This window comes from Novosphingobium sp. BL-S-34, from assembly GCF_056857015.1.
This window is the reverse complement of sequence record NZ_CM166472.1, coordinates 57,672-115,342: the sequence shown is the minus strand read 5'-3', so window position 1 is coordinate 115,342 and position 57,671 is coordinate 57,672. Positions and strand designations below refer to the sequence as shown.

Annotated in this window: 41 protein-coding genes and 2 tRNA genes (2 of these 43 cut by a window edge); 12 read left to right on the top strand and 31 right to left on the bottom strand. The window is 66.4% G+C overall.

Annotated elements, in window-relative coordinates; all coding sequences use genetic code 11:
• The 4 genes from AC1VV3_RS00500 to AC1VV3_RS00485 all read right to left on the bottom strand — a co-directional run.
• Positions 1–1,909 carry the 5' portion of a TonB-dependent receptor gene (locus tag AC1VV3_RS00500; RefSeq protein WP_431568427.1) on the bottom strand. The gene continues 380 nt to the left of window position 1, outside the view, so only the first 1,909 of its 2,289 coding nucleotides appear in the window; its start codon is at positions 1,907–1,909; the stop codon falls past the left edge of the window.
• A gap of 101 nt (positions 1,910–2,010) precedes the next feature.
• Complete coding sequence (locus AC1VV3_RS00495) at positions 2,011–3,210, bottom strand: TetR family transcriptional regulator (RefSeq protein ID WP_431568426.1); 1,200 nt, start codon at positions 3,208–3,210, stop codon at positions 2,011–2,013.
• Between the two features lie 112 nt (positions 3,211–3,322).
• Positions 3,323–5,512, bottom strand: a complete 2,190-nt coding sequence (locus tag AC1VV3_RS00490) for a TonB-dependent receptor (protein WP_431568425.1) — start codon at positions 5,510–5,512, stop codon at positions 3,323–3,325.
• Positions 5,513–5,784: 272 nt separating this feature from the next.
• Positions 5,785–5,861 (bottom strand) — tRNA-Pro (locus AC1VV3_RS00485).
• A gap of 354 nt (positions 5,862–6,215) precedes the next feature.
• Between AC1VV3_RS00485 and AC1VV3_RS00480 the strand changes: the two genes are divergently transcribed.
• Positions 6,216–6,806: a hypothetical protein gene (locus tag AC1VV3_RS00480; protein WP_431568372.1), complete on the top strand. Its 591-nt coding sequence runs from the start codon at positions 6,216–6,218 to the stop codon at positions 6,804–6,806.
• 66 nt (positions 6,807–6,872) lie between these two features.
• On the opposite strand, the gene recG is transcribed toward AC1VV3_RS00480, so the two are convergent.
• Positions 6,873–8,930, bottom strand: coding sequence for an ATP-dependent DNA helicase RecG (gene recG / locus AC1VV3_RS00475; RefSeq protein ID WP_431568371.1), 2,058 nt, complete (start codon positions 8,928–8,930; stop codon positions 6,873–6,875).
• 109 nt (positions 8,931–9,039) lie between these two features.
• On the opposite strand from recG, the gene AC1VV3_RS00470 reads away from it, so the two are divergent.
• The 3 genes from AC1VV3_RS00470 (at position 9,040) to mfd (ending at position 13,469) form a co-directional block, all read left to right on the top strand.
• Complete coding sequence (locus tag AC1VV3_RS00470) at positions 9,040–9,462, top strand: host attachment protein (protein WP_132262118.1); 423 nt, start codon at positions 9,040–9,042, stop codon at positions 9,460–9,462.
• A gap of 136 nt (positions 9,463–9,598) precedes the next feature.
• A complete protein-coding gene (locus AC1VV3_RS00465; RefSeq protein WP_132262116.1) occupies positions 9,599–9,880 on the top strand; it encodes an FAD assembly factor SdhE in 282 nt (93 codons plus the stop codon).
• 103 nt (positions 9,881–9,983) lie between these two features.
• Positions 9,984–13,469: a transcription-repair coupling factor gene (gene mfd / locus AC1VV3_RS00460; protein WP_482961929.1), complete on the top strand. Its 3,486-nt coding sequence runs from the start codon at positions 9,984–9,986 to the stop codon at positions 13,467–13,469.
• Positions 13,470–13,574: 105 nt separating this feature from the next.
• On the opposite strand, the gene AC1VV3_RS00455 is transcribed toward mfd, so the two are convergent.
• The 3 genes from AC1VV3_RS00455 to AC1VV3_RS00445 form a co-directional block, all read right to left on the bottom strand.
• Entirely contained in the window at positions 13,575–14,867 is a 1,293-nt protein-coding gene (locus AC1VV3_RS00455) for a sensor histidine kinase (protein ID WP_243654035.1), read from the bottom strand.
• 207 nt (positions 14,868–15,074) lie between these two features.
• Positions 15,075–15,149, bottom strand: a tRNA-Asn gene (locus AC1VV3_RS00450).
• A gap of 120 nt (positions 15,150–15,269) precedes the next feature.
• Entirely contained in the window at positions 15,270–16,049 is a 780-nt protein-coding gene (locus AC1VV3_RS00445; protein WP_134094980.1) for an NAD kinase, read from the bottom strand.
• Between the two features lie 151 nt (positions 16,050–16,200).
• Between AC1VV3_RS00445 and AC1VV3_RS00440 the strand changes: the two genes are divergently transcribed.
• Positions 16,201–17,544 (top strand): GGDEF domain-containing phosphodiesterase, encoded by a 1,344-nt coding sequence (locus AC1VV3_RS00440; RefSeq protein WP_132264038.1) that lies wholly within the window; start codon positions 16,201–16,203, stop codon positions 17,542–17,544.
• 364 nt (positions 17,545–17,908) lie between these two features.
• On the opposite strand, the gene secA is transcribed toward AC1VV3_RS00440, so the two are convergent.
• Positions 17,909–20,647 carry a preprotein translocase subunit SecA gene (gene secA / locus AC1VV3_RS00435; protein ID WP_314463445.1) on the bottom strand — a complete coding sequence of 913 codons (2,739 nt, stop codon included), beginning with the start codon at positions 20,645–20,647 and terminating at the stop codon, positions 17,909–17,911.
• Positions 20,648–20,750: 103 nt separating this feature from the next.
• Positions 20,751–21,029 (bottom strand): hypothetical protein, encoded by a 279-nt coding sequence (locus tag AC1VV3_RS00430; protein WP_132262108.1) that lies wholly within the window; start codon positions 21,027–21,029, stop codon positions 20,751–20,753.
• 150 nt (positions 21,030–21,179) lie between these two features.
• Between AC1VV3_RS00430 and argJ the strand changes: the two genes are divergently transcribed.
• Genes argJ through AC1VV3_RS00415 form a run of 3 tightly spaced genes read left to right on the top strand, consistent with a single transcriptional unit; the run spans position 21,180 to position 23,882 of the window.
• Positions 21,180–22,406 (top strand): bifunctional glutamate N-acetyltransferase/amino-acid acetyltransferase ArgJ, encoded by a 1,227-nt coding sequence (argJ, locus tag AC1VV3_RS00425; protein ID WP_431568369.1) that lies wholly within the window; start codon positions 21,180–21,182, stop codon positions 22,404–22,406.
• Between the two features lie 2 nt (positions 22,407–22,408).
• Positions 22,409–23,047 (top strand): glutathione S-transferase family protein, encoded by a 639-nt coding sequence (locus tag AC1VV3_RS00420; RefSeq protein WP_431568368.1) that lies wholly within the window; start codon positions 22,409–22,411, stop codon positions 23,045–23,047.
• Positions 23,048–23,069: 22 nt separating this feature from the next.
• Complete coding sequence (locus tag AC1VV3_RS00415; protein WP_431568367.1) at positions 23,070–23,882, top strand: inositol monophosphatase family protein; 813 nt, start codon at positions 23,070–23,072, stop codon at positions 23,880–23,882.
• A 58-nt stretch (positions 23,883–23,940) separates the two neighbouring features.
• Here AC1VV3_RS00415 and AC1VV3_RS00410 read toward each other — a convergent pair whose 3' ends face one another.
• From AC1VV3_RS00410 to AC1VV3_RS00320, 19 genes are all read right to left on the bottom strand, one after another.
• Positions 23,941–24,717 (bottom strand): DUF4019 domain-containing protein, encoded by a 777-nt coding sequence (locus AC1VV3_RS00410; protein WP_431568439.1) that lies wholly within the window; start codon positions 24,715–24,717, stop codon positions 23,941–23,943.
• 208 nt (positions 24,718–24,925) lie between these two features.
• Positions 24,926–25,246 carry a thioredoxin gene (gene trxA, locus AC1VV3_RS00405; protein WP_021235408.1) on the bottom strand — a complete coding sequence of 107 codons (321 nt, stop codon included), beginning with the start codon at positions 25,244–25,246 and terminating at the stop codon, positions 24,926–24,928.
• Between the two features lie 81 nt (positions 25,247–25,327).
• Positions 25,328–28,882 (bottom strand): double-strand break repair helicase AddA, encoded by a 3,555-nt coding sequence (gene addA, locus AC1VV3_RS00400; RefSeq protein ID WP_482961928.1) that lies wholly within the window; start codon positions 28,880–28,882, stop codon positions 25,328–25,330.
• Positions 28,879–31,914, bottom strand: a complete 3,036-nt coding sequence (locus AC1VV3_RS00395) for a PD-(D/E)XK nuclease family protein (protein ID WP_431568365.1) — start codon at positions 31,912–31,914, stop codon at positions 28,879–28,881. The genes addA and AC1VV3_RS00395 overlap by 4 nt, the downstream gene beginning before the upstream one ends.
• Positions 31,907–32,632 carry a nucleotidyltransferase family protein gene (locus tag AC1VV3_RS00390; protein ID WP_431568364.1) on the bottom strand — a complete coding sequence of 242 codons (726 nt, stop codon included), beginning with the start codon at positions 32,630–32,632 and terminating at the stop codon, positions 31,907–31,909. The genes AC1VV3_RS00395 and AC1VV3_RS00390 overlap by 8 nt, the downstream gene beginning before the upstream one ends.
• The gene (locus tag AC1VV3_RS00385) at positions 32,629–33,627 is read right to left on the bottom strand and encodes an aminoglycoside phosphotransferase family protein (RefSeq protein ID WP_431568363.1); all 999 of its coding nucleotides are present in this window, start codon (positions 33,625–33,627) and stop codon (positions 32,629–32,631) included. The genes AC1VV3_RS00390 and AC1VV3_RS00385 overlap by 4 nt, the downstream gene beginning before the upstream one ends.
• Positions 33,628–33,725: 98 nt before the next feature.
• Positions 33,726–34,217 (bottom strand): tRNA (adenosine(37)-N6)-threonylcarbamoyltransferase complex ATPase subunit type 1 TsaE, encoded by a 492-nt coding sequence (gene tsaE / locus AC1VV3_RS00380; RefSeq protein ID WP_431568362.1) that lies wholly within the window; start codon positions 34,215–34,217, stop codon positions 33,726–33,728.
• Positions 34,214–36,568, bottom strand: coding sequence for a sensor histidine kinase (locus AC1VV3_RS00375; protein ID WP_132262090.1), 2,355 nt, complete (start codon positions 36,566–36,568; stop codon positions 34,214–34,216). Before AC1VV3_RS00375 ends, tsaE begins: the two co-directional genes overlap by 4 nt.
• A gap of 207 nt (positions 36,569–36,775) precedes the next feature.
• Complete coding sequence (ahcY, locus tag AC1VV3_RS00370) at positions 36,776–38,194, bottom strand: adenosylhomocysteinase (protein WP_207912788.1); 1,419 nt, start codon at positions 38,192–38,194, stop codon at positions 36,776–36,778.
• 211 nt (positions 38,195–38,405) lie between these two features.
• Positions 38,406–40,622, bottom strand: a complete 2,217-nt coding sequence (katG, locus tag AC1VV3_RS00365) for a catalase/peroxidase HPI (protein ID WP_431568797.1) — start codon at positions 40,620–40,622, stop codon at positions 38,406–38,408.
• Positions 40,623–41,358: 736 nt separating this feature from the next.
• Complete coding sequence (locus AC1VV3_RS00360) at positions 41,359–42,861, bottom strand: L-lactate permease (RefSeq protein WP_431568796.1); 1,503 nt, start codon at positions 42,859–42,861, stop codon at positions 41,359–41,361.
• A gap of 8 nt (positions 42,862–42,869) precedes the next feature.
• Positions 42,870–43,916 (bottom strand): 2-hydroxyacid dehydrogenase, encoded by a 1,047-nt coding sequence (locus AC1VV3_RS00355; protein ID WP_134094992.1) that lies wholly within the window; start codon positions 43,914–43,916, stop codon positions 42,870–42,872.
• Between the two features lie 149 nt (positions 43,917–44,065).
• Entirely contained in the window at positions 44,066–45,025 is a 960-nt protein-coding gene (locus AC1VV3_RS00350; RefSeq protein WP_243654113.1) for a L,D-transpeptidase family protein, read from the bottom strand.
• A gap of 122 nt (positions 45,026–45,147) precedes the next feature.
• Entirely contained in the window at positions 45,148–45,411 is a 264-nt protein-coding gene (locus tag AC1VV3_RS00345; protein ID WP_132262080.1) for a GlsB/YeaQ/YmgE family stress response membrane protein, read from the bottom strand.
• A gap of 281 nt (positions 45,412–45,692) precedes the next feature.
• The gene (gene fabI, locus AC1VV3_RS00340; RefSeq protein WP_132262078.1) at positions 45,693–46,457 is read right to left on the bottom strand and encodes an enoyl-ACP reductase FabI; all 765 of its coding nucleotides are present in this window, start codon (positions 46,455–46,457) and stop codon (positions 45,693–45,695) included.
• Positions 46,458–46,469: 12 nt separating this feature from the next.
• Positions 46,470–47,678, bottom strand: coding sequence for an ABC transporter permease (locus AC1VV3_RS00335; RefSeq protein WP_132262076.1), 1,209 nt, complete (start codon positions 47,676–47,678; stop codon positions 46,470–46,472).
• Positions 47,678–48,454: an ABC transporter ATP-binding protein gene (locus AC1VV3_RS00330; RefSeq protein ID WP_431568794.1), complete on the bottom strand. Its 777-nt coding sequence runs from the start codon at positions 48,452–48,454 to the stop codon at positions 47,678–47,680. Before AC1VV3_RS00330 ends, AC1VV3_RS00335 begins: the two co-directional genes overlap by 1 nt.
• An 11-nt stretch (positions 48,455–48,465) precedes the next feature.
• Positions 48,466–49,797 carry an efflux RND transporter periplasmic adaptor subunit gene (locus tag AC1VV3_RS00325; RefSeq protein WP_132262072.1) on the bottom strand — a complete coding sequence of 444 codons (1,332 nt, stop codon included), beginning with the start codon at positions 49,795–49,797 and terminating at the stop codon, positions 48,466–48,468.
• Between the two features lies 1 nt (position 49,798).
• The gene (locus AC1VV3_RS00320; protein ID WP_431568793.1) at positions 49,799–51,280 is read right to left on the bottom strand and encodes an efflux transporter outer membrane subunit; all 1,482 of its coding nucleotides are present in this window, start codon (positions 51,278–51,280) and stop codon (positions 49,799–49,801) included.
• Between the two features lie 249 nt (positions 51,281–51,529).
• Between AC1VV3_RS00320 and AC1VV3_RS00315 the strand changes: the two genes are divergently transcribed.
• The 3 genes from AC1VV3_RS00315 to AC1VV3_RS00305 all read left to right on the top strand — a co-directional run bounded on the left by AC1VV3_RS00315 (position 51,530) and on the right by AC1VV3_RS00305 (position 54,829).
• Positions 51,530–52,426, top strand: a complete 897-nt coding sequence (locus AC1VV3_RS00315) for a LysR family transcriptional regulator (protein ID WP_132262068.1) — start codon at positions 51,530–51,532, stop codon at positions 52,424–52,426.
• Positions 52,427–52,621: 195 nt separating this feature from the next.
• Positions 52,622–53,794 (top strand): ThuA domain-containing protein, encoded by a 1,173-nt coding sequence (locus AC1VV3_RS00310; protein WP_482961927.1) that lies wholly within the window; start codon positions 52,622–52,624, stop codon positions 53,792–53,794.
• A gap of 171 nt (positions 53,795–53,965) precedes the next feature.
• Positions 53,966–54,829, top strand: a complete 864-nt coding sequence (locus AC1VV3_RS00305) for an aldose 1-epimerase (protein ID WP_482961926.1) — start codon at positions 53,966–53,968, stop codon at positions 54,827–54,829.
• Positions 54,830–54,863: 34 nt separating this feature from the next.
• Here AC1VV3_RS00305 and hutC read toward each other — a convergent pair whose 3' ends face one another.
• Positions 54,864–55,592 carry a histidine utilization repressor gene (gene hutC / locus AC1VV3_RS00300; protein WP_132262063.1) on the bottom strand — a complete coding sequence of 243 codons (729 nt, stop codon included), beginning with the start codon at positions 55,590–55,592 and terminating at the stop codon, positions 54,864–54,866.
• Positions 55,589–56,971 carry a formimidoylglutamate deiminase gene (locus AC1VV3_RS00295; RefSeq protein ID WP_431568790.1) on the bottom strand — a complete coding sequence of 461 codons (1,383 nt, stop codon included), beginning with the start codon at positions 56,969–56,971 and terminating at the stop codon, positions 55,589–55,591. Before AC1VV3_RS00295 ends, hutC begins: the two co-directional genes overlap by 4 nt.
• A gap of 86 nt (positions 56,972–57,057) precedes the next feature.
• Between AC1VV3_RS00295 and hutI the strand changes: the two genes are divergently transcribed.
• Positions 57,058–57,671: the 5' portion of an imidazolonepropionase gene (gene hutI / locus AC1VV3_RS00290; RefSeq protein WP_431568789.1), read on the top strand. Its footprint extends 601 nt past the window's final position; only the first 614 of its 1,215 coding nucleotides appear in the window; the start codon lies at positions 57,058–57,060; its stop codon lies off the right edge, out of view.

Below are 57,671 nucleotides of genomic sequence, written 5' to 3'. Positions count from 1 at the left end.
CGTAGTCGGTGAACTTGGCGTCGGTATACGTCACCGCGCCGGAAAGCTGCAGGCCGCGCATCGGTTGCACGACCAGGCTGCCTTCGATGCCCTGGGTGCGCAGGCCACCGGCATTGCCGATCACCGTGGCGTTGATCAGCCCCCCCGAACCGTCCGGGATCTGCGTCAGGATCGTCGCCTGGAAGTCCTTGAAATCGGACCGGAAGGCATCGAGGTTGAAGCGCAGCCGGCGGCCGAACCATTCGGACTTGATACCCGCTTCCCAGGCCTTGACCGTCTCGTCCGCATAAGGCGCGTACTTGTTGCCGACGAAGGCGATGCCGGCCGGCTTGTAGCCGGTGGAATAGCTGGCATAGACCATGACATTGTCGGCAAGCTGGTACTGCGGCGCGATGCGGAACGAGAAGTTGTCACCCTTCACGCGGCCGAAGTCGAAAGCCGGCGCGGCGCTGGAGGCCACGAAGTTGGGCGTATAGCCCGCGACCGATACCGGGTTGATGGTGACGTAGTCCAGGCTCTGCGAATTGTTGTCATGCGTGTAGCGGGCGCCCAGCGCCAGGCTGAGGCGCGGCGTGAAGTTGAACTTCAGCTGGCCGAAGGCCGCCATGGTCTCGTTCACGGCATCGAACAGCGAGGCATTGCCGTCCTCGCCAATGGCGCCGGTCAGCGCGATTAGCGTCGGCAGCGGCGTGCCGGCGGCATTGTAGAGCGGCTGGCCGCCGGTCGACCACTGGAGCTGGGTCTGGCGGGCATGAAGGCGGTTGTAGAAGGCGCCGACGAGATATTCCACGAAGCCGCCGGTCGGCGAGGCGAGGTGGATTTCCTGGCTGAACTTGTCGGTATCGAGCTGGCCCAGGTTGAAGGGGATATAGGCGTAGCGGTCGTAAGGCGTCAGGCTGGCCGGGGTCGAATTGTCGTAGCCGGTGACGCGGTAGGCCGTGATCGAGGTCAGGTCGTGATCGCCGATCTTGGCATTGGCGCGCAGCGAAGCGCCCCATTCCTCCGTGGTGATCTCACCGAACGAGGAGTCCGCCGTGTCCGCGCTCCGGGGGCCGGGGTAAACGCCCAGTTCGTTGAGGATCGCCGTGACTTCGGCCGGCTGGCCCGAGACCGGAGTACGCACGCTGCTGTCCCAGTGATAGGCATAGTCGCCGGAGACCGTCAGGTTGAAGCTGTCCGAAGGCTCCAGGTAAAGGCGCGCGCGGCCGCCATATTCGTGCTGCGAGCCGACCTTGCGGTTCAGCGTCACGTTGCGGCCGAAGCCGTCGAAGGCCTGGTCGAAGCCCGAGACGCGCAGCGCCGCGATCGGGCCGAGCGGGACGTTGACCGTGCTGTTGAGGATGCGTTCGTCATGCTCGCCGAAGCTGGCGCTGCCGCGCAGCGACCATTCCCCGATCTGCGGCTTGGTGGTCGTCACCGCGATCACGCCCGAAGTGGCGTTCTTGCCGAACAGCGTGCCCTGCGGGCCCATCAGCACATCGACGCGGGCGATGTCCACCAGGCCGGTCAGGCCGTTGGCGCGCTGCCCGTCCATCACCACGTCGTCGACGACCACGCTGACCGACTTGGCGTTCGAGAAGTCGAACGAGGTGCTGCCCACGCCGCGGATCTGGAAGGCCGCGCCCTGGGTCGGGTCATACTGCACGCCGGGCATCGTGTACTGAAGATCGGTGACCGACGTGTAGCCGGTCTTGGCCAAGGCCTCGCCGTCGATCGACTGGATCGCCAGCGGCACTTTCTGGCTGCTTTCGGCGCGGCGCTCGGCCGTCACGGTGATTTCGGGAAGGGCATCGTCCGCGTTCGGGCTCGCCTCTTCGGCATGCGCGGCCAGGGACCAGCACGGCGCCAGCGCGCCGGCGAGAATCGTCGAGAGAAGGTGGATGGTACGCTTGCGCGGGAAAGCAGACATGGGGGCTCCGTCCTGTTGACCGTGGGTCTCAGGACGCGCCTCTAGAACGGCATCATGACTCTTTCAGGACAGCCGTATTGTCTTTTTTTCGATATTTTACGTCATATCAAAACACCTGTACTGCCTTCCGTGAGAAGCCGGACCATATCCGGCCCCGGCAACCAATCCGCTTCCGTGGCCAGGCTGCGCAGGCCGTTGCCGATCGAGGCCACGACCAGCGCCTGGACCCGCGCACGGTCCGAATCCACGGGAACACCCAGCCACCCGGCATATTGGGCATGGACGTTTTCGGCGCGGCGACGGCGCATATCGATGGCGAAGGGCCGAAAACCCGGATCGGTCAGCGCCGCAAGCGCGCACTCGTGCGTCAGGCGGATGATGTCGCCGCTGCCCAGCCTGGCACCGGTGTCCCGGATCTGGCCGCGCAGCCGCAAGTAGACCGCCTCCACCCCCGCGAAGAGAATGTCGCGATGGGTGGGGAAATGGTGGGCCACGCTTGACGTCGCCACGCCCGCGACTTGCGCCACCGCACGGTGGGAAAGCACGCCCACGCCCTGCCCCACGATCAGGTCCGCGATATGCTCGGCGATGGTGCTCTTGGTTCCCTGCTGCGGCAGCGCGCTCTCGTCGAGCGCGGCGGCAGCGGGCACGGCCAGCCGCTCGACGAGGGCCATGTGCCACCGCGACCCGGCCGGGTCGCCGCTGCCCTGCCCGCCGCGCAACATGCCGCGCACCGTGGAATGGCGCAGCAGCCGGTAATCGGTCTCGTCGGACAGGACGATCGAGAAGACCTGCTCATCCAGGCAATAGCAGGCGATGAAGCGCGCCACCCGCTCGCCCTCCGGCGTGGACGGCAGAATGTCGCGCCAGAGCCCCTCGGCCTCTTCGAACAGCAAGGCGATGGCCGGCAGGGCGCTCGGCTCCCGAGCCGCCAACAGGGCCAGTTCGCAAGTGACGATCGCGGAAGTGCGGCGGCCATGCGCGCCCTCGTCCAGCCATTCGCAGACGAGATCGGCCAGTAGCCCCGAGCCGAGCACATCGTGCCCCGCCACGCGCGCGCCCCATTCCCGCCGCGCGCGGGCCATGAGTTCGATCTCCCGGTCAAGCACGGCCGCGATCAGCGCGGCACGATCGCCGATGCGATAGCTGATCGAACCGACGGAAGTCTCGGCTTCCTCGGCAACGGTGCGCAGGCTCATGCCCGAGATCCCGCGCGCCGCCGCCACGCTGCGGGCGGCATCGACGAGGCTGGTGATGTCACGCGGGTTGGAGCGGGTTTTGCGGTCGCCTGGGGATGTCATCCCACCGTGCATATCGCCCGTGGCGGCGCAGTCCAGACGGCGCCGCGTATTTCCGCATGGCGCAAGTGAGAAGGCGGCCGGTCGCGATGTCCGGCCGCCTTCGCGAAGCGGATCAGAACTCGATCGAGGCCGAGGCCTTGAAAGTACGCGGTCCGCCCTGGAGCAGCTGGGTGCCGAACACGGCGAAGGCGGATGCCCAGTACCGCTTGTTGGCCACGTTATCGACGTTGAAACGCAGCGTCAGCGGCCTGTCACCGCCCAGCAGCGCGACATAGCGCGCGCCGAGGTCGAAGCGCGTCCAATCGTTCAGCTCCAGCGTATTGGCCCGGTTCACCGCCTGCTTGCCGGTGTAGACCACGCGTCCGGTCAGGGTGAGCGCGGGAAGGAAGGGCATGTCCCATTCCACGTTGGCGTTCGCCAGCAGGTCCGGCACGCCCACCGCGTCATTGCCCTCATCCACGCCGCCATCGGTACGGCGCAGCTTGGCATCGTTGTACGTGATGCCGCCGATGACGCGCAGGCCGTCGGTCGGCTCGCCGTCCATGGTGAATTCGATGCCGCGGTTTCGCTGCGTGCCGAAGTTGCCGAATTCATAGAGGCCGAGGTTGTCCGCATCGGGACGATAGAAACTGTTCGGCTTGTCGATCTGGAACACCGCCAGCCCGGCATTGAAGCGGCCCAGGTTCACCTTGCCGCCCACTTCGTACTGGACCGACTTGACCGGCGGCAGGACCTGCCCGCCGTTGGACACGGCCACATCGACGCCGTTGATGTTGATCAGGCTCGCAGCCGCAGCGCCCTGAGCGAGGCCTTCGATGCGGTTGCCGTAGAGCGACAGACCCGCGACCGGCTTGACCACCACGCCGACCACCGGCGTGATCGCGTCCTTGTCATACCCTTGGGTTCTGGCGCCATCGCTATAGGCGTAAGATGTCGTCTTGATCTGCTGAAGGCGCAGGCCGCCGGTAACGAGGATGCGATCGTCCCAGAAACCGACCGTATCGGACGCAAAGACGCTGGCCACTCGCGTGCGGCTGATCGGGAACGGATCGTCCAGGTCGCCGCCCGAGAAGGAGGACGCCGGCCGCGCCACCTCGGGGGTATCGTAAAGGTTGGTCGTATAGCTCTGGAAGAAATCGTAGGCGTTACGGTTGACCTGCCAGCTTGCAGCCACCCCGACGTTCACCTCGTGGCTGACGCCGCCGCCGTTCAGCTTGACGCGAAGGCCAGCCGTCGCCGATTCGTTGTTGTCGGTGCGCGGGATCCGCGAGCCACTGCCCGTGGCGGCGCCGGTGGCCGGATCAAGCAAGGTGATCCCGGCCGTGATCTGGTCTTCCTTGCCGTCGCGCGCGCCGAACTTGGCGTAGACCATGGCATTGTCGGACAAGTCGTATTCCGCGCTGAAGGTGCCGAAGAAGTCCGTCGTCTGGATGAGGCTCCAGGGCTGGGAATAATTGGCATCGGCGCCCGGTACGCGCGGAATCACGTCGCCGATCGCGACTTTGGGGCGCCAGTTGGACTGGCGCAGGCGCTGGTAGTTGACGTTGAACATGGCACGCAGCGGGCCGCTGTCGTAATCGACCGTGGCGCCCACGACATAGCTCGAATGGAATTCGTCCTTGATCGCGATGTCGCCGCGGCGCGCCGATCCGTTGACGCGAATGCCCCACTCGCCGTTCTCACCGAAGCGGCGCGCGACATCCACGGCGCCCGAGAAGTGGGAATCGGAAGTATAGCCCACCGTCGCGCGGATCATGTCCCGCTCGGCCTTCTTGGGCATCAGGTTGACGCTGCCGCCGATGCCGCTGCCGCCGGGAGCCGCACCGTTCAGGAAGGCGCTGGCACCATTGATGACCTGCACCGAAGAGAACAGCTCCGGCGCGACGAGCTGGCGCGGGGTGATGCCGTAGAGGCCATCGAAGCCGATGTCGTCCGAATTGAGTTCGAAACCGCGGATGACGAACACTTCCCCGGCAATGCCGAAGCCCAGAGTGGTGCGGATCGTCGGATCGTTCTCCAGCACTTCGCCCAGGGTGTCGGGCTGCTGATTCAGGATCAGTGCCTCGTTATAGGCGCGCAAGTTGAACGGGATGTCTTCCGCCGCCTTGTTCCCCAGCGCGCCGAGGCTGCCGCTGCCGCTGACCTGGGTCTGGTTCATGCGCTGCGCGGAAACGAGAATTTCCGCAGCGCTTTCCGGCGCGGGATCGGCCTCCTGCGCCAGCACCGCCATCGGCGCCAGGGCGCTCACGCCTGCCAGGAGAAGCGCGGAAAAACGAAAGGTCTCGCGATTGTTGATTGTCATGAATTCCACCCTGAATCTTGTTCCCGGGTGCATGACGCATGTGCGAATGAGTTGCAATAACTGAAATATGGCGGTTACACGAAGCGTGCCCGGATGCCTGCCCCGCACTGCAGCATTGGCCGGCAATCTCGATAATGAGGACAGGCTCTTGCGGTTTCCTTTTGGAAGAACCCGGCTTCCGCCGCTGCCGGAGACCTGAGTCCGACGCGAACTCCAGACAGCAAAAAACCCAGCGTTTCCGCTGGGTTTCTAAGCCTCACCCGAAGGTGAAATGGTCGGGGAAAGAGGATTCGAACCTCCGGCCCCTGCCTCCCGAAGACAGTGCTCTACCAGGCTGAGCTATTCCCCGACCGGGTGGGCGTTCCGAAGAGCGCCCGGGGCAGGAGCGCGCCTATATAGGGCGACTCCGGGGGTGGCAAGGGCCCAATCCGATTTTTGTGCGCCATGACCCCGAATGAGCCCGCAAACACCCCTGCCCGCCACCCGAAAACCAAGGAAATTCCAGCAAAAACAGAAATTTCCACAGGCTCGTTTTTCTTGATCCTACCCTGCCGAAGCCATGCGCTTGCGGGTCCTGCTCTTGGTGAAAGGGCACGAATCGCGTGGTTCGCACGGGCGGATACCTCTTTCGGCCAGCCCTCTTGTCGCACCTCCGACGCTCGGGCAGAACGGCGGTGAGGATGCGCGGTCGCCAGGAGTGACGATGCGAAACCTGCCTTTCCGCCTTATCCCGCCAGTCTGCGCCGCCGTTTGCGCCGCCATCTGCTCGGCGCTGTCTGGCCCTGCCTTCGCATCCGGGCAGGAGGCCGTGCTGACGCCCCTTGCGCTCTCCCCCGGCCTCAACGCCGTGCCTGACATTGCCGGCACCGGACAGGAAGGCTCGATCGCGCAGCTCTGGCGGCAGAACAACAAAGTGCGCGGCCAGCACATCTTCCTGGTAAAGGTCGGCGAGATCGCCGCCACGCTGGAAGGCCGCGAGCAAATCATCGACATGCCCCATGTGGGTGACGACGTGATCCGGTCCGTCCGCTTCGCGCGCGGGAATTTTCGCGGCAAGTCCACACTCTATATGCTGATCGCCAGCCGCGATGTCGGCACTTCGCCCTATGAGGCAGCGACCACGCACATACAGTCCTTCGCTCTGGTGCAGGATCATGCGGCTTTCGACTTCGCGCCGGTGCGCAGTTTCGTGGCCGCGCAGAAGTATTGCCATGCCGACGCGGCGCTCCTGGCGGAGCTGAACTTCCCGCTCTCACCCATTTACGCCGGGCGCGTGACGCCGACGGGATGCTGAGGCCAGGCACCGAGCGGTAGCCGAACCCCGTCAGCGGCCTTGCACGAGGCCCGCGGCGACGGGCATTCAGCCGCCGCGAAGCAGTTGCACGCCCCAGTCGCGTTCGAACAGGTAAAGCAACAGGCGAGCCGCTTCCCCGCGCGGCCCGGCCAACCCGCCATCCCGCTCGATCAGCAGGCGCGCGTCGTCATGCGCCAGCGGCAGCAGCTTGGTGATCTGCTCCAGACTGGCGATGCGGAACGGAGTGTCGCCCGACTGCCGCGTGCCGAGCAGTTCGCCGCCGCCGCGCAGCTCGAGGTCTTCCTCCGCCAGCCGGAAGCCGTCCTGAGTTTCGCGCATCAGCGCCAGGCGCTGGCGCGCGGTTTCGCTGAGTTGCTGCCCGCGCAGCAGCAGGCAGGTCGATTTCTCGCTGCCGCGCCCTACCCGTCCGCGCAGCTGGTGCAGCTGGGCAAGACCGAAGCGCTCGGCCTGCTCGATGACCATGAGCGTCGCATTCGGCACGTCGACGCCCACCTCGATCACGGTCGTCGCCACCAGCACCGATGCCGCGCCGCTGGCGAAGCGTTCCATGCCCGCGTCCTTCACATCGGGCTTGAGCTGGCCGTGGACCAGCACCACCTGTTCGCCGAAGCGCTCCTTGAGCACGGCGTAGCGGGCCTCGGCCGCGGCCAGGTCGTCGTTCTCGCTCTCGCTGACCATGGGGCAGACCCAGTAGGCCTGCTGCCCGGTTTCGATATGACGGGCGATGGCCCCGGCCACGTCGTCCATCCGCTCGACGGAGACGACCCGGGTATCGATGGCCTGGCGCCCGGGCGGCAGTTCGTCGAGCTTGGAGACTTCCATCTCGCCATATTGCGCCAGGGTCAGCGTGCGGGGGATCGGCGTGGCCGTCATCGCCAGGGTATGCGGCGTGCGGCGGCCCTTGCGCGCGAGCATGAGCCGCTGGCCGACCCCGAAGCGGTGCTGCTCGTCGATCACCACCAGGGCGAGATTGCGGTAGGACACCGTGTCCTGGAAGATCGCATGAGTGCCGACGATAATGTCGATGGTGCCGCCGACCAGGCCCATGAGAATCGCCTCGCGCGCCTTGCCCTTGTCGCGCCCGGTGAGCAGCGCGATCTCGACGCCGGTGCCCTGGAGCATCCGCTCCAGAGTCTCGTAATGCTGCCGCGCCAGAATCTCGGTCGGCGCCAGCAGGGCCGCCTGCGCGCCCGCTTCCACCGCGATCAGCATGGCGTTGAGCGCCACCACCGTCTTGCCCGCGCCAACGTCCCCCTGAAGCAGGCGTAGCATCGGGGCGTTCTGGGCGATATCGCCCTCGATCTCGTCGATCGAGCGCTTCTGCGCGCCGGTCAGCGCAAAGGGCAGCTTCAGCCTGGCGCGCAGCGAGCCGTCGCCCTTCAGCGGCGTGCCGGATTGCTTCCGATTGCTCTCCCGCACCAGCATCAGCGCCAGCGCATTGGCCAGCAGTTCGTCATAGGCCAGGCGATCGCGGGCCGAGGCATGGATCCCGCGGTGCACTTCGCGCGCGGCGTCGTGCCAGGCCGGCCACTTCATCTTGTCGTAGAGGCTGGTCTCGATCCACTCGGGCAGCTCGGGCAAGACCTTGAGCGCCTGCTGGACAAGACCGGCGACGCGCCCCTGGGTCAGCCCTTCCGACAGCGGATAGACCGCCTCGCAAAGCTGGCCCACCGGCGCGGCACTGTCTTCCGAGACATGTTCGGGATGGACCATCTGGAGCATCTGGCCATACTGGTCGAGCCGGCCGGCCACCCAGCGCGTCTCGCCCACCGGCAATTGCTTGCGGGCGGTGAAGGACGCGCGGCCGAAATAAGTGATGGTGCAGACATTTCCCGCGGCATCCTCGGCCAGGACCCGGAACGGCCCGCGTCCGGCGGGGGAGCGATGCTCGCGCACCGTCAGCTGGACGATCACGTTCTCGCCCACGCTCGCGTCGTCGAGATTGGTGACCGCGCGCCGCTCCACGAAACGGTCGGGCAGATGGTAGATCAGGTCGCGAATACGCGTGAGCCCGAGCTTTTCGAGCGGACGCTTGAGCTTGGGTCCCACGCCGTCGAGGGCATCGGTCTCGGTGAACAGGCAATTCAGTGCTTCGGGCCGCATGGTCAGCCTCTTAGCGCGAGAACGGCTCCGTTCGCCAGACCGATGGGGAACGGATTTGCGGACAGCCACGTTGCTTTCGATGTCCCCCCCACCAGCATAGGAGAAATGCATGCTTCTTCCGCACGGAACCGTGTTCGCGATCGTCGACGGTGAAAACTTCGAACTTTATCGCAACTCGGGGCGCGAAGCCGCACCCAGGCTCACCTCGCTGGAGACCCCGGACCTCGAACCGACCAACTTCAGCGCGGGGTTCCGCCGCCATGATGCCCAGAAGCGCCATCAGGCGCGTACCGGCGACGGCAGCAACGACGCCCTGGACGAAAGCGCCCACGCCGCCGCCGTGGCCGGCTGGCTCAACCAGCAGGTGCTGGACCGGGAGATCGATCAACTGGTGATCGTCGCCGATCCCCGCTCGCTGGGCGAGATGCGGCGCCATTATCACAAGGAACTGAAGGGCGCCCTGCTGACCGAAGTGCCCAAGACGATGACCGGCCGCCCGAGCGAAGAGATCATCAAGGTGTTCCAGCGCTAAGCGCGCCGACAGACCCGACGGCGCCTGCCGGGAGGATCGCGAGAGATCCCGGCGGGCGCCGCTCGTTCGTTCCTCAAGGCCAAGGTTGCCCCGCCGAACCTTGCCCCAACCGGCGCGGCGCGGTAACGGCGCGGATATGACCGAACTTTCGCCTCAAGCCGCAGCGCGTCTCGCCAAACTGAAGTTTCGCGCCTGGCATCGCGGCACGCGCGAGGCCGACTACATGATCGGCTGCTACTTCGACCGGTTTCACGCCGAATGGTCCGGCAGCGATCTCGACCTCTTCGAAAAGATGATCGAGGAAGAGGACGTGGACATCATGGCCTGGGCGCTCGGCACCCTGTCGATCCCCGAAGAATATCGCGGCCCGCTCATGGACCGCATGATGAAGCTCGATTACGTCGACATTCCGCGTTGATGCCGTGCCCCCTCGGCACGCTCGGAACGCGGCATGAGCAGAGAATGACGCAAACTCTCGGACCCGCTCAGCCTGAGCTTGTCGAAGGCCCAACAACGACCAGATGACCGACTTCCAACGTATTCTCGCGGCGACTTCGCCCCTGACCCTCGCCTCGGTGACGCGGGGGGCACAGCCGCTGGTCATGGCGGATCTTGCCCGCGCCGCGGCAAGCAAGGCCGGAAACGGCCGCGCGGTCTTCATCGCCGACAACGAAAGCGCCATGCGCGCCGTGGCCGATGCCGCGCAGTTCTTCGCGCCGGAACTGGACGTCGTCGAATTCCCGGCCTGGGACTGCCTGCCCTACGACCGCGCCAGCCCTGCGCTCTCGGTCAGCGCGCGCCGCCTGGCCGCGTTGCACCGGCTTCAGCAGAAGCGCTCCGGCCCGCAGCTTCTGGTCACGACCGCCAATGCCGTGCTGCAGCGGGTGCTCACGCCGTTCCGCATCCGCGAATCGGTGCGCCTGCTCAAGCCCAATCTCGACATCGGCCACGAGAGCCTGATCGCGTTGCTGCGCCGCCAGGGCTACCAGCGCAGCGATACCGCCATCGACGCCGGCGAATTCGCCGTGCGTGGCTCGATCTTCGACATCGTCCCTTCGGGGCTGGATGGCGGCCTGCGCCTCGACTTCTTCGGTGACGAGCTGGAAACGCTGCGCCTGTTCGACACCGGCACCCAGCGCACGACCGGATCGGTGCAAGAACACCTCCTTCTCCCCGCGAGCGAGGCGCTGATCGACGACGACAGCGTCAAGCGCTTCCGCGCCCGCTACCGCGAGATGTTCGGCGCCAATGCCACGGCCGACCCGCTCTACCAGGCCGTCAGCGACGGCCGCCGCCTTGCCGGCATGGAGCACTGGCTGCCGCTGTTCGAGGATCGCCTGGTCACGGTGTTCGATCACCTTGCGGACGATGACCTGCTGGTGATCGACAGCTCCGCCCTGGGCGCCACGGACGAGCGCTTCAACGACATCGCGGACTATCACAAGGCCCGCCTCGAAACCTCGGGGCAGAAGGCGGGATCCTACCGCCCGCTGGCGACCGACGCGCTCTATCTCGCGCGCGAGGAATTCGAGCAGGCCGTCGCTGCCTTCCCGGTTCACCGCGCCGATCCTTTCGCGCAGCCCGAATCGAAAACGGTCATCGACTTCGGCTTCGGCAATGCCCGCGACTTCACGCCCGAACGGGCGCGCGGCGACAATGCCTACGAAGCCGCCGCCAGGCACTTGCACGCCGTCGCCAAGACCGGCCGCAAGGCGATCCTGGCCGCCTATTCCACCGGCAGCCGCGCCCGCCTCGTCTCGATCCTGGGCGAAGCGCAAGGCCCGGAACCGCGGCTCGCCGATACCTGGCAGGAAGCGCTCGGCCTGGCGGTTCAGGGGCGTAGCGCCGCGCTGGTGCTGCCGCTGGAAACCGGCTTTTCCAACGATACCGTCGAAGTCGTCACCGAGCAGGACATTCTCGGCGACCGCCTGGTCCGCCGGAAGAAAAAGAAGAAGGATTCGGACGCCTTCCTCGCCGAACTGGCGGCACTGACGCCGGGTGACCTGATCGTCCACATGGACCACGGCATCGGCCGCTACGAAGGGCTCCAGTCGATCCCGGTCGGCCAGTCGCCCCACGACTGCGTGATGCTGACTTACGCAGGCGGCGACAAGCTCTACATCCCGGTCGAAAACCTCGACGTTCTCTCGCGCTATGGCAGCGAGGCGGAAGGCGTCGCGCTGGACAAGCTGGGCGGCGAGGCATGGCAGAAACGCCGCGCCAAGCTGAAGGAGCGCATCCGCGAGATCGCGGGCGAACTGATGAAGACCGCCGCCGAGCGCGCCCTTCGCGTCGCGCCCGCGCTGCTACCCGAAAAGTCCTCCTACGATCAGTTCGTGGACCGGTTCCCCTGGCAGGAAACCGAGGACCAGGAACACGCCATCGACGACGTGCTGGGCGACCTTGCCGAGGGCAAGCCGATGGACCGCCTGGTCTGCGGCGACGTGGGCTTCGGCAAGACCGAAGTGGCCCTGCGCGCCGCTTTCGTTGCGGCCATGGCCGGCCAGCAGGTCGCGGTGGTCGCGCCGACCACCCTGCTCGCGCGCCAGCACTATTCAAGCTTTGCCGAGCGCTTCAACGGCTTTCCGCTGGAAGTGGGCCGTCTCTCGCGCCTCGTTCCTGAAAAGGAAGCCAAGGCAACGCGCGACGGGCTCTCCGCCGGCACTATGGATGTCGTCTGCGGCACGCATGCGATCCTGTCGAAAACGGTCAATTTCAAGCGCCTCGGCCTCGTCATCGTCGACGAGGAACAGCGCTTCGGCGTGAACCACAAGGAGCGGCTGAAGCAGCTTCGCACCGACGTTCACGTCCTGACGCTCACCGCCACGCCGATCCCGCGCACCTTGCAGATGGCAATGAGCGGCCTACGCGAACTCTCGACCATCCAGACCCCGCCGGTCGACCGCCTGGCGGTGCGCACTTACGTGATGGAATGGGACGAGATGGTGATGCGCGAGGCCCTGCTGCGCGAACACCATCGCGGCGGCCAGAGCTTCATCGTCGTGCCCCGCATCACCGACATGGCCGAAGTCGAGGAATGGCTGGCCAAGAACGTGCCCGAGGTGAAGGTCATCTCCGCCCACGGCCAGATGAGCGCGGGTGAAGTGGAAGAGCGCATGAGCGCCTTCTACGAAGGCAAGTACGAGGTCCTGCTCTCGACCACCATCGTCGAGAGCGGCATCGACATTCCGCGCGCCAACACGATCATCATCCACCGCGCCGACCGCTTCGGCCTGGCCCAGCTCTACCAGTTGCGCGGCCGCGTGGGCCGATCCAAGCTCCGCGCTTATGCCTACCTGACGACCCCTGCCGGCAATGCTCTTTCCGAAGTGGCCGAAAAGCGGCTCAAGGTCCTGAGCGACCTCGATTCCCTGGGCGCCGGCTTCCAGCTGGCCAGCCACGACCTGGACATTCGCGGCGCCGGCAACCTCCTGGGCGACGAGCAGTCGGGCCATATCCGCGAGGTGGGCTTCGAACTCTACCAGTCGATGCTGGAAGACGCGATCCTGGCCGCCCGCGCAGGCGGGGTGGGCCTGGAGAAGGATACCTCCGGCCTGTCCCCGCAGATCACGGTGGAAGCGCCGATCATGATCCCAGAGGAATACGTCCCGGATCTGGCCGTGCGCATGGCGCTCTATCGCCGCCTCAACGATGCGGACAGCAAGGACGAGATCGAATCGCTCTCGGCCGAGATGATCGACCGCTTCGGCCCCCTGCCCTCGGCGACCTCGAATCTCATCAAGCTCATCCAGATCAAGCGTCAGGCGATCGAGGCGCATATCGCCAAGATCGACGTCGGCCCGCGCGGCACTCTCGTCAGCTTCCACAACGACAGCTTCCCGAACCCGGCTGGCCTCATCGCCTATGCCGAGCGCCTCCAGGGCGCCGTCAAGCTCCGTCCGGACAACAAGCTGGTCCTGCAGCGCGCCTGGGGCGATCCGAAAAGCCGCCTGAACGGCCTGCTGCAACTGACCAAGGGCCTGGCCTCGGTCGCCCGCAAGGGCTGAACCGACAACGACACCGCGCCTCCACGCCCGTCATCCTGAAACCAGTTCGGGATGACGGACGTGCGCGGATCCCCCCGGACAAGCCGAGGCCGCTGACGCGCCGATCTACATCAACGGCACCCTGATCCGCGCGATCAGCCCGCCGCAGGGCGACGTAGCGAAGGACAGGTCACCCCCGAAACGCATCATCAGCCGGTGCGCGGTGGGGATGCCCAGGCCGAAGCCCGGCGTATCGCGGGTACGCGCCTCGTCGAGCCGGAAGAACGGCGTCAGCACGTCCTGGAAATGACCGGGCGGAATGCCGGGGCCGGTGTCCTCCACTTCGATGAGCCAGTCCGCGCCTTCGCGGCGGATCGCGACCTCGGCCCGGCCCCCGAAGTGGATCGCGTTCTCGACCAGCGCGCCTGTCGCCAGGGCCAGCGGCTGGGGGAAGCTCTCGACCACGACTTTGTCCGCGCCGGACAGTCGCGCACGATCTTCATAAGGCGCGATCACCGCCCGCACCAATTCGCCCAGATCGACCGGTTCGGCCTCGGCAGACATGTGCTGCGCCCTCAGGTATCCCTGGAGCGAGGCCAGAAGGCCTTCCATCTCATCAATGCTGGCCTGCATGATCTCGGAGATCTCGGGATCGTCGATGAGATCGGTGGCGATCTGCTGGCGTGAGAGCGGTGTGCGCAAGTCGTGGCTGATCGCTTCGAACGACCGCGCCTGGTCTTCGAGCAGGCGGGCGATCCGCTCCTGCATGACATTCATCGAATGGGCGAGATTGCGAAGGTCCTCCGGCCCGCTCTCGCGGATCTCCACCCGCTGGCCGTGGCCGATGGCGTCGGCGGCCTGCGTCAGGCGGCGCAGCGGATTGGTCAGGAGCCTGAGGGCGATCAGACCGATGGCGATACAGGCCAGCGCCGTGCAGAACATCAGCGCGCTGGCCCGCAGCGCTATGGGCCACATCGAAGTGATGTCGCGCGAGCGGAAATTCAGCCACTTGCCGTCGTCGAGGCGGATCGACCCGATCAGGTCGCTCTTGCCGCCGCTGGCATCGGCCGTGGCGAGATTGAGCGGACGCGAGGCGAGCGAGGGTTCCCATTCGATCACCTGCCCGGCGATCTTGTGCAGCGTATCCGAATCCATCATCGCACGAACCGCCGGTTCGGGCGAGAACTCCGCCTTGAGATGTCCGGTCGTCATGATCGGTGCCGCCAGATTCGGTTCGAGCGAATGAATGCGGTCGCTGACGACGATGAGTTCCGCAATTCGCCGCGCATGGTCGGCGCGCAGGGTCTGCCGGTCGATCGCCTGGTAGAACAGCAGGCTGCCGATCAACTGGACGATGCCAAGCCCCAGAAAGACGACGGCAGCTAGGACCGCCAGGCGCGGGATGCTGATTCGGACCACGTTTCCTCTCGCAGGATGCCCGATTGTCATTCGCGATCTAGCGGGGGCGCCCATAACCAGCGCTCTCACCGGATGCGCCGTTCGTCAATGCGAAGTGGAGTTGGGAAACGTTTTGACACTTGCGGCCTTGCCGCAAACCCTTGCTCAAATGCATGTAAGGTGCAGAGCGACTTGCTTTCTTCCTCCGGTCCGGAGGGAAGAAAGAAGTGGCTCCCCGAGTAGGATTCGAACCTACGGCCATTCGATTAACAGTCGAATGCTCTACCGCTGAGCTATCGGGGAGCAGCCTGTCAGTGTTACCACCGCCGGGCAGGAGTGCGCCTATAAAAGGGGTATTCGGGGTTGGCAAGCACTCTGTAATGAAAATGTCGAGAAAACTTTTCCACAGGTCGATACCCGCGGTCAGACCTGGAACTGCTCCGCGAAGATGCGTTCTTCCAGCGTGAAGCCCGGGTCGAACAGCAGGGTCAGCTCCTTCTCCGCATTGGCGACGATGCGCACGGTCTTCACGTCGCGGACTTCCTTCTGGTCGGCCACGGCGGCGACGGGCCGCTTGCCGGGCTCGCGGATACGGAATTCCACTTCGGCGCTCTCGGGAAGGATCGCGCCTTTCCAGCGGCGGGGGCGGAAGGGGCTGAGCGGGGTCAACGCCAGCATCCGCGAACCCAGCGGCAGGATCGGCCCATTGGCCGACAGGTTGTAGGCCGTGGACCCGACCGGCGTGGCCACGAGCACGCCGTCGCCGACAAGCTCCTCCATCCGCACTTTGCCGTTGATCGTCACTTCCAGCTTCGCCGTCTGGCGCGTCTCGCGCAGCAGCGAGACCTCGTTGATCGCGTAATAGACGAAGCTGCGGCCATCGTGGCTGGTGGCATGCATCTGCAACGGCCGCACCGGCACGGCATGCGCCTCGGCAATGCGATCGGCGATCGGCACCCCGTCGTGCGGGCCGTTCATCAGGAAGCCCACCGTCCCGAGGTTCATGCCGTAGACGGGCTTTATCACATCGCGGTCGAGCATTTCATGCAGGACATGCAGCAGGAAGCCGTCGCCGCCCACCACCACCAGCACCTCGGCCTCTGCCGGATCGACCCAGGCGTGCGCACGCCGAAGCTCCGCCGCGCCATATTGGGCCTTGGCGCTGTCCGATACGATCAGTCCCAGCGTGGGTACGTCAGCCATTGAAATCCCCGGCGTAAAGCGGCGCTCGCACCGAAAGGGAGGCCCGTTCCGAAGAATGCATCGGCGCCCGTCTCATTTTGAAGCCCTTTTCATGCCGCGGACCTTTCGAATTTTGCATCGTTTGGCAAGGCCTTTGGCTATAGCACTCGCGATGGGCGAACGACGCAAGGGGCTGCCGCGAGGCCATGCCCGCCGGCTTGAAGACAGACTGACCGGGATTCCCGGCCTCGAAGCCGTGCGCGAACGCATCGCCGGGTGGCGCAGCGACGCCGAAAGCGCGCCGCAACATGCCCATGTCCATGCCATGCTGGTGGCGCTGCGGCGGCTCGACACGATCAACATGGCCTACGGCGCCGAAGCGGGCGACGGCGCCCTTGAGGAAGTCGCCGGCCGCATTGCCCATTTCGCGGGCGAGGAACTCGACGGACCCTGGCTGGTGGCCCGCGCCGGCGGTGGCTCCTTCGTGCTCGTCGCCAACGAGGCCTGCAGCCGCGAGCGCTGGCACCTCGTGGCCGACCAGCTGGCCGACGCGATTGCCCGCCCGATCGCGCTGCCTACCGGCGTGCTGCGCCTTTCGCCGCGCATCGCCCTGATTCGCGCCCTCACCGGGGAAAGCGTCGATTCGATGCTGGACCGGCTCGGCCATGCGCTGACAGGCCTGCAGGACCAGTCCGCCACGCGGCTGGGCTGGGCGGACGGCGAAGTCACCGTGCCGGGCCGATCGGCCGCGCAGCTCGAAGCGGACCTCCTGGGCGCCATCGACGGTGACGAGATCGAGATCCTGTTCCAGCCGCAGTTCAGCCTGGTGGACGAATCGCTCACCGGCGCCGAGGCCCTCGCCCGCTGGAATCACCCCGTCCTCGGCCGCATCGGCGCGGGCGCCCTCTTCGCGATTGCCGAGCGCGCCGACCACATCGGCCCGCTCTCGCGCCACATCGCCGCCAAGGCGATGGCGGCGGCGGGGCAGTGGCCGGGCGACTTGCGCCTTTCGATCAATGTCACCCCGGCCGACCTCGCCTTCGGCACGTATGTGCGCCAGATGCTGGACCTCGTGCGCGAGAGCGGTTTTCCGCCGCGCCGACTGACGCTGGAGATCACCGAGCAATCGCTCATCAGCGACATTACCCAGACCGCGCAGATGATGGCGGAATTCTCCTCGCAGGGCATTCGCATCGCCCTGGACGACTTCGGCGCGGGGTTCTGCAACTTCCGCTATCTCAAGGTCCTGCCGATCCACTATCTCAAGCTGGACCGCACGATGATCGAAGGCGTCGCCACCGACCGCCGCGACGTGGCGGTGCTGCGCGCGATCGTCGCCATGGCGCGGGCGCTGGACCTCGAAGTCATTGCCGAGGGCATCGAGGAAGAAGAACAGCGCGTCGTCGCCGCGCGCGAGGGCTGCGCCTATTACCAGGGCTTCCTGCGCGCCCAGCCGATGTCGGTGGCGATGTTCGCCAAGCTGGCGCGGGTCGGCGGCGAGAAGCCGAAGGACTGACGGGGGTCGGGGTGCGAGTTCGGCATTCCGTCCCCTCTCGTTCGTTAGCCGCCTTCCCCTCCTTTCGTCATTGCGAGCGTAGCGAAGCAATCCAGAGCCGCGCAGAGCCGCCCTGGATTGCTTCGCTACGCTCGCAATGAGGAGGGGGGATAATTGCGAGAGGGACTTGGATAACCGCGAGCGGTTTGGATAACCGCGAGCGGCTGTTGCAACGGCGAAGATGACAAACCCATCGCGCTAAACCGAAGCCGCTAGATCAACCTTCACAGCAAAACGCGCGCTTTCAGCCTTTCTGAAAGCGCGCGTGGCTTTGCCCGCGGTCCCGGATCAAGTCCGGGACGACAGTTTCCTTTAACTCTACCCGTTACGCCAAGGCGCCGTGGCAGTGCTTGTACTTCTGGCCCGAACCGCAGGGGCACGGCGCGTTGCGGCTGATCGGCAGGTCCGCATAGGGGTTTTCTCCCGCGGCACCCGCACCGACATTGGCCTGCGGGCTGCCTGCCAGCGAGCCGAACAGTTCCGGCATGAAGGCCGAGCCATCGCCATCGTTCGAATTGTCGAGGCCGGTCAGCGGATCGATGTGGCCGGTCAGGAAGTCCGGGAGTTCCGGCAGTCCGGCAGGTTCCGGAATGCGCAGTTCGCTCACCGAGAGAATGCGCGTCACGTCTTCGCGGATCTGGTCGAGCAGGCGTTCGAACAGGCTGAAGGCCTCGGTCTTGTACTCGTTGATCGGGGTCTTCTGGGCATAGGCGCGCAGGAACACCACCTGACGCAGCGCGTCGAGGGTGGAAAGGTGCTCCTTCCAGTAGTGATCGAGCCGGTCGAGCAGGATCGACTTCTCGACCTGGCGCCAGATCGCGGGATCGTCCTGCGACATCTTGGCGGCCATGTGCTCGTTGGCCATGGCGGCGATGCGCTCTTCGACCACTTCGGGATCGATGCCGTTTTCCTCGATCCAATCCTCGATCGGCACGTCCACCGCCAGGATATCCAGCGCCCGCGCCTTGAGTTCCGGCAGGTTCCAGTGCTCGGGATAGGAGCCGGCCGGGCAGGTGTCGGCGACGATGGCGTTGACGGTGTCGTTGCGCATGTCGACCACGACTTCGTCGACCGTTTCCGAATCCATGATGTCGGCGCGCTGCTCGTAGATGACCTTGCGCTGGTCGTTCATCACGTCATCGTATTCAACGACCTGCTTGCGGACTTCGTAGTTGCGCGCCTCGACCTTCTTCTGCGCGGTCTCGATCGCCTTGGACAGCCACTTCGAACCGATCGCCTCGCCATCGGCCAGGTTGCTGTTCATCATCTTGGCGAAGAGCGTGTCCGGGCCGAAGATGCGCAGGAGGTCGTCCTCCAGGCAGAGATAGAACTTCGAAAGGCCCGGATCACCCTGACGGCCCGAACGGCCGCGCAGCTGGTTGTCGATGCGGCGGCTTTCGTGGCGCTCGGTGCCGATCACGCAGAGGCCGCCGGCTTCGAGCACCAGGCGCTTCTGCTCGGCCACTTCCAGCTTGATGCGCGCGATCGCCTCGTTGCGCTCCGGCCCCTCGGGCATGTCGCGCAGCTCGTCCTCGACGCGGAACTCGACGTTGCCGCCCAGCTGGATGTCGGTGCCGCGGCCCGCCATGTTGGTGGCGATCGTCACGGCGCCCAGCGAACCCGCCTGCGCGACGATATGCGCTTCCATCTCGTGGAAACGCGCGTTCAACACCGAGTGCTTGACGCCTTCCTTGTTGAGGAAGTCCGACAGCAGTTCCGACTTCTCGATCGACACGGTGCCGACGAGCACCGGCTGGCCGGTTTCGTAGCGCTCACGGATGAGCTTGGCGATGGCGCCGAACTTGTCGTGCGTGTTCTTGTAGAACTCGTCTTCCTCGTCGACGCGCTGCACCGGCACGTTGGTCGGGATGGTGACGACGTTCATCTTGTAGATGTCGTAGAATTCCGGCGCTTCGGTGGCGGCCGTGCCGGTCATGCCCGAAAGCTTGGGATACATGCGGAAGTAGTTCTGGAAGGTGATCGAGGCGAGCGTCTGGTTCTCGGGCTCGATGCGGACGCCTTCCTTGGCTTCCACGGCCTGGTGCAGGCCGTTCGACCAGCGGCGGCCATCCATCATGCGCCCGGTGAACTCGTCGATGATGACGACTTTGCCGTCCTTGACGATGTAGTCGATGTCGCGCTTGAACATGACCACGCCCTTGAGGCTCTGGTCGAGGTGGTGGACCACCTGGGTGTTCTCGACGTCGTAGAGGTTCGATCCCACCAGCAGACCGGCGGCTTCGAGCATGCGCTCGGCCTTCTCGACGCCGTCCTCGGTCAGATTGATGTTCTTGGTCTTCTCGTCCATCTCGTAGTCTTCGGGGACGAACTGCTTAACGACCGCGTCGACCTGCATGTAAAGTTCCGACTTGTCGTCGGTCGGGCCCGAGATGATGAGCGGGGTGCGCGCCTCGTCGATGAGGATGGAGTCCACTTCGTCGACGATCGCGAAGTTGAAGGGGCGCTGCACCATCTGGCTGCGCTCGTGCTTCATGTTGTCGCGCAGGTAATCGAAGCCGAATTCGTTGTTGGTGCCGTAAGTGATGTCGGCGCCATAGGCTTCGCGGCGTTCGTACTCGTTGAGGTTCGGCACGATCACGCCGATGGTGAGGCCGAGGAAGTTGTGGAGCTTGCCCATCTGCTCGGCATCGCGGCGGGCGAGGTAGTCGTTGACGGTGACGATGTGGACGCCCTTGCCCTCAAGCGCATTGAGGTAAGTGGCGGTGGTGGCCACCAGGGTCTTGCCCTCACCCGTGCGCATTTCGGCGATCTCGCCGCGGTGGAGCACCATGCCGCCGATCATCTGCACGTCGAAATGGCGCATGCCGAACACGCGCTTCGAGGCTTCGCGCACGGTGGCGAAAGCTTCGGGCATGATCTGGTCGAGCGTGCTGCCATTGGCCAGCATTTCGCGGAACTTGGCGGTCTGCCCGGCCAGTTCCTCGTCGCTCATGGCCTCGAAAGCGGGTTCGAAGGCGTTGATCTGGGCGACGATCTTGTCGAGCGACTTGACGTAGCGTTCGTTGGACGAACCGAAAATGGACTTGGCGATGGCGCCGAACATGGCGGAGATCCCTGTTTTTCGTGAATGCGTATGTCGGATAAGCGCGCCTGCGTAGCGCGCAGGCACGGGAAAGGTTTCGCAAAAGAGCGAATGGGCAGCGCGCTTATTCGCGCGCGCGGTCTATCCCGGTCAGAACCGCGGGGATCATGCGCGAAACCGGCGCGGCCACCAGCGGCGGCGCATGACGGCGGGTATTGCGCAATCCGGGTTCGGGAAGCTGGGCAAGGGCGACCGGGGCACGCGGCGCCTTGGCGGCGACGGCGGCTTCGGTCAGCACGACCTGCAGGCTCGCCACCTGCGAAGCGCGCGCTTCGGCAGGGCCGATCTGCGCGGCAAAACCCGTCAACAGGGCCAGCAGGGTCAAGAGCAGGCGATTTGCCATGGCGGACCAGATAGGGGGCGCTTGACCCCGTGTCCACACAAGAGAGCGCCGCGCCCCAAATTACGCACGGAAGATCGCCGCAGGACTTCTCCGTTACTTCGCCGATGCAGCGACTCTTGACCTGTCACACCCACGCGCTACGCACCCGCCATGGCCTATCCCACCTCCCCGCTCGCCTCGCCCTTCCCCGCCATGCCGCCGATCGCCGGCGTCACGCCGCACGTCGTGCGCGCCGGGTACAAGGACTGGGGCCGATGCGACCTGACTTATGTGGAGCTGGACGAAGGCACGGCCGTCGCCGGGGTGTTCACGAAGAACCTCTGCTGCTCCAGCGAAGTCGAACTTGGCCGTGACAACGTGAAGCAGGGCCAGGCCCGCGCGCTTGTCGTCAACGCGGGCAATTCCAACGCCTTCACCGGCTATCGCGGGCGCGAGGCCGTCGAGCAGATCATGGACCAGGTCGCCGCCCATATCGGCTGCCCGCGCGAACAGGTCTTCGTCTCCTCCACCGGCGTGATCGGCGTGCCGCTGCCCAAGGACAAGGCGCGCGAAGGCGTGGAGAAGGCCCTCACCGCCGGGCCCTGCTCGTGGGAAGAGGTGGCCAACACCATCTCAACCACCGACACGTTCGCCAAAGGCGCGACGGCAACCGCGATGATCGGCGAGACCAAGGTCACGCTCGCCGCCGTCATCAAGGGTTCGGGCATGATCGCGCCGGACATGGCGACGATGCTCGGCTATGTGTTCACCGACGCCGCCGTGGAGCCCGCCTTCCTGCAGGAATGCCTCTCGGCCGCGAACTTCCGCACGTTCTCGTGCATCACGGTCGATTCGGATACGTCCACCAGCGACACCGTACTCGCCTTCGCCACCGGCAAGGCCGGGAATGCGCCGCTCTCGACCATCGCCTCGCCCGGTGCCCATGCCTTTGCCGCCGCGATCCATGACGTCTGCCGCCAGCTTGCCCACCTTGTCGTGCGCGACGGCGAAGGCGCGCAGAAGTTCATTGAGGTCGCCGTCTCCGGCGCCGTCTCGGACGAGAGCGCCCGCAAGGTCGGCATGGCCATCGCCAACTCGCCGCTGGTGAAGACCGCCATCGCCGGTGAAGACGCCAACTGGGGCCGCGTCGTCATGGCCGTGGGCAAGGCGGGCGAACCGGCCGACCGCGACAAGCTCTCGATCGGCTTCGGCGGCACCTGGGCCGCGCGCGAGGGCCTGCCGCTGGCCGACTACGACGAGGCTCCCGTCGCCGCCCACCTCAAGGGGCAGGACGTCACCATCGAGGTCGATCTCGGCCTTGGCGAAGGCGCCGCCACCGTGTGGACCTGCGACCTGACGCACGGCTACATCTCCATCAACGCCGACTACAGGAGCTGACGATGGCCACTCCGCAGTTCACGATCTGGGGTCGCCTCAACTCCCACAACGTCAAGAAAGTCGCCTGGTTCGCCGAGGAGCTGGGCCTGAACTACGTGCGCCACGATATCGGCGGCCAGTTCGGCTATACCGAGGAGTACCTCGCGAAGAACCCGAACCGGCTGGTGCCGATGATCGAGGACGGCAAGCTCTCGCTCTGGGAATCGAACGCGATCCTGCGCTACATGGCGGCCGAATATGGCGGCGAGCGCTGGTTTCCCCGCGATCCCATCGACCGGGCGCTGGCGGACCGCTGGATGGACTGGCAGATCACGTATGCCGACGCCCAGCGCGTGCCCTTCCTGGCCATGGCCCGCACCCCGCGCGAACAGTGGGACATGCCCGCCATCGCGCGCGACGTGCAGGCCTGCATCGCCCACCTTGCCGTGCTGGAGCGTGCCCTGAGCGAAAAGCCCTGGCTCTCCGGCGGACAGTTCGGCCTGGGCGACATTCCCATGGGCGTCTACGCCTATACCTGGTTCAGCCTGCCGCTCGACCAGTTCGGGCTGGACCGGCCCGAGTTTCCGGCCCTGACCGAATGGTACGCCCGCATCCGTGAGCGCAAGGGTTATGCCCAGCAGGTCATGATTCCGCTCACCTGAACCTCCCGCAAAGGCCTCCCGCATGATCACGCCCACGCTCAACGCCGCCGTCGAAACGATCATGCGCGAGGTTTCGCGGGATGTGATCCTGCCGCATTACCAGTCGCTTACGGCCGCGCAGATCGTCAGCAAGGCGGTGAACGACGTCGTCACCGTGGCCGACCAGGAGAGCGAAGCGATCCTCACCGAGCGCCTCACCGCCCTGCTCCCCGACGCCTCGGTGGTGGGCGAGGAAGCCACTTTCGCAGACGAGAGCGAGCTGCTCAAGCTGAAGGACCGGCTGTGCTGGATCGTCGACCCGCTCGACGGCACTAACAACTTCGCGGCCGGCAAGCCCCCCTTCGGCATGCTGATCGCACTGGCCGACCGGGGCGAGACGCTGGGCGGCTGGATTCTCGACTGCCTGACCGGCCGCTTCTGCCGCGCCTCGCTGAACGGCGGCGCCTGGGTCAACGAGGAACACCTCACCGCCCAGGCCACCGGAGAACAGCCGCCCGTCGCCGCGATCTCGCTGATCTTCACCGAGGAATCGCGCCGCGAACGCCTGCGCACCGAAGTCGCCCCGCACTACCGCATGGTCGACATCCCCCGCTGCGCCGCCGAACAATACCCCCGCCTTGCCCTCGGCCAGAACGACGTGGCGGTGTTCGAACGCACCTTGCCCTGGGACCACGCGGCGGGCGCCCTATTCCTCAACGAAGCCGGCGGCAAATGCGCCCGCCCGGACGGCACCCCCTACCGCGTCGACCAGTTCGACCGCAAAGGCCTGATCGGCGCCGCCTCGCCCGCCTTGTTCGAAGCGCTCGCCAACCGCTTGTCCGCACTGGAAGATTGAGGGACACTCGTCTGCGATAACGCAAGAACATCTCGCAGCCGGAGAACCCGAGCGGACCCTATTCGATCGTCACACCCGCGACACGCCAACTGCCGTCCTGTCGTGAGAGGGAGACCGTCTCCACCGCGTTCGCTTTATTAGCGAAACTGGTGCGGAATTTCACGACCTCATACCCCGAAGGCGGTGCCGGAAGGTTCTCCTGACGAAGAAACGTCCGAGAGATCACCGGCCCTAACGGTATGCGCACATTTTGATTGGTTTCGGCCCACACCTCCAACGTATTCAGCTTCTGGAAGGCCGAGCCGGTTCCCTCGTAACTTTTCTTCCATTGCCCCTGATCGATCAGGGTCAACCAATGACGGGCAATCTCTACCACTTCCGAACTGGCAGGCGTGGTCGAAGGAGCCGGTTCGGTGGGAGATGTCGGCGTAACCTGCGTAACGGTAACTAGCGCCAGAAGGCCAAGAGCAATCGACATGAGCAATACTCCGGTAACGATCCGGGGAGAGCGATCCGCCCGCCCCGCGCCGCCGATCGGCGCGCTGGCCTGATCGATCTCCCGCCGCGCCGCGTCATCCCCGATTGCCGTGTCCCCCAAGGAATTGGGGGAAGCCGTCTGCCCGTTTTCGCCTTCCGCATCGAGCAACAGGCGCGCCGCCTCGCGGCTGCTCGACACTTCCATCTTGCGCCGTGCTTCGCGAAGGCGCTCGTTGATCGTATGAACGGAAAGCCCCAGGCAGCGCGCGGTCGACTTTGCATCATGGCCGCGCACGATCAGACGGAGGGTCTGTTTTTCCTTCTCGGTAAGCCCCCAGAGAATATCGTTCACCGGCATGTTCATACTCTCTGCGGGTAAGTTCGACGCGCTGCCTTCACTACCCCAAAAAATCTGTACCCAAGGCGCGGATCAAGGGTTTTCGTCCTCCTCGCTATTTCCGAACCACACGGGCGGTCCTGCTCGCCCCAAAGAAAAACCCCTCCCGCCTCGCGGCGGAAGGGGTTTTGCTATCCGTCTTGGAACCGGCCGAAGCCGCAACGAACGCTTAGAGTTCGCCTTCGATCCAGCCCTTCAGCGCGCTCTTGGGAGCGGCGCCGAGCTTCTGGGCGACGGGCTTGCCGTCCTTGAACAGCACCATCAGCGGGATCGACTTCACGCCGATCTCGGCAGGGATGCCGGTGTTGGCCATGATGTCCATCTTGGCGATGGTCACCTGCTCGGAAAGCTCTTCGCTGATCTCTTCCAGAGCGGGGCCAATCATCTTGCACGGGCCGCACCAGTCCGCCCAGAAATCGACGAGCACGGGCTTGTCGGACTTGAGAACGTCTTGTTCGAAGCTGGCGTCGGTAACAGCGATGGTCGCCATGAATTGAAACTCCTCGGGTATCTCGGTTGAACGCAATCTAGGGACGAATTGCCATGAGGCAACGCTTGCACGGCCATAGGTTTACTGCGGCGGGGAAAAGTCCGGCTTGTGAGCGGCCAGAACGTCCGCCGGAACCACGATCAGGCGCGGCACGGCGGTGTAGAGCAAGGCCACTTCCACGCGCTTTCCCGGGAAGGCCACTTCCAGCGCGGCGGCATAGGCGCCCATCTGGCGCAGCACCCCGCGCGGCACCTGTTCCAGACTCTCGGGCGGGCGGCGCGCGGTCTTGTAGTCGACCAGCCGGACGCGGTCTGGCTCGACCACCAGACGATCGATCGTGCCCGCCACCACCTGCCCGCCGACCACGGCGGCCACCGGAACTTCCGCAAGACTGGCCGGGCCGAATATCTCGGACCACGCGGCATTGCCAAGCACCGCCATGGCGCTGGCCAACATGGCCTCGCGGGCGTCTTCGGCCAAATCGGCAGCGTTGCGCGCGAGCCATTGCCAGCCCGCTTCCTCGCGCAAATCGGCAGCGACTTGCGGCAGGCGTTCGAGCAGCTTGTGCACCAGAGTGCCACGCCGCAAGGCATCGCGCCCGGCCCCCGGCGGGAACGGCGGATCGGGTGCGTCGTCCTCGCCCAGCGAAGAGGGCGCCAGCGGACGGGGCGGGCGCGGCTCCGCAGGTGGCGCCCGCTCCAGCCAGCGCGGCAGGGGTTCGCGCAAGGGCAGTTCGACCGCGCGAACTTCCGCCGGGAGCGGCTCCGGCGGCTGCCCGTTCTCGCACCGCGTGCCCCAGATCGCGTCCTCGACGTCCGCCTCGGCCGGGAACAGGGCGCGCAGCCGGGCGTACCAGCTCTTGTCGGCCGGGCCGTCCTTGTCGCGCCGCCCCAGCGCGCCGCCGATGAACAACGCCTCCTCGGCGCGGGTCATAGCGACGTAGAGCAGGCGCCAATGCTCCTGCTCGTCGCCCTCGCGGTTCTCCGCGATCCGGGCGGCGATACGGCCGACCTTCTCGTCCTTGGACAACGGCGGCAGCGGCACCTTGCGCCGCTCGTCGCGCGGATCGGCCAGGTCGAAACCGCGTTCGCGCGCAGCTTCGGGGTTGCCGGTCGCGTCGGCCAGGATGACGATGGGCGCCTGCAGGCCCTTCGAGCCGTGGACGGTCATCACGCGCACCAGGCCCGAGGCGGCATCGGCCTCGCGCTTCAGTTCTCCGTCGCCGGCATCGAACCAGGCCAGGAACCCGGCGAGGCTGGGCGTATCGGTGGCGACATAGGCCTGGGCGGCATTGACGAGTTCGTCGATGGGATCGTTGGCCTCGCTGCCGAGCCGGGCGACCAGCTTGCGCCGCCCCTGCCACGGCCCGACGAGCAGCCAGTGCAACATGGCCTGCGGCGGCGCGAAGTCGGCCAGGGCCAGCAGATCGCCGAGTTGCTGCAGCACCGCCGCGATCTCGGCACCGGAACCGGCGCGCAAGTGTTCCCAGAGATGCCTGTGCCGGTCGCGATAGGCGTGGCGCAGCAATTGCTCCTGGCTCCAACCGACGAGCGGGGATACCAGCAGCGCGGCGAGGTTGAGATCGTCAAGCGGCTGCACCGCGAAACGCAGCGCCGCGATCAGGTCCTTCACGGCCAGCGGCGCACCCAGGCGCAGACGGTCGACGCCGGCCACCGGCACGCCGGCCGCGTGAAGCCGCGCAACGATCAGCCCCGCAAGTTCCTTGCGCTGGCGCACCAGCACCATCACGTCGCCCGCACCCGCACGGCGCGGCTTGCCCTTGTTCAGCGTGAAGCCCGGCCCCGAGGGATCGAGCCATTCGCGGACCTGCTGCGCGATGCGTTCCGCCATCTGCCGGTCCGGGCGGGAGAGCCAGTTGGGCTGCTGCCCGTCGTGCTCCTCCGCGCCCTCGTCATCTGCCAGCGGCGCGTCGTCGTCTTCGCCGCTCTGCTCCGAGACAGGCTGCCACAAGGCGACATAGCCCGGACGCTCCTGCCCGACATGGGGCTCGGCCGGACGATCGAGGCCGAAGCTGGCATGGCCGATGCCGGCAATGGCCTCGTCCACGAAGTCGAGCACGCGCTGCGCCGTGCGGAAGCTGCGGTCCAGCCCGAGTTCCACCAGCGGCCGCGCGGACAGGTTGCTGCGCAGCATATCGGCATTTTCAGCCGCCTCGCGCATCTTGCCCCGCACGCGGTCTGCCGCGCGGCGGAAGTTCTCGGGGCTGGTGCCCTGGAACCGGAAGATCGCCTGCTTGTAATCGCCCACGACGAACAGGGTGCGCAGCAAGGGGGGCTGCCCGTGACGTTCCCCGTGTTCCACGGCATGTTGACGCTCGTGCTGGCCCAGCCCGGCCCAGAACTCCTCCGCCATGGCGAAGACGATGTCCCACTGCGCGGCATTGGTGTCCTGCGCCTCATCGACCAGGATGTGATCGAAACGGCGATCCAGCTTGTAACGGATCCAGTCCGCCGAAGCCTGACCGCGCAGAAGATCGGCGGCGCGGCGGATCTGGTCGTCGAAGTCGATCAGGCCTTCGCGCTGCTTGGCCTCGTCCCAGGCAAGCGCGAAAGCCCGGCCGAGCCGCAATGCCGGCACGAGCCGCTCGGCCAGGCCGAGCAGCGCCTTGACCTCGCGAATGCGGGCAAGGCCCTCGCCGACGCGCAAGGCATAACCCTCGTAGTCGGGATCGCGCTTGGACAAGTGGTTGAGGCTGCGAACCGAATCGTCCTTGGTGAACAGCGCGGCATGAACATCGTCGATACCCTCCGCCCGGCGCGCCGGAGACTGGGTGAGCCAGGGCACCAGCACGTCGGTTGCCTTGTGGGCGGTGGCGGTGTTCCAATCGGCCAGGACTTCGCAGCACCGGCGCAGCGAGCGCACATCGAAGCCGTCGTCCGCACACATTTCCGCGAGCAGGTCGTCCCCGGCGTCGGCGGGCAGGCCGAGCAGGCGCACGACATGGCTGCGGATGTCGCCCGCCTGCCACGATCCCGGGCCGAACCAGGCCTCGCGCGCACCGGCGCAGCGCAGCAGGAACTCGACGACCGAATCCGGCCCGTGCCGCAGCGAGAGCTGGGCGATAGCTTCCAGCAGCGGCGCACCGTCGAAAGGATCGTTCTCCGCCGCGACCAGCAGATCCGCCAGGACCTGCCGTGCCAGCAGGGCGCGCTCGCGGTCCTCCATCGGCCGGGCGCCCGGCACCAGCTCCGCCTCCAGCGGGAACGTCGCCAGCAGCCACTGCGAGAAGGCGTGGATGGTGTCGATACGAAGCCCCCCGCCCGGACTGTCGAGCACCGCGGTGAACAGCGTTCGCGCACGGGCGCGCGTGTCCAGATCGGTCGGCGCGCCGATCGCGTCGAGCCGCTGGAATAGCTGGGTATCTTCCAGCCGCACCCATTCGGCCAGGGTGCCGTTGATGCGCGCGGCCATTTCGGTGGCGCCGGCCTTGGTGAACGTAAGGCACAATACCTGGGACGGCTCCACCCCCTCCTGCAGCAGGAGGCGCAGCACGCGGGAAGACAGCACTTGCGTCTTGCCCGTGCCCGCCGAGGCCGAAAGCCAGACGGTATCGCGCGGATTGACCGCCAGCATCTGGTTGCCGTGCAGCGGATGGACGGCGGCAGGACCGCTCATGCCCCCTCCTCCGTGGCACTGCCCTGCACGCGTTCACGGCTGCCGAGCGAAGTGATCCATTCATCGAGACGCATCAGCTGGTCGTAATCGGCATAGGACCCGAGCTCGGGGTTGAGACGCGCGGTGAAAGGCTCGTTGCCGAGGATCCAGCGGTCCAGTGCATCGTTCAGGTAGCGCTCGGTTTCCGGCAGGAAATCGTCCGGTTCGATCCCGGAGCGGCGCTTGCCGACCTTGAGCGGGGTGGCGGCGTAGCCGAACTGGTTCTTGTCCTTGGCCATCGACCAGTATTCGAAGCCCCCCGCCTCGCCTTCGATCTCGCGGCCCTGCATGTCCTTGAAGCCGCCGGCTTCGGCGATCAGCGCGATCAGGCCAAGCTGCAGCGCGAAACCTTCCTCCACTCGCCGCGGAGTGGGCGGCGAGCCCGTCTTGTAGTCGACCACGGCCAGCGTCCCGTCAGCCTGGCGGTCGATGCGGTCGGCGCGGCCGTGGATACGGATGTCGCGGTGGCGCATGTCGCCCCAGGCCTCGCTCGCCACCACACGCCGCCCCTCGGTCTTGTGCCGCAGCACGAGGTCGCGAAAGGTGTCGAGCGCGGCCGAGAGACGCGGCCACCACAGCGCGCGCATCAGCGGATGGGCGTTCTTCTCGGTCAGCACGGACTGGGCAATCGTGTGCAGCCCGTCGACCGGCTCACCCGCCTTGTGCCAGTCCTCCAGGATCTTGTGCGCCACTTCGCCCTTCCACGCCGCGCTCGGTTCGGCATCGAGCGCGTCGAGCTTGCGGAGGCGCAGGATCGCATTGGCGTAGAATTCGTAGGGATCGCCCCGCAGGCGGTCCAGCCCGGTGACCGCCAGGTCGACGCGGCGCTGCTCGGGCGCCGGCATGGGCTGCGGCCGAGGGTGCGGCGGCACCGGTGCGGCATCGTCCAGCATGCGTGCCAGGCGCAGCGCCTCCGCTTCGATATGACGCTCACCCTGCTCGCCGAGCAGCGCCTTGACCCGCAGCACGAAGCGCGAGGGGATCACCGGCCCCCCGGCATCGCGCAAGGCCCAGCTCAGCACGACGTCCGGCGCTCCCAGCGCGGCGGCCAGATCGTGCGCGGCAAGGCCGATGCGGAAATCGGCCCCCGGCACGCCGAGCGCGCGCAGCACAGCAGGCGGCAACAGGGCGTCCTGCGAGGGGGAAGCGGGCCAGACGCCTTCCACCAGCCCCCCGCAAATGACCAGGTCGGCGCGGCTCATCCGCGCTTCCAGCAGGCCGTAGATCGCCACGCGCGGATGGCCGCCCCAGGGCGGGCGCACCGAGACGCGGTCCATCGCATCGCGCAGCATGGCGTGAAGTTCGCGCGGATCGAACAGCGTTCCCGCAGAACCGGCCGCCGCGCGCAGTTCCTCGACCAGGGCGCTCAGTGCCCGGCCGTCGGGACCGCCCCAGATCGCTTCGCCGCACATCGCCTCGGCCGCGTCGGCAAGCCTTCCCAACATGAAGTCCAGCGGATCGCCTTCGCTCAGCGCGAAGAGCGGCGCGAGCATCGCCTCGACCTCGCCCCACCAGCCTTCCAGCTTTTCCTGCACCGCCAGTTCGGCCAGGGCGGCAAGACCGGCCCCGGGGCGCGGCCCGCGCAGTGCCAGGTCCAGTCGGCGGGCATTCTCGAGCCAGCGGGCACGGCCTTCGCCGCCCCCTGCCAGCGGATGGATCAGCAGGGCGATCAGCGGCACGGGCGCGGCCTGCTCCGCCATCACTTCGGCCAGCAGCAGCAGCAGGCGGCCAGAGGCGGTCTGCGCGAGCGGGCGTCCTGCGGTGTCGTCCGCCTCGATGCCCCAGCGGGTGAGATGGGCGACGACCCGCCCCGCAAGCCCGCGGTCAGGCGTAATCAGCGCCACGCGGCGTTCCGGGACTTCCAGCGCCTGGCGCACCAGCACCGCGATGGCCTGGGCTTCCTGCTCGGGATGAGTGCTTTCCATCAGCCGCACCCCGGCCAGCCGTCGCTTCTCGGGACCAAGCGCGACCCAGGCCGCCGATGCGCGGGGCGGCAGGAACAAGTTGGAAATCACGGTGCTGCGCTCGGCCGGCGAGGCGCCCAGCCCCGAACGGTGCCAATGCGCTACCTCCTCGCGCGAAATGCCCATGCGATTGAGCAGCAGCTTGAGGTGATATTGCGGATGGGTGACGGCATCGCCCCGGCCGAACGGCGGATCGTCCGGACTGTCGGGACGCCCCGCCGTGCCGAGTTCGTCCCAGACTTCCGGCGGCAGGGAAAGATCGAAATCGGGCAGGACCACGCTGCCGCCGGGCAATTCGCTGACCACGCGCAGCAATCTTGCCAGCGAAGGCGAGGCACTGGTCACACCGGCCGCAACGATGGGATAGGCCGGCGGCGAGGCCTGCCATTCGCGGGCGGCGTGCTCGAACAGGAGGTTGCGGCGCTCCGGCGCGTCGATCTCGCCGCGCTCGGCCAATTCCGCGATCCAGTGCTGCTGCACTTTCAGGAACGTGCGCGTATTGTCGGTCCAGTGGCCGGCCAGATCGCCGACGATGCCGATCACCCGTTCGCTCATCAGGTCGATCGGGGCGATGCCTTCCACCAGCAGGCGGTCCATCGTGCGCCCCAGTTCCCAGGCGCGGCGCAGCAGGGCGGCGCCCTTTCCGGCCTCGGCGCCCTCTACCTCGCGCAGGAAGTGAGCGATGCGGAGCCAGCGCCGGGTCGGATCGGCCGCGGGCGGGATGTCAGAGGCACCGAGCGGATCGAGCAAGGGCCCCAGCGTCTCGTCCAGATCGAGATCGCCCACCACCACCATGCGCGGCAGCAGAAGACCCGGCCTGTCGGTCGTGCCGGAAAAGCGCACGAAAGCCTCGGTCACCGTGCGGACCGTGCGGCGGCTTGGCAGCAGCAGCGTCAGCCGCGCCAGGCCCAGTTCACCTTCGGCGTAACGCGGCACCAATCCCGCCACCAGGGCGTCTGCGAAGCCGCGGTGAGCGGCAATCGAGAATACGCGCGGCCCTCTCTTGTCGGGCCCCGCCCTGTCAGGCACGGGTCAGCCATTCCTCGGTGGGCTTGATCGCGGTCGGCTCGCCCACTTCGAACCAGAGCCCGGTATGGGAAATGCCGTAGAGGCGCCCTTCCTTGATGGCGCGGTTCCACAACACGTTGGTCGAGAATGGTCCTTCCGGCGCATCGCGCAGGAGGCGCTTCGATACGATCTGGATGCCCGAATAGATGAAGGGCGCGATGCGGCCCTGCTTGCGGCGGGCGATGCGCCCTGCGGGATCGAGGTGAAAGTCGCCCTCGCCCCGATAATTCACCGCGCGCGGATGCGAGACCAGCAAGAGCAGTGCATCCATGATTTCCGGGTTCCAGGCCCGCGAAAGCTCGTGGAACACGTCTTCCGGTCCGTCGAGCCAGATATTGTCGCTGTTGAGGCAGAAGAACGTCTCGGGCAGCAGCGGCGCAGCCTTGACCATCCCGCCGCCGGTTTCCAGCAGGCGTTCGCGCTCGTCCGACACGGTGACCTGCGGCCCCTTGTGGCGCGCCTTGAAGTGGCCTTCCAGCGCGTCGGCAAGGTAATGGACATTGACCACCGCCTTCTCGACCCCGGCCGCATCGAGTTTGTCGAGCGCGTGGTCGATCAGCGACTTGCCGGCGACGCGCACCAGCGGCTTGGGCTGGGTGGCAGTCAGCGGCCGCATCCGCTTGCCGAGGCCGGCGGAGAGCACCATGGCCGTATCGCTGGCCAGCTTCACTTCGTTCATGCCGCGTAGCTCCCGCCATTGGCGTCGCGCAAATGGGCGGGGATATTGGCATCGAACCAGCGCGCGACCGGCTCCAGTGCCGGATGCGCCAGGTCGCGTTCGAGCATCGCCCAGACGCGGGGGATCAGTTCCAGATAACGCGACTTGCCGTCACGCCGCCAGAGACGCACGAAAATGCCGATGATCTTGGTGTTCCGCTGCGCGCCGAGGCGGGCATAGTCCGCCAGGAACGTCTCGGGATCGGCATCGGTGGCCTGGATGTAATGGTCGAACATCTCGGCCTCCAGTTCGGGCGAGACATCGCGGCGCGCGTCCTGCAGCAGCGAGACCAGATCGTAAGCGGGATGGCCGATCAGCGCGTCCTGGAAATCGAGCAGGCCCTGCTTTTCCAGCGCGCCGAGCAGCATGATGTTTTCGGCGTGGTAATCGCGCAGCACGGTCACGCCCGGGCGCTGGCGAGGCAGCAGTTCACCCATCACCGCTTCCCAGGCGGCGGTGAAGCCCGCGGAATCGACGTAGAGGTTCTGCGCCGTGCAGTACCAGTCGATGAACAGGCGCACCTCGCGCTGATACTCGCTCATCGAATAGTCGAGGAAAGGCCCCGGCGGCAGCTGGCGGAGCTGCGCCAGCACGTCCACGGCGCCGCGGTAGACGGCCTCTTCGTCGTCCTGCCACTGGTCGAGATAGTCGCGCATCCGTGCGTGGCCGAAGTCCTCGATCAGCACGAGCCCGCGTTCCGCCCAGTCCGCCAGGATGCGCGGCGCGCGCAGCCCGTTGGCATCGAGCCAGCGCGCGGCGCGCAGGAACGGCGTGGGATCCTCGTTGGGCGGCGGCGCATCCATCAGCATCGCCGTTTCGCCATCCGCGCGGGTAACGCGGAAATAGCGCCGGAACGAAGCGTCCCCGGCAAGCGGTTCGACGGCGGCGCCTGCCCATCCGGCGTCGGCCAGGAAGGGTTCGAGGTCCTCGGGAAGGTTCGCTGGGTTCGTGCTCATTTCGGGATTCGCCCTAGAGCATTTTCAAGTCGGGTGGAAACACCTGACGACTCGGAAAATGCGACAAACAAACAACGGTGATCGCTGTTCCGATAAAATCAGAACCCAAGGCGATCCCGCCAATCGGGCCCCGGCTCGACAATGGCGGTCCGCCCGTCGCCCGCAACTTCCAGCGTGATCGAGAGACAGGCCGGCTCATGGGCGAAGCCGCCCGCGTGATCGGGCCACTCGGCGAGCAGCACGGCGCCTTGCCGATAGTCGTCCAACCCGATCTCATCGGCCTCGGACGGATCCTGGAGCCGGTAGAAATCGGCATGGACCAGCGGCAGACGCACGCCCGGACGGCCGGAATCGGGCTCGCCTGCAGGAGACACGTCGCCCTGCGGCGGATCGTAGACTTCGATGATGGCGAAGCTCGGCGACGGCACTTCGCCTTCGTGCCCGAGGGCGGCGATGATGGCGCGGGCGAGCGTTGTCTTGCCCGCGCCGAGACCGCCGGTGAGGGCGACGACGTCATCGGGGCGCAACCGATCGGCAATGGCGCGGCCGAAGCGTTCCATCGCGGCAAGGTCGGGCAATGCAATCTTCACGGAAGCTCCACCAGCGCGCTGGTACCTTGGCCGGGCTCCGAAGCGAGGCGCAGCGCGCCGCCATGCGCCTCGACCAGTTGGCGCGCGAGCGGCAGGCCCAGGCCTTGGCTGCGCTCCACCGACTTGCCGTCGGCGCTGGCCTTCATGCCGTCAAGCGCCAGGGCCACGCTGCGGCTGTCCATCCCCGCTCCCTGGTCCTGGACCAGGATCTGGAGCCATTCCCCGTCACCCGACTTGCGGCGGCCGAGCTGCACCAGGATGCGCTGGCCCTGCCGGGAGGCGGCAATGGCATTGTCGACGAGATGGCCGACGGCCCGCGCAAGCCGCTTGCGATCGCCGGAAATCGGCCGCAGCAGGCCGCTCGCCTGAAGATCCAGCACCAGCCCCGCCTTCTGGAGCCGCGACGCGCGCTCCTCCACCACGGAGCGGATGAAGGGCATCGGGTCGATCTCTTCCTTCTTCAGCGGCAGCAGCCCCGCTTCGCCCTGCGAAAGGTCCAGCAGGCTGTCGATATGATCGCCCAGCGCTTCCACGGAAGTGAGGATCGCCTCGATATATTCGCGCCCGCTGTCCGAAAGCTCGCCGCCGACGCCCGCCTCCAGCAGTTCGGCGAAACCGCCGATCGAGGTGAGCGGCGTGCGCAGTTCGTAGCTCATCTTGGCAAGGAACCGGGTCTTGATCGTATCCGCCTCGATCAGCGCCGCATTGCTCTCGCGCAGCGCGGCCTCGGCCTTCTGCGAATCGGTAATGTCGAGCACGGCCAGCAGCCCGTTGCCATCGGGCAGCGGCACGCCCGCGAACTCCAGCATGCGCCCGTCAGCCAGCGCGATGCGGCCGCCCTTCTGCGCCCGGTCCAGCGTGGCGGTGCGCATGACGCTGCCCACCGTCTCCGCTTCGGCCGGCCGCTTGAGGCGCGGCGCGATCTTCTTGAGCAGGTCCTGCATATGCGGATGGGTGTCGAGAAAGTCGCTGTCGAGCCCCCAGTCGGCGGCGAAGCGGCGGTTCCATATCTGCATGCGCCCGTCCGGCGCGAAGACCGCAATCGATTCGAACAGACTGTCGAACGTGGCCGTGCGGGTGCGCAGAAGGGTATCGCGCACGGCCGACAGGCGCAGCTGCTCGGTGCGGTCCTCGGCGATCAGCATCAGCCCGCCATCGGGCACCGGCTGGGCGACGATGCGCAGATGCGTGCCGTCCGCCAGGGTCCAGGCTTCCTCGCTCGCTTCACCCGAAGCGAACCAGGCCGCCTTCTCACGGCGCCAGGCGGGGAAATCGCGCGCTTCGGGCACGCGCCCGGCATCGCGCGCAGCATCGAGCAGGCGCTCGAAGGCAGGAAGATCCTGCATGGCCTGCGCCGAGAGCTTGAACAGGCGCTGGAACGGCTGGTTGGCGAACGTCAGGCGCTTCTTGGCGTCGAACTGGGCCACGCCTGCCGAAAGCTGATCGAGCAACCCGCGCTGCGCCTCGCGGAAAGCGCGGAACGAGCGCGACATTTCCTCAAGGTCCTCGATATCGACCGCGTATCCCGCGACCCCGTCCTCGCCCAGGGGCAGGTCGCTGACGCGCATCGCGCGGCGCTGGCCGTTGATCGTGGTCGAGACGATGCGCTGGATCGGCGAGCCCTTGTCGGCCGCGACGCGCGCGACTTGCGCCGGGGTAAGGCCGTCGACGTTCTCGACCAGTTCGGTCCCACTGGCCACGACGCCTTGCGCGCTGTCGCCGCCGACCGCGGCGACATAGGCCGAATTGACCAGTTGCAGTTCGCCGTCCGGACGGCGGAACCACATCGGCATCGGCGCCGCCTCGATCAGCGAGACCAGCGCGGTGAAATCCCCCCTCGCCCGCGAGGCTTCGTCGCGTAGGCGGGTGAGTTCGGTCTCGCTGTCGGAAAAGTCGAAGACCCAGACCAGCGCGGCGCCGCCGGGCGAGACTTGCGGGTCGGCCAGATGCCCCCGCAGCGCCAGCGACCGGGTGGACCCGCGCGGGGTCAGCACCATGCGAAAGGGCGTCGCGGTCTTCTGGGTGCGGCGTACGGCCTCGGTCAGCTCTTCCAGCTTCTCTGCCGGCAAGCCCCGCTCGCCCGTGTCGAGTTCGGACAGGAACTGCGGCACTTCGTCCAGCCCCAGCCACTGCGCCAGGCGCGGACTGGCTTCGATTCGCCCGTCGGAGCGGACGAGCAGCGGCGATGCGGGCGATTCCTCGACCATGCGGCCAAGGCGCCGCGCGGAGCGAAGCTGGTTTTCAGCCCGCTTCTGTCGGCTGCGCGCCGTAAGCACGGCCCAGGCCGCCGCCAGCATCCAGGCAGCGAGCAGGAGACCGATCAGGAGGGGTACGAGGCGATCCTGGTCCATTCACCAACGGCTATGATGCGGGGAAGCCCTAAACACAATGGGGAGAACGTCTGTGTTTAGTACGCCTTCGACATCCGTCGAAGGCTTGCGGCACCGGCCCACGCCCCCACCCGACCTCCCACTAGCATATCCTGATGGGAGGTCGGGTGGGGGCGTGGGCCGGTGCCGCATAGGGAATGCCCGAATGGGCATTCCCTACCGAAAGCATCAATAACGGTAGTGGTCCGGCTTGAACGGACCGGCTTCCGGCACGCCGATGTAGTCGGCCTGCTTCTTCGACAGCTTGGTGAGCTTCACGCCCAGCTTTTCGAGGTGCAGCGCGGCGACCTTCTCGTCGAGGTGCTTGGGCAGCACATAGACTTCGTTCTTGTATTCGTCGTTTTTGACGAAGAGTTCGATCTGCGCGAGCGTCTGGTTGGTGAAGCTCGACGACATGACGAAGCTGGGGTGGCCGGTGGCGCAGCCCAGGTTCACCAGGCGGCCCTTGGCGAGCACGATGATCTGCTTGCCGTCCGGGAAAGTGACCAGGTCGGTGCCCGGCTTGACTTCCTTCCAGTCGTAGTTGTCGAGCGCCGAGATCTGGATCTCGCTGTCGAAGTGGCCGATGTTGCAGACGATCGCCTTGTCGCGCATCGCTTCCATGTGCTCGCCGGTGATGACGGCTTCGTTGCCGGTGGCGGTGACGAAGATGTCGCAGCGCTTCACGGCGTCTTCCATGGTGACGACTTCATAGCCTTCCATGGCGGCCTGAAGGGCGCAGATCGGGTCGATTTCGGTGACCATCACGCGGGCGCCGCCGTTGCGGAGCGAAGCGGCCGAACCCTTGCCGACGTCGCCGAAGCCGGCGACGCAAGCGACCTTGCCGGCCAGCATCACGTCGGTGGCGCGACGGATCGCGTCGACCAGCGATTCCTTGCAGCCATAGAGGTTGTCGAACTTCGACTTGGTCACCGAATCGTTCACGTTGATCGCGGGGAACGGCAGCTTGCCGTCCTTGGCGAGGTGGTAGAGGCGGTGAACGCCGGTGGTGGTCTCTTCCGAAACGCCCTTGATGGCCTTGACCGAGGCGGTCAGGTAGCCCGGCTTCGCCTTGAGGAAGGCGTTCAGCGCGCGGACGAATTCGATTTCTTCGGCGTTGGTGGGCTCGAACAGCGGCTCACCGGCTTCGACGCGGGCACCCCAGAGCGCGAACATGGTGGCATCGCCGCCATCGTCGAGGATGAGGTTGGCAGTGAGGTCAGGGTTCTCTTCGGTCGACCAGTCGAAGATCTTGCCGACATAGTCCCAGTAATCGGCCAGCGATTCACCCTTGATCGCGTAGACCGGGATACCGGCAGCAGCGATGGCGGCGGCAGCGTGGTCCTGGGTCGAGAAGATGTTGCAGGTGGCCCAGCGCACGTCGGCACCGAGAGCGACCAGCGTCTCGATCAGTACGGCGGTCTGGATCGTCATGTGCAGCGAGCCGGTGATGCGCGCGCCCTTGAGCGGCTGCGAAGCGCCGAATTCCTCGCGCAGCGCCATCAGGCCCGGCATTTCGGTTTCGGCGATGTTGATCTCGGTGCGGCCGAAATCGGCAAGCGAGATATCGGTAATGGCGTAGTCGTGGGCGATCTGGGCAGTGGCCACGGGAAGCTCCTGGTACGTTGGACGTTGCGTGGAGACGCCGAACGGCAAAGCCCGGCGTCTCGAATGCATGGTCCCTACCCCGTCAGCTTTCGCGACGCAAATATAAAGATATCTTTATATGGCTTCCCGCCCGTTCGCCAAATCCGCCCGAGGGGGCAAATTCGCTCGCAGAAGGCAGCGGAGCCCCCGCCTTCGCGGGGGCTCCCCGATCTTACGCCTTTCCGGCCAGATCGAACCGATCCGCGTTCATCACCTTGGTCCAGGCCGCGACGAAGTCCTTGAGGAACTTCGGCCCTGCATCGGCGCAGGCATAGACTTCGATGAGCGCGCGGAGCTGGGAGTTGGAGCCGAACACCAGGTCCGTCCGCGTTGCCGTCCACTTCTGCGTGTTGCTGGCGCGGTCGGTACCCACGAACGTCTCGTCGGCCTGGTCGTCCACCTGCTTCCACGCCGTGCCCATATCCAGCAGGCCAACGAAGAAGTCGTTGGTGAGCTGCCCTTCGCGATCGGTGAAGACCCCGTCCTTCGAGCCGCCGTGGTTGGCGCCCAGCACCCGCAGGCCGCCGACCAGAACCGTCATTTCCGGCGCGCTGAGGCCAAGGAGCTGCGCCCGGTCGATCAGCAGTTCCTCGGTCGGAACTGTGAAGGCCACCTGCAGGTAGTTGCGGAAGCCGTCGACGCGGGGTTCCAGCACCGCGAAGCCTTCCACATCGGTCTGCTCCTGCGTGGCATCTGTGCGACCGGGCAGGAACGGCACTTCCACGGGCGTTCCCGCATCGGCCGCGGCCTTCTCGATCGCGGCGTTGCCGCCCAGCACGACGAGGTCGGCCACGCTGACTTTCCTGCCTCCGGCCGAACCGTCGAATTCAGCCTTGATGCCTTCGTAGACCTTGAGGACTTTCGCGAGCTTCTCGGGTTCGTTGACCTCCCAGTCCTTCTGCGGGGCAAGGCGGATACGGCCGCCATTGGCGCCGCCGCGGTGGTCCGACCCGCGATATGTCGACGCCGAAGCCCAGGCGGTGGAGACCAGTTCGCCCACGGTCAGGCCCGAAGCGAGGATCTTCTGCTTGAGCGCGGCCACGTCCCCCGTCTCGATCGCGGCATGGTCGGCGGCAGGGATCGGATCCTGCCAGAGCAGGTCTTCCGCCGGAACTTCCGGCCCGAGGTAACGCGCCTTGGGGCCCATGTCGCGGTGGCAGAGCTTGAACCAGGCGCGCGCGAAAGCATCCGCGAAGTGGTTCGGGTCGGCACGGAAGCCTTCCAGGATCCTGCGATATTCGGGGTCGACCTTGAAGGCCATGTCGGCCGTGGTCATCATCGTCGGCACACGGCGTTCGGGGCTATGTGCGCCGGGCGCCATGTCCTCGGGCTTCTGGGCGACAGGCTGCCATTGCTGCGCGCCGGCAGGGCTGCGCACGAGTTCGTATTCGTAATCCAGCAGCATGTGCAGGAAGCTCATGTCCCACTGGATCGGCGTAGGCGTCCACGAGCCTTCGAGACCCGACGTGATCGTGTGATCGCCGAAGCCGCTTTCGTGTCCGCTCTGCCAGCCAAGGCCCTGCTGCGCGATGTCCGCGCCTTCCGGTTCGGCGCCCACTTTCGCCGCATCGCCGGCGCCATGGCATTTGCCGAAAGTATGGCCGCCCGCCGTGAGCGCGGCGGTTTCCTCGTCGTTCATGCCCATGCGCGCGAACGTCTCCCGGATGTCGCGAGCCGAGCCGACCGGGTCGGGATCGCCGCCGGGACCCTCGGGATTGACGTAGATGAGGCCCATCTGAATCGCGGCCAACGGGTTTTCGAGCGCCATCTCCTTTTCGGGCTGGATGCGTGTCTCGGCGCCCTGGCCCACCCATTCTTCCTCGGTGCCCCAGTAGACGTCCTTTTCAGGCTCGAAGATGTCCTCTCGCCCGCCGCCGAAGCCGAAAGTCGGGCCGCCCATCGATTCGATGGCGACATTGCCGGTGAGGATCAGCAGGTCCGCCCAGGAGAGCTTGGCCCCGTACTTCTGCTTGATCGGCCAGAGCAAACGCCGCGCCTTGTCGAGATTGGCGTTATCCGGCCAGGAATTGAGCGGGGCGAAGCGCTGGTTGCCGGAAGAGGCGCCGCCGCGCCCGTCGCCGGTGCGATAAGTGCCCGCGCTGTGCCAGGCCATGCGGATGAAGAAGGGTCCGTAGTGCCCGTAATCCGCCGGCCACCAGGGCTGGCTGTCGGTCATCAGCGCGGTGAGGTCTGCCTTGAGCGCCGCATAGTCGAGCGACTTGAAGGCCGCTGCATAATCGAAGTCGTCGCCGAGCGGATTGGCGCTGGCGCCGCTGGTGCTGAGGATGTCGAGGGAAAGCTGGTTGGGCCACCAGTCACGGTTGGTGCGGCCAAGCAGCGATCTTACCGGCTCGCCGTGCATCGGGCAGCCGCTGGTCTTCGCGTCCATGTCATTCTCCTTCCGGTCGGGTCTGTCGATTCCGTCCTGTCATCGAACGGTTTGGAACTGTCCGCGTCGCACCATCCGGCGCGCTATCGACTGGCCACGGGCGCGCCCGCTCCAGACCGATCCTGAATACCCTTGTCGTCTCCAACCAGGCCTGAAACCCGGCAAGGCCACTCTCCCGGCGCCCTTCGGCACCGCCTGCAGCTTGCCAGATATGCAGCCACGATCAAGCGCCGCACGCCTGCCGGCTCACGCAAAATTCCGATCATCGATCGGGGGGAAAGTGATGAGAGTTCGTTCGAAAGATCGTGACCCGCGAAGTTCGCGGCACCGATCGAACGAGATGCCGGGCCGGGCGTTTTTCCGCCTCCTGTCGCTCTCGGTGGACATGTGGACAGGAGGCGGAAGTGGCAAAGGCAGGTCAGGACCCGCCGTTGCACGCCTGGGGGGAAGGCCGCGGCCCTCCCGCATCTCTGGGACGATCACGTCGCTGCTCCCAACCCCTGCCTGCCGCCCTGCTGCGGCGGGAAGCCCGCGTGGCAATGCCGGAGGAAGAGAGGTTCGTGATCATGTCGCGCTCGCTATCAGCCGGGATTATTACACCCGCAAGACATAATACTCAACATCGTCTCAGGCGATATCGGTGAAGAATTACTGAATTAACCAAGACATCAGCAAATGACATGACTGCAGCATACCAAGATATCACTGCAACATGACTGAAATTCCCCGAACAATTCTAGGTGAGCAGGCCCAAGGCCCAGCGCACGATCAGCACGATCACCCCGCCCGCCAGCGCATAGGCAAGGCAGATCGGCGCCGTGCGGGCGAGTGCCCTCCCCTCGTGTCCGACCAGCCCGACCGTCGCCGTGCCCGCCACGATGTTGTGCGGCGCCATGATGTTGCCGATAGCCGAACCGAGGCTCTGCCCCGCCAGCGCGAGCCAGTGCGGCAGGGTCACGGCATCGGCCGCGGCCACCTGGAAGTTCGCGAAGATGATGTTGGAGGCCGTTCCCGATCCTGTCACGAACGACCCCAGCGCCCCCACCAGGGGCACGGCGAGCGGCCAGGCCTGACCAAACAGGCCGGTCGCCCCAACGGCCAGCGCATCGATCAGCCCGCCGTGAACCATGAAACGCGCCAGGGTCAGCACGGAGACGAGCGCAATCGCCACTTGCGGCAGGCGGCGGAGCGCGGCGAGCATCGACCCGGCGACGAGACGCGGGCGAAAGCCGTTGATCAGCGCCGTCAGCAGGAAGGCCAGCAAGAGCATCGTGCCGGGGTGGTAGAACGGCAGCATCTGGTCTCCGAAGCCCTGCCGGTAGGTCCACTCGACATGATAGGACCGCAGGGCCGTGCGCAGCGGATCGATCAGGCGGCTGGCAAGAATGAGCGCCACCAGCAGAAGATAGGGCAATCCGGCGCGCAGCAGGGCTTTCGTCTCCGGCCCTTGCGCCCGCGCTGTCGGCGGCGCTCCGCGGCGTAGCCAGACGATGAACAGGGCCCCGCCCAGCAGCGCACCGCCCAGCGTCGGCAGTTCGGGCCCGGCCAGCCCCGCGATCAAGGCGGCCGCCGGGAAGAAGCAGGCCGCCGCCATTGCCGCCACCTGCCACGAAGCGGCGCCGCCGTGCCGCAGCGTCGCACTGCCGAGCCTCACGACGATGAGCGCCAGGCTCCAGCCGATGCAGGCATGGAGCAGCAGGATGGCCAGCGATAGCCGCCGCTCGTCGACCGGCCCGGCCTCCACCAGCGGCACCATCGGCGCGCCCACCGCCCCGAAGGAAACGCCCACGACATGGCCGATCAGGGCGACCAGCAGCGCCCGCTCCGGCGCCACGCCCAGCGCGACCAGCATCGGCGCGACGATGGCCACCGGCGTGCCGAAGCCCGAGGCGCCCTCCAGGAACATCGCGAAGAAATAGCCCACCAGCAGCGCCGTGGCCGCCGGATCGGACGATATCGACGATAGCCACTCCCCGATCACCCCGGTGGCGCCGGTCCGCATCTGGTATTCGTGGATGGAGAGCGCGGGAAACACGATCCACAGGATCGTCGCTGCCGTGAAGCCCGCCTCCAGCACGGGCCCGGCCAGATCGGCGGGCGTGTCTCCGAACTGGAAGGCCGCGACCGAGACGATCGCCGCGATCACGGCCGAGGCCGTACCGGCCGCCGCCGCCGACCAGCGCAGCCCCGTCATCAGGAACACGAGCGCCAGGATCGGAACGAGCGCCAGCGCGGCCATCGGCGGGGCTAGTCCCCCTGCCCGGCGGCCAGCGGCTCCTGCGGCACGAGGTCCGGCTCGGGCGGGACGGGATGGCGCGGCGCGCCGCTGCGCTCGAACGTGCTGATATTGTCGATCGTGGTGCCGGCGATGGCGGTCATCGCCTCGCGCGTGAAGAAGCCCTGATGGCCGGTGATGAGCACGTTGGGAAACGTCATCAGCCGCACGAACACGTCGTCGCGGATCACCTGGTCGGACAGGTTCTCGAAGAACAGGTCCTCCTCTTCCTCGTAGACGTCCAGCCCGACATAGCCGACCTGCCCGCTCTTCAGCCCGGCGATCACCGCGCGGGCATCCATCACTGCGCCGCGGCTGGTGTTGATGAGCATGACGCCGCGCTTCATCCGGCCGATCGCCTCCCGGCCGATCAGGTGATGGGTGTCCGGCGTCAGCGGGCAATGGAGGCTGATCACGTCGCAGCGGGCCAGCAGTTCGTCCAGCGGAACATAGCGGCCGCCGATGGCCGTGAGTTCCGGGGTTTCGAAAGGATCGCTGGCCAGCACCTCGCAGCCGAAGCCCTTGAGGATGCGGGCCAGGTTGATGCCGATCTTGCCGGTGCCGATCACGCCGGCCACTTTGCCCCTGAGATCGAAACCGAGCAGGCCTTCGAGGGCGAAGTTGCCCTCGCGCACGCGGGCATAGGCCTTGTGGATCTTGCGGTTGAGCGAAAGGATCAGCGCCGCGGCGTGCTCGGCGATGGCGTCGGGCGAATAGGCGGGAACGCGGCCTATGCGCAGGCCCAGTTCGCGGGCGGCGTCGAGATCGACATTGTTGAACCCGGCACTGCGCAGCGCGATCATGCGCGTTCCGCCGGCGACCAGGATTTCCAGTTCCTCGCGCCCAAGCTGGTCGTTCACGAAAGCGCAGATACAGTCATGACCCCGCGCCAGATGGGCGGTGTGCGAATTCAGGCGCGGCTCCAGATAGAACAACGTGTGACCGGCACCGGCCTCGTCATTGGCCTTGTCAAGGAATTCGCGATCGTAGGGACGCGTGCTGAAGACCGCAACTTTCAAGGAAGTCCTCCTGTCATCAGGACAATTTTCAGATTACCACTGCAATCGGTCCGCACAACCGGAAGAGCCGGGTTCGGCAGACCGCGCCGCTCCGGTCAGCCCGGTGCATGCACACCCCATCCCGAGGCGTGAAGCGAGACCAGTAAGGTTCAGGGTTTGGGCATGACCGCGTCGATCACCGTCAGGTGCTCGGGCGGTCCTTCGGCCACGCGCGAATTGGTGACCAGGATCGTCGTGCCCGGCGCGAGCTGCGCCTTGACCTTCTCGTAGAAGGGGCGCGGCAGGCGCAGGCGATTGACGATCGCCTCGTCCACTTCGCGCCCTTCGTCATCGCCGTGGCCGGGCAGGCCGACATAGACCCAGCGCGGCTTGCCGTCCCGCAGGATCATCGTGATGACGTGGGAGCCGGGATCGTCGTCGTTCACTTCGGCCACGCTGCGGCCGATCTCGATGCCGTTGCGCAGCACGACCACCCGCTGGTCCAGTTTGGAGACGATGATCGACAGCGGCCCGCTGGGCGCAAGCTGCGGGCGCCAGCGATATTGCTCCCCTCCGGACAGCGGGGTGCGGTCGACCGGCCGGCCCTTGTCGTCGAAGGGGACGAGCAGGCTGTTGTCGCTGGTGCGGACGTGCTTCTCGGCATCGCCTTCCACCACGACCGTCACGCCCAGCTTGGTGATGGCGAAAAGCTCCTTCGCGAAGCCATAGGGCATGTGCACGCAGCCATGACTTTCGGGATAGCCCGGAAGTCCTCCGGCATGGAGCGCAACACCGTCCCAGGTCAGGCGCTGCTGATAGGGCATCGGTGCGTTGTTGTAAGTGCTGGACCGGTGCTTCGCGTCCTTCTGGAGGATCGTGAACACGCCGGTGGGCGTGGCATGGCCCGCCTTGCCGCTGGAGACCGTGGTCGCGGCGATCCGCACGCCGTTGCGGTAGACGATGCCGATCTGCCTTGAGAGGTCCACATAGACCATGATCGGCCCGGTCGGCGAAACGTCCGGTGCCCAGACCCATTCGCCGGGTTTGAGGTGCTCCATGCGCCGCGCGAATTCAGGCGGAGACGTCGCTTTCGCGCCCTGCGCATGAGCGGGTGCCGCCGCCAGGGCCATCCACCAGACCGCCGATGCGCAAAGCACCGGCACCTTCAATAGTCGCATCGAAATCCCTGTAGCAGATGAGTTCGCGCCGCCTGGACCGGTGCCGACCTGCTCCGAAGCAGGTCGGCATTCGATCAGCGCACGCGGCCGCGCTGGACCAGGTTCACTATTGCCAGAAGGACCACCGCCCCCAGGAAAGCGACCAGGAGGCCCACGATCGAGAATTCCTTCACCGATCCGCCAATGCCGAACTGGTTGGCGATGAGGTTGCCGATCACCGAGCCCACGCAGCCCACAACGATATTCCAGAAGATGCCCATCGAGGCATCGCGGTTCATGACCAGGCTGGCAAGCCAGCCGGCGATGCCGCCAACGATCAATGCGATAATCCAGCCCATGACGTTCTCCCGACCAATTCCTCGCGACGCGCGGGGACAACTGCTCTGTAGAAATGACTGCGAAGATCTTAAATACCGGGCCCAAGAGAATGAAATCGGCGACTTATCCGAACCTTGAACCCGTCAGACAGGAAGCTGCGCCCGTCTGTTCAAAACGTCAACAGATACATAGACGTTTCTACCGAATGCCCCGCGATCGCGGCGCATTCGGAACCCTGGCGATATTTCACGACGCGCGAATTCACTGTTTCAGTTCCGCCGCGGCATCCTCGAAAGGCCGCCTAGCCGCTCACGCTGTTGTAGCCGCTGTCGACGTAGATCGTCTGGCCCGTCACGAAACGGGCCTTCGGGCCGAGCAGAAAGGCCGCCATGTGGCCGATCTGCTCGATCGTCACCAACTGGTGGAGCGGCGCCTTTTCCGCCGCCAGCCGGATCAGTTCGTCCAGATGCGACAGGCCGGACGCGGCGCGGGTGCGGACAGGCCCGGTCGACAGCGCATTGACGCGAATGCCCGTCGGCCCCAGTTCGTCGGCCAGGTAGCGCACGCTGGCCTCCAGCGCCGCCTTTACCGGCCCCATCAGGCCGTAGCCCGGCACGACTTTCTCCGAGCCGTAGAAGCTCATCGTCAGGATCGAGCCGCCTTCGGCCATGAGCGGTTCGGCAAAGCGCGCAAGCCGGATCAGCGAGTGGCAGGACACGTCCATGGCCTTGGTGAAGCCCTCCACCGAGCTGTCCACGACCCGGCCGTGCAGGTCCTGCTTGGGCGCGAAGGCCACCGAGTGGAGCAGGAAGTCCAGCCGTCCCCAGCGGGCGGCGATCTCGGTGAAAAGCGCCTCCATCTGCTCCGGCGCGGTCACGTCGAGCGGCAGGAAGATGGGCGCGCCAAGGGCCTGTGCCAACGGCTCGACATGGGACCGCGCCTTGTCGCCCTGGAACGTCACAGCCAGCTCCGCACCGTCCGCGCGCAGCGCCTCGGCGCAGCCCCAGGCCAGGGACTGGTCGTTCGCCATGCCCACGATCAGTCCGCGTAAAGGCAATCCGGCCATGCGCCGCTCTCCTTATTCGTGACGAAGTGCGTCGATCGGGTTGAGGCTGGCCGCGCGCTGCGCCGGGAAATAGCCGAAGACCACGCCGATCACCGCCGAAACCGCGAAGGCGCCCAGGTTGACGACCGGATCGAATATCCAGGGCAGGCCCATCAGGGGCGTGGCCACACCCACCACGAGCTGTGCCAGCAGCAGACCGATGACCCCGCCGAGGCAGGAGAGCACCACCGCCTCCACGAGGAACTGCAGCAGCACCTCGTTGGCCACCGCGCCGATCGCGAGGCGAATGCCAATCTCGCGCGTGCGCTCGGTCACCGAGACCAGCATGATGTTCATGATGCCGATCCCGCCCACGACCAGGCTGATGGCAGCGACGGCGGCAACGATCTGAGTGAGCATCGTCGTCGTCTGGGTCAGCGTGTCGGAGATCTGCTTGGTGTCGAAGATGTTGAAATCGTCGTCCTTGCCTTCGGTCAGGTGGCGGCGCTCGCGCAGCAGCCTGGTGAGGGTCTGCTGGACCTGCTCGGTGGAATAGTTGTCATCGACGCCGACGAGGATCGTGCGGATGGACGTCGTGCCCAGGAAACGGCGCTGCACCGTCTTGATCGGCATGATGACGATGTCATCCTGGTCGCCGCCGAAGCCGGCCTGTCCCTTGGTGGTCAGCAGCCCGATCACGTCGCAGGACACGTTGCCGATGCGGAAGCGCTTGCCGATCGGGTCGGCATTCCGAAACAGGTTGGTGCTCACTGTCGAGCCGATGATGCACACCGACTTGCCGGCGGTTTCCTCGTCCTCGTTGAACAGGCGGCCCTCCTGCAAGGGCCAGGGCTGGATCTTGAAATAGTCCGAGGTCGTCCCGTTGATCGTGGTGGACCAGTTCGCGCCCTCGTAGATCGCGGTTCCGCTGGAGGAAGCCTGCGGCGCCACGGCCATGACCCCGCCCACCTGCTGGCGGATGGCCACGATATCCGAAGGGTCGAAATCGCGCGGGGACGGACCGCCGCCGCCGCGGCCGAAGCCCTGGCCGGGACGCACCTGGAGGATGTTCGTGCCCAGCGCGGCGATCTGCTGCGTCACCGCCGCCGTCGTCGCCTTGCCCAGGGTCACCATCGAAACCACCGCACCCACGCCGATGACGATGCCCAGCATGGTCAGCAGCGAGCGCAACATGTGCCGCCGGATCGAGCGCAGCGCGAGAAGGAAGATCGTGCCCAGCATCAGCCCGGCACGCCATCGGGTGTTGCGGCCGATGGCCCTGCTGCCGATAGCCCAGCCGCCGGCGCCCCGTTCCCCTGCTCGATGCGGTCGATCAGGCCGTCCTTGAAGTGGACGATCCGCCGCGCATATTCGGCCATGTCGGGCTCATGGGTGACCATCAGCACGGTGATCCCGGAATCGCGGTTGAGCACCGAAAGGAACTCCATGATCTCCACCGAGCGCTGGCTGTCGAGGTTGCCGGTCGGCTCATCGGCCAGCAGGACCTCGGGATTGGTGACGATGGCGCGCGCGATCGCCACGCGCTGCTGCTGCCCGCCAGAAAGCTCTCCCGGCGTATGCCCCGCCCAGTCGGCAAGCCCCACTTTGTCGAGCGCGGCCATGGCCTCCTTGCGGCGGTCCTGCTTGACATCGCCCCGGTAGAGCAGCGGCAGTTCGACGTTTTCCAGTGCGGAAGTGCGCGCCAGGAGGTTGAAGCCCTGGAACACGAAACCGAGATAGCGGCGCCGCAGAAGGGCGCGCTGGTCCCGGTCGAGGCTCTCGACGTGATGGCCATGGAACAGGAATTCGCCGGTGGTCGATACGTCGAGACAGCCGAGAATGTTCATCATCGTCGACTTGCCCGAACCGGACGGTCCCATGACGGCCACGAAGTCTCCCGCCGCGATGTCGAGGTCGACGCCTTTCAACGCCCGGAACGCGGTGGCCCCGGTGCCGAACACCTTGGTGATCCCGCGCAGCGAGATGATCGGGGTGGCGACGGGAGCGCTGCCGGCCATGTGCCCTGCCCTCAGCTCCCGGTCCCGGCAAGCTCGCCGGTGATGACCGGCATGCCCGGCTTGAGATCGCCCGAAACCACTTCGGTCTGCTGGCCATTGGTGCTGCCGGTGACGATCTCGATCGCCTGCGGCTTGCCCTCGGCCGTCAGCACGTAGATCGTCTGGCGCGTCCCCCGGTCGAGCGTGGCGCTCTTGGCCGCGCGCTGGCCGCGGCGGGGCGGGCGGAACCCGATCGCGTCGGTCACGCCGCCGCCCTTCTTCTTGGCATTGCCCGTCGCCTGCGGGCTATAGGACAGAGCCGCGTTCGGGATCAGCATGACGTCCTTCTTGTCCGAAGTGACGATATCGGCCGTGGCGGTCATGCCCGGGCGCAGCTTGAAATCCGGGTTGGCCACGGAAAGATCGGCCGCATAGGACACCACCTGGCCGCTCGTGCTGGTGGTGGAACTGCTGGAAGAACTGGAGGAACTGGCCGAAGATGCCGTGAGGTTGGAGGCGATTTCCACCCGGGTGATCTTCGCCGGGAACGTCTGGCCGGGGAAGGCGTCCACGGTGAAATTGGCGCTCTGCCCCTCGGCCACGGTGCCGACATCGGCCTCGTCGATCGCCACTTCCAGCTTCATCTCGCTAAGGTCCTCGGCGATCACGAACAGGGTCGGCGTGTTGAACGAGGAAGCCACGGTCTGGCCGGGATCGACCTGCCGAGCCAGCACCACGCCCGATACCGGCGAGATGATCCGCGCCCGCGCCCGCTGCGTCTGGTTCTGCGCCAGCGAGGCCTCGGCCGCCACCACATTGGCCTGCGCCGTCTTCACCGCTGCGGCAGCGCGCTGCATGTCGGCGCGTCCGGCCTGAAGCTCGGTCTTCGACGGCACCTTCCCGCCGGACAGGCGCGAGACTTCCTCGAGCCGCGCCAGCTGGGCCTGCGATTCCGCCAGCGTCGCCTTGGCCTGGTCCACTTGCGCGCGATTGGCGTTCAACTGGGCCTGGCCCTGGCGAATCTGGTCCTCGATCTGCTCGGGGTCGATCTCGGCCAGCACTTGCCCGGCCTTCACCCGGTCGTTGACGTCCACCAGCACTTTCACGACGAGGCCGGAAAGCTGCGAGCCCACCGTCACTTGCGTGGTGGGCGCCAGCTTGCCGGTGGCCGAGACGCTGGTGACGAGACGGCCCTTCTCGGCCTTGGTGGTGGCGTAGTTCTGTTTCTCGGTCGTCCCGAAGCAGCGCACGAGCAGGAGCGAGAACAGGACGAGCACCACCAGGCCAGTCCAGAACACCCATTTGCGGCGCCATACCGGCTTCTTTTCCGCACCCAGGAATTCGTCGAGTTTTTCGTCGGCCATCTCAGTTGGTTCCCCGGGGCTCGGTTGCCAGCACGGTGTAGTCGGATGTCGGGTCCCAGCCGCCGCCGAGCGCATCGTAAAGCGCGATCAGGGCGGTCGCCCGGTCGGAATGCGCCTGTACCAACCCGTTGCGGGCGGAGATCAGCGCGCTTTCCTGCGTGTTGAGCGTGGTGAAGTCGGTCAGTCCGCTGCGATACTGCGCACGGGCCAGCAGGGCGGAATTGGTCGAGGCATCGAGCGCGATGGCGAATTGCCGCTCCCGCTCCTCGGCCGATCTCAGGGCGACCACGGCGTTCTCTATATCCTCCAGCGCCGTCAGCACCGAAGAGCGGTAGGCGGCAAAGGCACCGTCCGCCGCCGCCCGGCTGGAGCGGACTTGTGCGTTCAACCGGCCGGCGTTGAAGATCGCCTGGCTGATGCCGCCGAACAGGCCGCCGGTGATCGTGTCGAACAAGTTGCTGAAACTCGACGCATTGGTGTCGAGACTGCCGCTGATGTTGAGCTGGGGCAGCAGCTGCGCCTTGGCGACGCCGATCTGGGCGGTGGTGGCGGCAAGCTGGCGCTCCGCCGAGCGAACGTCGGGCCGCTGGCGCAGGACGTTGGCGGGAATGCCGGCGCCGACCTGGCCGGGGCCCTTGGGGATCGGCTGGACGGTCTGCAGCAGCGGCTTCACCGCCCCCGGCGCCTGCCCGGTCAGCACCGTGATACGCGAGACGGCGGCGTTATATTGCTGCTCGATCTGCGGAATGCCCGCCGCGGTCTGCGCGCGGCTGGCGCGGGCCTGTTCCTGGTCGAGCGAGGACACCAATCCGGCCATGACGCGCCAGCCGGCGATCTGCAGATTGTCGTCCTGAATGGCAAGGCTGGCCCGCGAATTGGCAAGCTGGGCCTGATAGGCACGCGCCAGCACATAGTTGCGCGCCACTTCGCTCTCCACCGTCAGCAGAGTGGTGGCATAGTCGAACCCGGAGGCTTCGAACTGGGCCTTGCTGGCTTCCACCGCCCGGCGATTGCCGCCGAACAGGTCGAGCTGATAGCTGGCATCCAGCCCGAGCGAGAAGCTGGAACTGCCCCCACCGCCGGTCTGCGTGACCGTGCCGTCCGGCAGGGTGATGACGGTGCCGCCGCCACGCAGCGCCTCGGTCCGGCTGACACCGGCCGATCCGCTCGCGGATGGAAACAGAGCGGCCCGGCTCACCACCAGCGATTCCCGCGCCTGGCGCAGGCGCGCCAAAGCCTGTTCGAGATCGAGATTGGCGGCGGCCGCCCGCTCCACCAGTTGCGTCAGGATGGGATCGTCGAAGTTGCGCCACCAGCGCGTCAGGTCTTCGGCCTGCGGGGGCGCCGTCACGGACCATTGGTCCGGCACGCCAAGTTCCGGCGCGCCATGGACCTTGTAATCGGGACCGACCGCGCAAGAGGCAAGCAGGCTTGCCGCGAGCGGGACGATTAGGAAACGATCGAATCCAGCTCGCAAAATCATCGGGCTCCAGGTGATCCCTCGACCAGGGCGAAGATGATCTGTTTCGGGAACAAAGGTCAAGAAGAAGCTTCGGCAATTACAAAGTCTTGTCATCGCCCGCGGTTCCCGACTATCGGCACTTGCGCCGCAGGCCGACCGTCGTACCGACGGGACGCGGCTTTCCGACGGAATTTCATCGGCTGTCGCCATCCCCGGTGCCCGTGCGTTATCCGTCGCCAAGTGCATGACAGTCATGATAAGCGCTCATCAATGCAACGCGAACACCTCGCCGATCTCACCGCCTTCATCGCCGTCGCCGACGAAGGCAGCTTCACGCGCGCCGCCGCCAAGCTCGGGTCCTCGCAATCGGCCTTGAGCCATACGATCCGCCGCCTGGAATCGCGACTGGGCGTGCGCCTGCTGTCGCGCACGACCCGCGCGGTATCCCCCACTGAAGCGGGCGAGCGGCTGCTCGGCACCCTGCGCCCCGCCATGGACGAGATCGCGATGGGGCTGGCCACCGTGAGCGAGCTGCGCGACAAGCCGGCCGGCACCGTCCGCCTGACAGCCTCGGAACACGCGGCCAATTCGGTGATCTGGCCGGCGCTAAGGGGGTTCCTGCCGCTCTATCCCGACATCAACGTGGAACTGAATATCGACGCAGGCTTCGTGGACATCGTCGCCGAACGCTTCGATGCCGGTGTACGGCTGGGCGAATCCATCGCGCGCGACATGATCGCCGTCCGCATCGGCCCGCACGCGCGGCTGGTTCCGGTCGCCTCCCCGGACTATGTCGCACGGCACGGCATCCCCGAAACGCCGCACGACCTCGCCGGCCATCAGTGCATCAACTTGCGCTTCCGCTCGCGCGGCAATCTCTATGCCTGGGAGTTCGAGAAGGACGGGCGCGAATTGACCGTCCGCGTCGACGGCCAGTTGACCTTCGACAGCATGGCGATGATCCTGCGCGCTGCGCTCGACGGAGCGGGGATCGCCATGATGATGGACACTTACGCCAGGCCGCACATCGAATCCGGGCACCTCGTGCCGCTGCTGGACGAATGGTGCCAGCCCTTCTCCGGTTACCACCTCTATTACCCCAGCCGCCGCCAACCTTCGGCGGCGTTCCGGCTGGTGGTGGACGCCTTGCGCTATCGCGGAGAATAGGGGCGGAAACGGATCTATCGGTCTCTTCGTGGCACTTGCCAAATCATGGCCCTGCTTTAGGCAGGACGGACCAGACCGGGAGAGCTGGAAACCATGATGAGACGGACCCTGAAAGCCTGCGCTGCGCTGGCCGCTTCCTTTTTTGCTGCGTCGATATTTACAGTCTCGACAATGGCAGGGCCTGCCCCCGCCACGATGGCTGGCACCGCCGTGCTCGATTGTCCGCTTCGCGATGCTCCGTTCTCCGCGGATTCCCCGCTGATAGACCTGCTGCTCAGCCCGGAGGCCAAAGCCATCGTCTCGCGTGACATGGGTGCCGCGCTGGACCGTGCCCCGCCGCGTTTCATGGGCACCCAGACGCCCAGCTTCGCCGCCATTCTCACTTTGCGCAAGGCCGCCGGGTTCTTCGGCATGCCCGCCGATGCGGTGGACCGCGCCGACGGCGAATTGCGCAAGCTGGCGGTCACCGACGCCGATCGCAGGGCCCGCTGCGCGCGCTACGACGACGACCGTCTGGAGATTCCCGCCGCCAGGAAATCCGCAGACGGCAAATCCGCAGAGGGCAAATCCGCAGACGGCAAATCCGCAGGCGGCAAATCCGCAGACGGCAAATCCGCAGGCGGCAAATCCGCAGAAGGCAAATCTGCAGCCGGGGCACCGCGCCTGCTGATCTTCGAAAAGATCAACGGCTTCAAGGACACCCCCGGCGTGGAAGCCGCGCATGCCCTCTTCGTTGACCTCGCCCGGGAGAACGGCTGGAGCGTGACTTCCACCGAAAAGGGCGGGGCCATCCGCGCCGAGACCCTGCGCAATTTCGACGCGGTGATCTGGAACAACGTCAGCGGCGACGTGCTCACCCTCACCCAGCGCAAAGCCCTGCAGGCCTATCTCGAAAATGGCGGCGGTTTCCTGGCCGTTCATGGCTCAGCGGGGGATCCGGCCTATTTCTGGGACTGGTACGCCGATACCCTGATCGGCGCGCGTTTCGCCGGCCATCCGATGTCGCCCCAGTTCCAGGACGCGAAAGTCCGGCTGGAAACGCCTTCCTCGCCGCTCGCAAAGGGGCTTCCCGCGCAATGGACGATGAACGACGAATGGTACTCGTTCACCACCAATCCGCGCAAAGCCGGCGCCAAAATCCTGGCCACTCTGGACGAAAATACTTACGCCCCCAAGGGCGTGGGCGGGCAGGACCTGCGCATGGGCGACCACCCGATCGCCTGGAGCAAGTGCCTGGGCAAGGGCCGGATGTTTTACTCAGCGATCGGGCACCGGCCGGAAACGTACAGTATCCCGGAATACCGGACGATGGTGAAGAACGCCCTGGCCTGGGTTTCGCAGCGGGAGGCGTGCGTAGCAGGAGAATGATCGCTGCCGATCATGGCAGGGTCTTGCCACGTCCCCTTTGTTAGCGCTACCTCCACCCCGCCGAAAACCCGCCGCGCGATCTTGCAGGCAGATCGGACCTGTAAGTTCAGACCTGGACGTTCAGGCCCGAAACACAAGGTAGGCGCGTCCCATGGGAGTGGACCGGAAGCGATGATCATCCTCGAAGCGCAAGGCTATCGACTCGAACTGGCACCGGAACGCGGCGGCGCCGTGCTGCGGCTGGACTGGCATGGCGAACCCCTGATGCGCCCCGCCTGCGGCAGCACGATCTTCGATGTCGGGAGCTTTCCGCTGGTGCCCTTCTCCAACCGCATCTCCAAAGGCCGCTTCAACACCGGCGCGCGCAAAGGCACGATTGCGCCGAACTTCCCGGGGTCCGACCACCCCCATCCGCTGCACGGCTTCGGTTGGCTCACGGCCTGGTCAGTGATCGAACAAGACGACAACCACGCCTTGCTGGAGCACACTTACCCCGGCGGTGAATGGCCCTGGCCCTACGGCGCGCGGCAAACCTTCGAACTCGGTGCGCAAGGGCTGACCAACAGGCTCAGCATCACCAACCAGGGCGATGCACCGATGCCGGCGGGCCTCGGCTTCCACCCCTATTTTCCCCGCGACGCCGAAACCGTCTATCGCGGACTGCATCGCGGAGAATGGTACAACACGCCTGACTGCCTGCCGAGTTCGCTTGACGAGCATGAGGAAGCGATCGACTGGTGGCAGGGCGAACCCGTGGACACTCGCGCCGTCGACACCGCCTATACCGGCCGCGAGGGCATGCTCGAAATCGACTGGCCGGCACGCGGCCTCGGCCTGACGATCGCGCCTTCCGAGGAATTGACGACGACGGTGGTCTTCACGCCCGAGGGTCAGGACTACTTCTGCGTGGAGCCCGTCAGCCACGCCACCGACGCCATCAACCGCGCGCCGGAAACACTGGCCTGGCTCGAACCCGGCCAGACCGCCACCGTCAGCATGACCCTTTCCGCCCGCACCCTGCCCCCTGCCGCATAATCCTGTCGGGCCACGGCAAGGTCGGAGTGCCGCGTCAGGTGTCGCGGCGCGCGCCGGGTCCGAAATGCGCGGTCAGTTCGTAAGCCCCGGCGACGAAGAGCTGCCGTACATAAGTGATCGGCTCGGAGCCGCGCCACGTCTTGCGCTCCACGCAAAGACACGGCGCGCCGGGTTCGACCGCCAGCAACCGCGCCTCCGTCGCACCGGCACCCGTCGCGGTGATGCGGGCGTCGGCCTCGGTCCAGGGCACATGCTCCAGGAGCCAGGTTCCGGGCGAGGAACCCGTGAAATCGGCGTCGAGGATTTCCGGCACGGCGGTCAGGTTCACGAAGCGATGCTCCAGCGCAAAAGGCGCGCCGTCCGCGAAGTGAATGCCCTCCAGTTCCAGCAGCGGCACGGAACCATCGACCTTCCATTCCATCGGGGCCTGCGCCCGGCCCGTTGCCGCGTGCATTTCGCGCCGCAGCGCCAGATCGAAGCGATAGGCCTGGCCGCGCTCGGCCACTTGCGCGCCGAGGTCGGGAATATCCATGGCCATGGAATGCACGCGCGGGCGGGCGACGAAAGTGCCGGCCTTCTTGCGGCGGTCCACCAGGCCAGCCGTGGCCAGCGCCGAAAGCGCCTTGTTCACCGTCATGCGCGCACAGTCGTAATGCGCCATAAGCGCCTGCTCGGTCGGCAGCCGTTCGCCGGGCGCCAGCGCGCCCGCGAGAATCCGCGTCTCGAAATCCTGGCGGATGCGTTCGTGGAGCGGTCTATTCACCCGATCAGCCTGCCCAACCTGTCCCTGTAACGCCGGACGACCTCTTGTCGCGCGCGGTGCCGGCCACCGCTTACCACCTGCGCGCCGAAGCGCCACACGCAATCCACGGCCCCGCGCCCGGCCGCGAAGACCAACCCGTCGAGCAGCCGATCCGCGCCGCGCGCCGTGAGCGAGGGATGGTCGAGGTCCAGCGACAGGGCATCGAACGGCAAGCCGATGGAAAGCCCGCTCTTTACCCCCAGCGCCCGCGCGCCGCCGCGGAGCGCCTGGCCCCAGAGCGCCTCGCCCGTGGAGGGCATGGCGGGGCTGAAGAGGATATTGCGCCCGCGATGATGCAGCCGCTGGCCATATTCGAAAAGGCGCAGTTCCTCGGTCGCATCGATCATCACGTTCGAGTCGCTGCCGGCACCCCAGCAGCCGCCCGCGGCAAGGAAGTCCCGCGCCGGAAAGAGGCCGTCACCCAGATTGGCCTCGGTCACCGGGCATAGCCCCGCCACGGCGCCGCTGCGGGCCATCCGCCGCGTTTCCTCCGGGGTCATGTGCGTGGCGTGGACGAGGCACCAGCGATGGTCCACCGCGGCATTGTCCAGAAGCCAGGCGACCGGACGGCTACCGCTCCAGGCAAGGCAGTCCTCCACTTCGCGGACCTGCTCGGCAATGTGGATGTGGATAGGGAGGCCGCCTGCCATGCTTTCGAGCGCACCAAGCTGCTGCGGCGACACGGCGCGCAGGCTGTGCGGAGCAAGGCCGACCACCGGCTCATCCAGTCCCTTGACCGCCGATCGGGCGCCTTCCAGCAGGCGCGCAAAGCCGTCGAGGTCGTGGAGGAAACGCCGCTGCCCTTCGCTCGGAGCCTGCCCGCCGAAGCCGGAATGGGCGTAGAAAACCGGCAGCAAGGTCAACCCGATGCCGGTTTCCGCCGAAGCGCGGGCAATGGCGGCGCTCATTTCCGCCGGATCGTCGTAAGCCCGGCCGTCCGGGGCATGATGGAGATAGTGAAACTCGCCCACCCGCGCGAAGCCGCTCTCCAGCATCTCCACGTAGGCCATGGCGGCCACGGCCTGGAGGTCGTCCGGGTCCATGCGGTCGAGGAAGCGGTACATCACGTCCCGCCAGGTCCAGAAGCTGTCGTCGGTCGCCCCGCGGCGTTCGGCCAGGCCGGCCATGCCGCGCTGGAAGGCATGGCTATGCAGGTTGCCCAGCGCCGGGATCACGCAGCCATGACGCTCGTCGCCCGCGCGCACCGCCGTATCGCGCTCGATGGCGGCGATCCGCCCGTCCCGGAGTATGAACCGCACGTCACTGGCCCAGCCCTGCTCCAGCAAGGCAAGGTCGGCAAATATCGCGGAGGACGTGGCTTCGGGCGAAATGGCGGACATCGCTTTCGGGGCTCCTTCGCTATTTTGTCTATACATTAAAAACGACCGATGCAATAACCGGGGCAAGCAACAAGGATCGACTCGTCATGCGCTGCGACAGGCTCTGGAAACACGCCCGTTTGGCCACGATGGCCAGTGCCGGGTCGGCCCAGGAGCCGCTGGGCATTGTCGAGCAGGGCGTGATCGCGGCGCAGGACGGCGTGATCTTGTACGCCGGTCCCGAGGTCGATGCTCCCGCATTCGATGCCGCCGAAGTGATCGATTGCGAAGGCCGCTGGATCACGCCCGGACTGATCGACTGCCACACCCACCTCATTTTCGGCGGCGATCGCTCGCGTGAGTTCGAACTGCGGCTGGAAGGCGCTTCCTACGAGGAGATCGCGCGCGCCGGCGGCGGGATCGTCTCCACCATGAAGGCCACCCGCGCCGCAGGCGAGGACGAACTGGTCGCTACCGCCCTTCCCCGTCTCGACGCCCTGCTGGCCGAGGGCGTCACGACACTCGAAGTGAAGTCGGGCTATGGCCTCGACCTTGCCAGCGAACTCAAGATGCTGCGCGCCGCCCGCCGCCTCGGCGAGGTTCGGCCGGTGCGGATCGTCACTTCCTTCCTCGGCGCCCATGCGCTTCCCCCGGAATTCGCAGGCGATGCCGACGCCTATATCGATCATCTCTGCACCGTCATGCTCCCCGCCGCCGCGCA

Excerpts from the sequence above, each read along its gene's own strand:
- AC1VV3_RS00295 (WP_431568790.1), bottom strand. The coding sequence starts at position 56,971 with ATGTCCGCCATTTCGCCCGAAGCCACGTCCTCCGCGATATTTGCCGAC.
- AC1VV3_RS00335 (WP_132262076.1), bottom strand. The coding sequence starts at position 47,678 with ATGCTGGGCACGATCTTCCTTCTCGCGCTGCGCTCGATCCGGCGGCAC.
- AC1VV3_RS00310 (WP_482961927.1), top strand. The coding sequence starts at position 52,622 with ATGGCTGGCACCGCCGTGCTCGATTGTCCGCTTCGCGATGCTCCGTTC.
- AC1VV3_RS00360 (WP_431568796.1), bottom strand. The coding sequence starts at position 42,861 with ATGGCCGCGCTGGCGCTCGTTCCGATCCTGGCGCTCGTGTTCCTGATG.
- mfd (WP_482961929.1), top strand. The coding sequence starts at position 9,984 with ATGACCGACTTCCAACGTATTCTCGCGGCGACTTCGCCCCTGACCCTC.
- AC1VV3_RS00415 (WP_431568367.1), top strand. The coding sequence starts at position 23,070 with ATGATCACGCCCACGCTCAACGCCGCCGTCGAAACGATCATGCGCGAG.
- AC1VV3_RS00410 (WP_431568439.1), bottom strand. The coding sequence starts at position 24,717 with ATGCCGGTGAACGATATTCTCTGGGGGCTTACCGAGAAGGAAAAACAG.
- AC1VV3_RS00320 (WP_431568793.1), bottom strand. The coding sequence starts at position 51,280 with ATGATTTTGCGAGCTGGATTCGATCGTTTCCTAATCGTCCCGCTCGCG.
- AC1VV3_RS00330 (WP_431568794.1), bottom strand. The coding sequence starts at position 48,454 with ATGGCCGGCAGCGCTCCCGTCGCCACCCCGATCATCTCGCTGCGCGGG.
- AC1VV3_RS00490 (WP_431568425.1), bottom strand. The coding sequence starts at position 5,512 with ATGACAATCAACAATCGCGAGACCTTTCGTTTTTCCGCGCTTCTCCTG.
- AC1VV3_RS00465 (WP_132262116.1), top strand. The coding sequence starts at position 9,599 with ATGACCGAACTTTCGCCTCAAGCCGCAGCGCGTCTCGCCAAACTGAAG.
- secA (WP_314463445.1), bottom strand. The coding sequence starts at position 20,647 with ATGTTCGGCGCCATCGCCAAGTCCATTTTCGGTTCGTCCAACGAACGC.
- AC1VV3_RS00345 (WP_132262080.1), bottom strand. The coding sequence starts at position 45,411 with ATGGGCTGGATTATCGCATTGATCGTTGGCGGCATCGCCGGCTGGCTT.
- AC1VV3_RS00430 (WP_132262108.1), bottom strand. The coding sequence starts at position 21,029 with ATGGCAAATCGCCTGCTCTTGACCCTGCTGGCCCTGTTGACGGGTTTT.
- AC1VV3_RS00305 (WP_482961926.1), top strand. The coding sequence starts at position 53,966 with ATGATCATCCTCGAAGCGCAAGGCTATCGACTCGAACTGGCACCGGAA.
- trxA (WP_021235408.1), bottom strand. The coding sequence starts at position 25,246 with ATGGCGACCATCGCTGTTACCGACGCCAGCTTCGAACAAGACGTTCTC.
- AC1VV3_RS00325 (WP_132262072.1), bottom strand. The coding sequence starts at position 49,797 with ATGGCCGACGAAAAACTCGACGAATTCCTGGGTGCGGAAAAGAAGCCG.
- AC1VV3_RS00440 (WP_132264038.1), top strand. The coding sequence starts at position 16,201 with ATGGGCGAACGACGCAAGGGGCTGCCGCGAGGCCATGCCCGCCGGCTT.
- AC1VV3_RS00315 (WP_132262068.1), top strand. The coding sequence starts at position 51,530 with ATGCAACGCGAACACCTCGCCGATCTCACCGCCTTCATCGCCGTCGCC.
- addA (WP_482961928.1), bottom strand. The coding sequence starts at position 28,882 with ATGAGCGGTCCTGCCGCCGTCCATCCGCTGCACGGCAACCAGATGCTG.
- AC1VV3_RS00385 (WP_431568363.1), bottom strand. The coding sequence starts at position 33,627 with ATGAGCACGAACCCAGCGAACCTTCCCGAGGACCTCGAACCCTTCCTG.
- katG (WP_431568797.1), bottom strand. The coding sequence starts at position 40,622 with ATGGACGCGAAGACCAGCGGCTGCCCGATGCACGGCGAGCCGGTAAGA.
- AC1VV3_RS00420 (WP_431568368.1), top strand. The coding sequence starts at position 22,409 with ATGGCCACTCCGCAGTTCACGATCTGGGGTCGCCTCAACTCCCACAAC.
- AC1VV3_RS00350 (WP_243654113.1), bottom strand. The coding sequence starts at position 45,025 with ATGGCCCTGGCGGCGGCACCCGCTCATGCGCAGGGCGCGAAAGCGACG.
- fabI (WP_132262078.1), bottom strand. The coding sequence starts at position 46,457 with ATGGCCGGATTGCCTTTACGCGGACTGATCGTGGGCATGGCGAACGAC.
- AC1VV3_RS00470 (WP_132262118.1), top strand. The coding sequence starts at position 9,040 with ATGCTTCTTCCGCACGGAACCGTGTTCGCGATCGTCGACGGTGAAAAC.
- AC1VV3_RS00390 (WP_431568364.1), bottom strand. The coding sequence starts at position 32,632 with ATGAACGAAGTGAAGCTGGCCAGCGATACGGCCATGGTGCTCTCCGCC.
- AC1VV3_RS00480 (WP_431568372.1), top strand. The coding sequence starts at position 6,216 with ATGCGAAACCTGCCTTTCCGCCTTATCCCGCCAGTCTGCGCCGCCGTT.
- argJ (WP_431568369.1), top strand. The coding sequence starts at position 21,180 with ATGGCCTATCCCACCTCCCCGCTCGCCTCGCCCTTCCCCGCCATGCCG.
- AC1VV3_RS00375 (WP_132262090.1), bottom strand. The coding sequence starts at position 36,568 with ATGGACCAGGATCGCCTCGTACCCCTCCTGATCGGTCTCCTGCTCGCT.
- AC1VV3_RS00445 (WP_134094980.1), bottom strand. The coding sequence starts at position 16,049 with ATGGCTGACGTACCCACGCTGGGACTGATCGTATCGGACAGCGCCAAG.
- recG (WP_431568371.1), bottom strand. The coding sequence starts at position 8,930 with ATGCGGCCCGAAGCACTGAATTGCCTGTTCACCGAGACCGATGCCCTC.
- AC1VV3_RS00495 (WP_431568426.1), bottom strand. The coding sequence starts at position 3,210 with ATGACATCCCCAGGCGACCGCAAAACCCGCTCCAACCCGCGTGACATC.